This window comes from Mucilaginibacter psychrotolerans (assembly GCF_004519315.1).
Lineage (GTDB): Bacteria > Bacteroidota > Bacteroidia > Sphingobacteriales > Sphingobacteriaceae > Mucilaginibacter > Mucilaginibacter psychrotolerans.
On record NZ_SOZE01000002.1, the window covers coordinates 1 to 57,671 of the forward strand.

At 47.5% G+C, this 57,671-nt stretch carries 48 protein-coding genes (1 of these 48 running past the window's edge); 12 read left to right on the plus strand and 36 right to left on the minus strand.

Features of this window, described 5'->3' with window-relative positions:
- Positions 1-545 precede the first annotated feature (545 nt).
- Entirely contained in the window at positions 546-1,922 is a 1,377-nt protein-coding gene (locus E2R66_RS02065; protein WP_133226849.1) for a methyltransferase RsmF C-terminal domain-like protein, read from the plus strand.
- Positions 1,923-2,360: 438 nt separating this feature from the next.
- On the opposite strand, the gene E2R66_RS02070 is transcribed toward E2R66_RS02065, so the two are convergent.
- The 7 genes from E2R66_RS02070 to dapF all read right to left on the minus strand — a co-directional run bounded on the left by E2R66_RS02070 (position 2,361) and on the right by dapF (position 10,508).
- A complete protein-coding gene (locus E2R66_RS02070; RefSeq protein WP_133226847.1) occupies positions 2,361-3,599 on the minus strand; it encodes a PP2C family protein-serine/threonine phosphatase in 1,239 nt (412 codons plus the stop codon).
- A 75-nt stretch (positions 3,600-3,674) separates the two neighbouring features.
- Positions 3,675-4,802, minus strand: a complete 1,128-nt coding sequence (locus E2R66_RS02075; RefSeq protein ID WP_133226845.1) for a glycosyltransferase family 2 protein — start codon at positions 4,800-4,802, stop codon at positions 3,675-3,677.
- Positions 4,789-5,793, minus strand: coding sequence for a lysylphosphatidylglycerol synthase domain-containing protein (locus E2R66_RS02080; protein WP_133226843.1), 1,005 nt, complete (start codon positions 5,791-5,793; stop codon positions 4,789-4,791). Before E2R66_RS02080 ends, E2R66_RS02075 begins: the two co-directional genes overlap by 14 nt.
- A gap of 264 nt (positions 5,794-6,057) precedes the next feature.
- A complete protein-coding gene (locus tag E2R66_RS02085) occupies positions 6,058-8,955 on the minus strand; it encodes a DEAD/DEAH box helicase (protein ID WP_133226841.1) in 2,898 nt (965 codons plus the stop codon).
- Between the two features lie 145 nt (positions 8,956-9,100).
- Entirely contained in the window at positions 9,101-9,472 is a 372-nt protein-coding gene (locus E2R66_RS02090; RefSeq protein ID WP_133226839.1) for a type II toxin-antitoxin system VapC family toxin, read from the minus strand.
- Entirely contained in the window at positions 9,466-9,684 is a 219-nt protein-coding gene (locus E2R66_RS02095) for a hypothetical protein (RefSeq protein WP_133226837.1), read from the minus strand. The genes E2R66_RS02090 and E2R66_RS02095 overlap by 7 nt, the downstream gene beginning before the upstream one ends.
- 38 nt (positions 9,685-9,722) lie before the next feature.
- Positions 9,723-10,508 carry a diaminopimelate epimerase gene (gene dapF / locus E2R66_RS02100; protein WP_133226835.1) on the minus strand — a complete coding sequence of 262 codons (786 nt, stop codon included), beginning with the start codon at positions 10,506-10,508 and terminating at the stop codon, positions 9,723-9,725.
- Positions 10,509-10,703: 195 nt separating this feature from the next.
- Between dapF and E2R66_RS02105 the strand changes: the two genes are divergently transcribed.
- Together E2R66_RS02105 and E2R66_RS02110 are read left to right on the plus strand one after the other, a co-directional pair.
- The gene (locus tag E2R66_RS02105; protein WP_133226833.1) at positions 10,704-12,242 is read left to right on the plus strand and encodes a Do family serine endopeptidase; all 1,539 of its coding nucleotides are present in this window, start codon (positions 10,704-10,706) and stop codon (positions 12,240-12,242) included.
- Between the two features lie 100 nt (positions 12,243-12,342).
- Positions 12,343-12,774 carry a hypothetical protein gene (locus E2R66_RS02110; protein ID WP_133226831.1) on the plus strand — a complete coding sequence of 144 codons (432 nt, stop codon included), beginning with the start codon at positions 12,343-12,345 and terminating at the stop codon, positions 12,772-12,774.
- A gap of 9 nt (positions 12,775-12,783) precedes the next feature.
- Here the strand turns inward: E2R66_RS02110 and E2R66_RS02115 are convergent, their stop codons facing one another.
- Both E2R66_RS02115 and E2R66_RS02120 read right to left on the minus strand, forming a co-directional pair.
- Positions 12,784-13,059: a hypothetical protein gene (locus E2R66_RS02115; protein WP_133226829.1), complete on the minus strand. Its 276-nt coding sequence runs from the start codon at positions 13,057-13,059 to the stop codon at positions 12,784-12,786.
- Between the two features lie 96 nt (positions 13,060-13,155).
- On the minus strand, positions 13,156-15,063 hold the full coding sequence (locus E2R66_RS02120; protein ID WP_133226827.1) for a beta-N-acetylhexosaminidase: 1,908 nt from the start codon (positions 15,061-15,063) through the stop codon (positions 13,156-13,158).
- Positions 15,064-15,285: 222 nt separating this feature from the next.
- Here E2R66_RS02120 and E2R66_RS02125 point away from each other — a divergent pair, with 222 nt between their 5' ends.
- Entirely contained in the window at positions 15,286-16,683 is a 1,398-nt protein-coding gene (locus E2R66_RS02125; protein WP_133226825.1) for a Gfo/Idh/MocA family protein, read from the plus strand.
- A gap of 101 nt (positions 16,684-16,784) precedes the next feature.
- Here E2R66_RS02125 and E2R66_RS02130 read toward each other — a convergent pair whose 3' ends face one another.
- Genes E2R66_RS02130 through E2R66_RS02145 form a run of 4 tightly spaced genes read right to left on the minus strand, consistent with a single transcriptional unit; the run spans position 16,785 to position 26,212 of the window.
- A complete protein-coding gene (locus tag E2R66_RS02130) occupies positions 16,785-20,660 on the minus strand; it encodes a T9SS type B sorting domain-containing protein (protein ID WP_133226823.1) in 3,876 nt (1,291 codons plus the stop codon).
- A gap of 35 nt (positions 20,661-20,695) precedes the next feature.
- The gene (locus tag E2R66_RS02135) at positions 20,696-24,463 is read right to left on the minus strand and encodes a T9SS type B sorting domain-containing protein (RefSeq protein ID WP_133226821.1); all 3,768 of its coding nucleotides are present in this window, start codon (positions 24,461-24,463) and stop codon (positions 20,696-20,698) included.
- Positions 24,464-24,473: 10 nt separating this feature from the next.
- Positions 24,474-25,463, minus strand: coding sequence for a glycoside hydrolase family 43 protein (locus E2R66_RS02140; RefSeq protein ID WP_133226819.1), 990 nt, complete (start codon positions 25,461-25,463; stop codon positions 24,474-24,476).
- 2 nt (positions 25,464-25,465) lie between these two features.
- Positions 25,466-26,212, minus strand: coding sequence for a YdcF family protein (locus tag E2R66_RS02145; protein ID WP_133226817.1), 747 nt, complete (start codon positions 26,210-26,212; stop codon positions 25,466-25,468).
- Between the two features lie 286 nt (positions 26,213-26,498).
- Between E2R66_RS02145 and E2R66_RS02150 the strand changes: the two genes are divergently transcribed.
- Both E2R66_RS02150 and E2R66_RS02155 read left to right on the plus strand, forming a co-directional pair.
- Complete coding sequence (locus tag E2R66_RS02150) at positions 26,499-26,780, plus strand: type II toxin-antitoxin system RelE/ParE family toxin (protein ID WP_133226815.1); 282 nt, start codon at positions 26,499-26,501, stop codon at positions 26,778-26,780.
- Between the two features lie 11 nt (positions 26,781-26,791).
- On the plus strand, positions 26,792-27,094 hold the full coding sequence (locus E2R66_RS02155; RefSeq protein ID WP_133226813.1) for a HigA family addiction module antitoxin: 303 nt from the start codon (positions 26,792-26,794) through the stop codon (positions 27,092-27,094).
- Between the two features lie 7 nt (positions 27,095-27,101).
- On the opposite strand, the gene E2R66_RS02160 is transcribed toward E2R66_RS02155, so the two are convergent.
- The 6 genes from E2R66_RS02160 to E2R66_RS02185 form a co-directional block, all read right to left on the minus strand.
- The gene (locus E2R66_RS02160) at positions 27,102-27,737 is read right to left on the minus strand and encodes a gluconate 2-dehydrogenase subunit 3 family protein (RefSeq protein WP_133226811.1); all 636 of its coding nucleotides are present in this window, start codon (positions 27,735-27,737) and stop codon (positions 27,102-27,104) included.
- 6 nt (positions 27,738-27,743) lie between these two features.
- Complete coding sequence (locus E2R66_RS02165; protein WP_133226809.1) at positions 27,744-29,477, minus strand: GMC family oxidoreductase; 1,734 nt, start codon at positions 29,475-29,477, stop codon at positions 27,744-27,746.
- Positions 29,478-29,516: 39 nt separating this feature from the next.
- Positions 29,517-30,182 carry a 3-keto-disaccharide hydrolase gene (locus tag E2R66_RS02170; RefSeq protein ID WP_133226807.1) on the minus strand — a complete coding sequence of 222 codons (666 nt, stop codon included), beginning with the start codon at positions 30,180-30,182 and terminating at the stop codon, positions 29,517-29,519.
- A 184-nt stretch (positions 30,183-30,366) separates the two neighbouring features.
- Positions 30,367-31,683 (minus strand): M20/M25/M40 family metallo-hydrolase, encoded by a 1,317-nt coding sequence (locus E2R66_RS02175; RefSeq protein WP_133226805.1) that lies wholly within the window; start codon positions 31,681-31,683, stop codon positions 30,367-30,369.
- Position 31,684: 1 nt separating this feature from the next.
- On the minus strand, positions 31,685-33,550 hold the full coding sequence (locus tag E2R66_RS02180; RefSeq protein WP_133226803.1) for a M61 family metallopeptidase: 1,866 nt from the start codon (positions 33,548-33,550) through the stop codon (positions 31,685-31,687).
- A gap of 202 nt (positions 33,551-33,752) precedes the next feature.
- Complete coding sequence (locus tag E2R66_RS02185) at positions 33,753-34,871, minus strand: DUF4407 domain-containing protein (protein WP_133226801.1); 1,119 nt, start codon at positions 34,869-34,871, stop codon at positions 33,753-33,755.
- Positions 34,872-34,994: 123 nt separating this feature from the next.
- Between E2R66_RS02185 and E2R66_RS02190 the strand changes: the two genes are divergently transcribed.
- The 3 genes from E2R66_RS02190 (at position 34,995) to E2R66_RS02200 (ending at position 36,512) form a co-directional block, all read left to right on the plus strand.
- Entirely contained in the window at positions 34,995-35,309 is a 315-nt protein-coding gene (locus tag E2R66_RS02190; RefSeq protein ID WP_133226799.1) for a rhodanese-like domain-containing protein, read from the plus strand.
- Position 35,310: 1 nt separating this feature from the next.
- Complete coding sequence (locus E2R66_RS02195) at positions 35,311-35,499, plus strand: DUF6358 family protein (RefSeq protein ID WP_133226797.1); 189 nt, start codon at positions 35,311-35,313, stop codon at positions 35,497-35,499.
- 107 nt (positions 35,500-35,606) lie between these two features.
- Positions 35,607-36,512, plus strand: a complete 906-nt coding sequence (locus E2R66_RS02200) for a prohibitin family protein (RefSeq protein ID WP_133226795.1) — start codon at positions 35,607-35,609, stop codon at positions 36,510-36,512.
- An 88-nt stretch (positions 36,513-36,600) separates the two neighbouring features.
- Here the strand turns inward: E2R66_RS02200 and E2R66_RS02205 are convergent, their stop codons facing one another.
- The 4 genes from E2R66_RS02205 to E2R66_RS02220 form a co-directional block, all read right to left on the minus strand.
- A complete protein-coding gene (locus tag E2R66_RS02205) occupies positions 36,601-37,467 on the minus strand; it encodes a 3-keto-disaccharide hydrolase (protein ID WP_133226793.1) in 867 nt (288 codons plus the stop codon).
- Positions 37,468-37,587: 120 nt separating this feature from the next.
- The gene (locus E2R66_RS02210) at positions 37,588-38,478 is read right to left on the minus strand and encodes a hypothetical protein (RefSeq protein WP_133226791.1); all 891 of its coding nucleotides are present in this window, start codon (positions 38,476-38,478) and stop codon (positions 37,588-37,590) included.
- Between the two features lie 176 nt (positions 38,479-38,654).
- Entirely contained in the window at positions 38,655-38,942 is a 288-nt protein-coding gene (locus E2R66_RS02215; protein WP_204985847.1) for a LytR/AlgR family response regulator transcription factor, read from the minus strand.
- Complete coding sequence (locus E2R66_RS02220; RefSeq protein ID WP_133226789.1) at positions 38,929-39,408, minus strand: hypothetical protein; 480 nt, start codon at positions 39,406-39,408, stop codon at positions 38,929-38,931. The genes E2R66_RS02215 and E2R66_RS02220 overlap by 14 nt, the downstream gene beginning before the upstream one ends.
- 219 nt (positions 39,409-39,627) lie before the next feature.
- On the opposite strand from E2R66_RS02220, the gene E2R66_RS02225 reads away from it, so the two are divergent.
- Positions 39,628-42,048, plus strand: coding sequence for a TonB-dependent receptor domain-containing protein (locus tag E2R66_RS02225; protein WP_158288320.1), 2,421 nt, complete (start codon positions 39,628-39,630; stop codon positions 42,046-42,048).
- Between the two features lie 277 nt (positions 42,049-42,325).
- Here E2R66_RS02225 and E2R66_RS02230 read toward each other — a convergent pair whose 3' ends face one another.
- The 6 genes from E2R66_RS02230 to E2R66_RS02255 form a co-directional block, all read right to left on the minus strand.
- Positions 42,326-42,742 carry an arsenate reductase ArsC gene (locus tag E2R66_RS02230; protein ID WP_133226785.1) on the minus strand — a complete coding sequence of 139 codons (417 nt, stop codon included), beginning with the start codon at positions 42,740-42,742 and terminating at the stop codon, positions 42,326-42,328.
- A gap of 69 nt (positions 42,743-42,811) precedes the next feature.
- Entirely contained in the window at positions 42,812-43,504 is a 693-nt protein-coding gene (locus E2R66_RS02235; protein ID WP_133226783.1) for a metallophosphoesterase family protein, read from the minus strand.
- Entirely contained in the window at positions 43,505-44,587 is a 1,083-nt protein-coding gene (arsB, locus tag E2R66_RS02240; protein WP_133226781.1) for an ACR3 family arsenite efflux transporter, read from the minus strand.
- Positions 44,588-44,606: 19 nt separating this feature from the next.
- Positions 44,607-45,032 carry an arsenic resistance N-acetyltransferase ArsN2 gene (gene arsN2 / locus E2R66_RS02245; protein WP_158288321.1) on the minus strand — a complete coding sequence of 142 codons (426 nt, stop codon included), beginning with the start codon at positions 45,030-45,032 and terminating at the stop codon, positions 44,607-44,609.
- A gap of 8 nt (positions 45,033-45,040) precedes the next feature.
- Entirely contained in the window at positions 45,041-45,607 is a 567-nt protein-coding gene (locus E2R66_RS02250) for a DUF6428 family protein (protein WP_133226777.1), read from the minus strand.
- Between the two features lie 33 nt (positions 45,608-45,640).
- Positions 45,641-45,970: an ArsR/SmtB family transcription factor gene (locus E2R66_RS02255; protein ID WP_133226775.1), complete on the minus strand. Its 330-nt coding sequence runs from the start codon at positions 45,968-45,970 to the stop codon at positions 45,641-45,643.
- Between the two features lie 181 nt (positions 45,971-46,151).
- On the opposite strand from E2R66_RS02255, the gene E2R66_RS02260 reads away from it, so the two are divergent.
- Entirely contained in the window at positions 46,152-48,044 is a 1,893-nt protein-coding gene (locus E2R66_RS02260) for an SPFH domain-containing protein (RefSeq protein WP_133226773.1), read from the plus strand.
- Positions 48,045-48,393: 349 nt separating this feature from the next.
- On the opposite strand, the gene radA is transcribed toward E2R66_RS02260, so the two are convergent.
- The 7 genes from radA to E2R66_RS02295 all read right to left on the minus strand — a co-directional run bounded on the left by radA (position 48,394) and on the right by E2R66_RS02295 (position 56,674).
- Complete coding sequence (radA, locus tag E2R66_RS02265; protein WP_133226771.1) at positions 48,394-49,857, minus strand: DNA repair protein RadA; 1,464 nt, start codon at positions 49,855-49,857, stop codon at positions 48,394-48,396.
- A gap of 327 nt (positions 49,858-50,184) precedes the next feature.
- A complete protein-coding gene (locus E2R66_RS02270) occupies positions 50,185-52,560 on the minus strand; it encodes an ABC transporter permease (RefSeq protein ID WP_133226769.1) in 2,376 nt (791 codons plus the stop codon).
- A 202-nt stretch (positions 52,561-52,762) separates the two neighbouring features.
- Entirely contained in the window at positions 52,763-53,284 is a 522-nt protein-coding gene (locus E2R66_RS02275; protein ID WP_133226767.1) for a DUF6438 domain-containing protein, read from the minus strand.
- A 115-nt stretch (positions 53,285-53,399) separates the two neighbouring features.
- Positions 53,400-53,666, minus strand: coding sequence for a MafI family immunity protein (locus E2R66_RS02280; RefSeq protein ID WP_158288322.1), 267 nt, complete (start codon positions 53,664-53,666; stop codon positions 53,400-53,402).
- Between the two features lie 79 nt (positions 53,667-53,745).
- Positions 53,746-55,296 (minus strand): Rne/Rng family ribonuclease, encoded by a 1,551-nt coding sequence (locus E2R66_RS02285; protein ID WP_133226763.1) that lies wholly within the window; start codon positions 55,294-55,296, stop codon positions 53,746-53,748.
- Between the two features lie 220 nt (positions 55,297-55,516).
- Positions 55,517-56,362, minus strand: a complete 846-nt coding sequence (locus E2R66_RS02290; RefSeq protein ID WP_133226761.1) for a tetratricopeptide repeat protein — start codon at positions 56,360-56,362, stop codon at positions 55,517-55,519.
- 6 nt (positions 56,363-56,368) lie between these two features.
- Positions 56,369-56,674 carry an HU family DNA-binding protein gene (locus E2R66_RS02295; protein WP_133226759.1) on the minus strand — a complete coding sequence of 102 codons (306 nt, stop codon included), beginning with the start codon at positions 56,672-56,674 and terminating at the stop codon, positions 56,369-56,371.
- Between the two features lie 149 nt (positions 56,675-56,823).
- Here E2R66_RS02295 and mutY point away from each other — a divergent pair, with 149 nt between their 5' ends.
- Positions 56,824-57,671, plus strand: the 5' portion of a protein-coding gene (gene mutY, locus E2R66_RS02300) for an A/G-specific adenine glycosylase (RefSeq protein WP_240049216.1). 223 nt of this gene lie beyond the right edge of the window; only the first 848 of its 1,071 coding nucleotides appear in the window; the start codon lies at positions 56,824-56,826; its stop codon lies off the right edge, out of view.

Consider the following 57,671-nt stretch of genomic DNA (forward strand, 5'->3'; position numbering starts at 1 on the left):
CATTATTTTGTTTCGCCTCGATTCGCTCTCGGCTTCTTTTTCTACTTTCTTTTCAGATTTCGCTTCCCCGTTTTGGGACTGCAAAGGTAGAAAACTTTTTGTTACTTGCAAACTTTATTTTTTTATTTTTTCAAGCTTGCTTTTCAATGCACAACCGCAATTTTTTTACCTCTTTTGCGGGTTGCAAAGGTGCAGATTATTTTGGTTTCTGTCAAGTGAAATATTCACTTTTCTTTAACTTTTTTATATCTGCCTGATGTTCAAAAAACAACGCCCTTTTCGTTTGAGCGGATACAAATGTAAGGAGAAAGTACCCCTCAGTCCAAAAGAAATTTCAAATAATTAAAACAATACTGTAACTCGTTGTAAATTAATCGCAAAGGCCCACTGCAATTGTGCGTGACAACACCTATAAGTTGTTATAAGGCCATGCGGCGGCATTGTAGCTCGCGCCAGAAACGCGCAATACTGCGCGTACGCCTTGTGCAATTCTGCCCAAAAACACCAAATAGGCGCGGTTTTTTTTCCGTAAGTTTGAAATACATATGGACGCAAGCACTTTCCCACCACATTTTCTGGAGCAATTGAACGCCGAACCCGGCTATGATAAGGCAACTTTTATTGACGCGCACCAAAACGGCGGCTCAATTACTTCTATCCGGCTGAACCCATTTAAGCCTGCGGGTATTAAAACAGACAAACAAGTGCCATGGTGCGCAGAGGGGCATTACCTAGATATCCGCCCCTCCTTTACTTTCGACCCATTGTTTCACGCTGGGGCTTATTATGTACAGGAGGCTTCCTCTATGTTTATAGATCATATCCTGAAAAGCATCCGCCCAAAAAAGGAAGATGCTATTAAGGTGTTGGACCTTTGCGCCGCCCCCGGCGGTAAAAGCACCCTACTTAATTCGGCCCTGAATAGTACCGACTTACTGGTGGCGAACGAGATTATTAAAACGCGCGTACCTATATTAACGGATAACCTTAGCCGGTGGGGTACCGCCAATACTATTGCCACCAATAACGACCCGCGCGACTTTACCGGGCTTAAAGGCTTTTTTGATGTGGTACTGGTAGACGCACCGTGCTCCGGCTCGGGCATGTTCCGTAAAGACCCGGCCGCCATGAACGAGTGGAGCGAAGGCAATGTAAACCTTTGCCACCAGCGGCAGGAGCGCATCCTTGCGGATATATACCCCGCCATAAAAGAAGATGGCTACCTTATATATAGTACCTGCAGCTATTCGCACCAGGAGAATGAGGATATACTGGATTGGCTGTGCGCCGAGTATGATATGGAGAGCATCCGCATACCTATATATAAGGAGTGGGGGATTGTAGAAACCGAATCACCTTTGCAAAAAGCATGGGGCTACCGCTTTTACCCGGGCCAGGTAATGGGCGAGGGTTTGTTTGCCGCCTGCCTGCGCAAAAGGGAAAGCACAGGCGGTGCCAGCAATTATAAAAACAACGCACAGCAAAAACTGGCTGCTGCCGAACTGGATATTGTACGCAGCTATGTGAACGAGCCGGACAACTTCTACTACTTTAAAGTGGTGGATGATTGGCTGGCCATTAACCGTGAACACCAGGCCAGCCTCAACCTGTTGCACAAGCATCTTTATATCAAAAAATCGGGCGTGCGCATGGGTAAGCTTGCCGGACGCGATTTGATACCCGACCACGAACTTGCCTTAAGTTTGCTTATTAATAAGGATGCCGTACTAACTACCTCTTTAAATACAAACCAAGCCATACAATACCTCCGCCGGGATAATATTGATATTACCATAAATGAAAAAGGCTGGAGCCTGATGGAATACGAAGGGTTTGCACTGGGCTGGGCGAAGCTGCTGCCTAACCGAATCAATAATTACTACCCCAAGGAGATTAGGATAATGGCGCAGCAGAGCAGTTAGCAGTGGGCAGTGGGCAGTGGGCAGTGGGCAGTGGGCAGTGGGCAGTGGGCAGTGGGCAGTGGGCAGTGGGCAGTGGGCAAGTCCCAATAGAGATTTATTGTTTTGTTTATTTTAAGACATACTGGTCAAAAATGGTTGGTAAAACCCTCGTATAATATTGATTATCAATTAAATGTATTTTCCTAATTGAAGTTGGTTCCAATTGATTTTTTAAAGGCGAGTTTTCTTAGCCATAAGAGAGCACAGCCAACAACAAATATGTCGCATGGAATGCTATAAGCAGATTTTATTTCTCGAATGAAAAAACTATAGTAATTTTATCTGAACTTATTACCAACCATTTTTGACCACATTGCCTATTTTAACATCCTATCTGTAATTAGAAAGCTACTAACTGAATTCCTCCTGCAAACCGCCCACTGTAAACTGCTGACTGTCCTAAGATATCCTTACCGTAAGCAAAGTAATATCATCAATGGGCCTGCCTTTTATTACGGTGTTGATGTGGTTGAGCACGGCATCATTGAAACCATCGGGCGTAAGGTTGCCGTTGGCTACCACAAAATCGAGCAGGTCTTCTTCGCTCCAGCTCTTGTCGTTTTGCAGTTCGTGATCCATCAGGCCATCGGTATAATTAAAAAACAGGCTATCGGGCTCAATATCTATCTCGCCTTCATTCAAAAAAGGTAACTCGTCAAATGCACCAATCATGGTGGTACCCAGTCGCAGGGGTACGGCCTCACCGTTGCAATATAAAATAGTAGGGTTATGGCCGGCGTTGATATAATTAAGCTTGCGTGTTTTTTGATTGAACCTGGCCAGGAACAGGGTAATGAAACGTTCTCCTTTGGTATTGTGGACCACCAGTTTATTCAATCGTTCTACAAGGGTAGTCAAGTCGTCCTCTATGGCAGCAAGGCCCTGCAGGTTGGCCTGGAAGTTGGCCATCAACAAGGCGGCAGAGATACCCTTGCCCGATACATCGGCAATGCACCATAAAAATTCTTCCTCGTTAAGGCGGAAAAAGTCGAAGTAATCGCCGCCGATATTTTGGTGCGGCAGGTATTTGGCCCCAACCTCTACGCCAACCTCTTTATAAACCCGCAGAGGCACCAGCATGTTCTGCACCTCTTCGGCCAGTTCCATCTCCCGTTGAAAACGTTCGGCCTGCAGGCGTTCGCGAAAAAGCTTCTTGTTCTCCAGCGCCACTACGATTACGTTGATGAGCGTTTGGATAAAAGTAAGATCGTTGTTGAGCATCTCGCCCGAGGTGTTGAACTCGCCGATAAGGGCGTAAGCCAGTGCTTTGTTTTTATGGTATATAGGGATAAAGTATTCGTATTGGCTAAGCACAGCATCGGTGTGGTTGTTTAAGGCCGATGGCGATTTTATTTTGCTGAGGTTCGCCCAGGTGCTATTGAGGACACCCGGTGTTTCTATCTGCCCGCCATACTTGGATATACAGGTATAAACTTTATCTTTTGCAATGAGGAACCTGAACCGGCCTATTTGCAGGTAGTTCTGCAATATTACCTCCAGCATTTGTATCAATACCGGCGTGGATGTGTTTTTATTGATTGCCCTTGTTATCTCTAACAAGGCATTCAACTCCGACTGCCGTTTAAGCAGCAGCCTGATCAGTTCATCTTCTCCGGAGCTATCCTGGTTATATTGCATTATGTTAAAGGGCAGCCTAAAATAATGAATAATTTATTCTAAACGGGATTTGTTTGCTTTTTCTGCGATTAATACCTATCGTACCACGCGGCCCTTCCAGGCGTATTTGCGGGTATTACCTATCAGGCCCACGTAAACAAAATAAACTACATGTATGGGTATCAATATAATAAGCAGCCCCACCAGTTTAGCGCGCTTAAAAAATGATGTAATAGGCAGCAAAAATACTGCTTCGAAAATATATTTAAGCAAAAGCTGCACGCCCAAAAGCTTCAGGAAAAAAACGTTGTAAAAGCTTAAACCGGCGTTTACCAGCAAACTGAGATTGAACATCCAGATGGCAACCGCAAGGGCTACAATCCATTTATCCTTGTATTTGGTAGATTTTGATGCCCAGCGCCGGCGTTGCTGCAAAAACTCCTGCAGGGTATGCTTGGCATGGGTGTAAACCACGGCATCGCGGTTTTTAAGAAAACCGATACGATCCGGATATTTTACAGCCACTTTTTGCAGCAGCAATTCGTCATCGCCCGATGCCAGTTCATCTATCCCATTAAAGCCCCCTACCTCGTTGAAAACATCTTTGCGGTAAGCAAGGTTGGCACCATTACAGGTTGATGCCCTGCCATTGCCAATAAAAGCCGCGCCGATACCGATTAAATATGAAAATTCGAGCGTTTGCAACAGCTCAAACAAAGTCCTCTCCTCAAAATAAGTTACCGGCGAGGATATCATTACCGGGTTATGGGTTTCGTAATAAGCCACTACGCCGCTTAGCCAGCGCGGACCCATGCGGCAATCGGCATCCGTGGCCACCATCAGGTCGCCGGTCGACTGGGCAATAGCTTCGGCAATGGCCTTCTTTTTATAGGAATTAAGCGGCTTATCGGCCTGCAACTGCATTAGTTTGATGCCATGTGCCGCATAGCTGCGGATGATTTCGGCTGTGCGGTCGGTAGAGTGATCGTCTACTATAATTACCTCTACCAGGTGCCGGGGGTAATCCTGCGCTATGATATCTTCTATGGTGTAGTGGATGCGTTCTTCTTCGTCGCGCGCGGCAATGAGTATGGTTACCTTAGTAGTTAGGCTTGCACCATTTGTATCGGGGCGTTTAAGGGCGGACCATCCTTTAATAAGGTAAGCAAGCACCAGCAGGTAAACGCCGGTTAAAAAAAGGGAAACGATGCTATGTGCGATCAAAGAATTTGAGTTTTAGTACGAATACCGACCCTATGATTGCCGGTATAATTAAGTTAATAAGCCAGATAGACGATACCGCTGCAATGATAGCTATTTGCTGGCTGGTAATATATAAAAACAGGTGCATGGCGGTAAAGCTACGCACGCCGATATCGAGCAGATCCAGCGAGGGCAGGGCAGACTGGATAAATATGAACACTACAACGGTAAGCACCATGGGCAGAAATGGCAAAGCAGGCAGCAGTAAATGGATGACGAGGTAATATTGGAACGAGAACACCGCGAAGCGGGCCAGGCTGTAGCCGATAACCGTAACTAACTCATTATGGTTGTAACGGCCCATGATATCAAAAAAACGACGGTACTTACGTAGGAATTTTATCTTATCAAGCAGGGTTACCAGCCAGGCAATGTTGAAATAACACACCAGCAGCAAGGTTAAAAACACAAGCGACAAACCCACTATACCCAAATACACCCATAGGCTAAGATGGGAAAATTTATAGACGAACCAAAGTGACGCCAATACACCCGCCACATTGGTGATCACATTTTGCGCAAATGCGCCTACTGCCATGGCAAAAACCCCATGGATACGCTTGCGGTTGGGCAAAAACATCACACGCCCGCCAAACTCTCCAATACGGTTGGGCGTGAATATGGCCCAGGTGAGTCCGCAAAAAACGGCTTCTACCGCTTCCCATACTGAAATAGCTACAAGCCGCTTGGAAAGATATTGCCACTTAAGGCTCTCCAGGAACCAGTTGAGGAACATGAGCAGCACCACTGCGGATAGCGTTATCACCACCTGCGTGCGGCTGATGCGCGCAATCAAATCCTCGAATTGCCTGATATCGGAGTTCTTGTTGAGAAATTTATGGTAAATAAAATAAAAAGCCAATGCCAGGATGGCTGCTTTAAGCAGGTAGGAAAAGATTTTCTTGGCGGTAGCAGTCAACAATAAAAATTTATGCAATGTTACGAAAAGCATCAGCAAGCTTTTGGCCTGTAAGCAATTTATACGGCTGATAGCCGAAATGTTACGTTATAGCTTATACAAAATGGGGGTGGGGTTTGTTTGAGGGAACTTTAATCTGAAAAGCGGAGGCCCGTGCGATTCCCCTCTTGAGAGGGGCGGAGGGGTGTGTTCATACGCTATGCATTACGTTATGGTGTGGTGGCGAACACACCCCTCCCACAACACAATCCACCGCGCCCCCTCTCAAGAGGGGAACCGAGAAACCATTAGAATCTACTACCCCAATATCTCCCTGATATCCTCCGCAGTGAGCGATTTGATGAAGCTTTCTTCGGTAGTGATGAGCGACCGGGCTACGCTTAGCTTGCGCTGCTGCAGGGCCAGTATCTTTTCTTCCACAGTATCTTTGGTGATGAATTTGTAGATGAATACGTTTTTAGTTTGGCCTATGCGGTGCGTACGGTCAATAGCCTGCTGCTCCACGGCAGGGTTCCACCATGGGTCGAGGATGAAAACGTAATCAGCTTCGGTAAGATTAAGGCCTACGCCGCCAGCTTTTATGGAGATCAGGAACACCCTGGTTTTAACATCTTCCTGGAATTGCTTCACCACGTCGCCACGGTTTTGGGTGCTGCCATCCAGGTACACATATGGGATGTTCTGCTGTTCCATGTGCTCGCGGTAAATGTTGAGCTGCTTTACAAATTGCGAAAATATCAGCACCTTATGCCCGCCATCCAACACGTTGGCCAGCGTGTGTACCACGTTTTCGAACTTGCCCGAATCACCTTCGTAATCCTGATCGATCATCAGCGGGTGGTTGGCTATCTGGCGCAGTTTGATCAGCCCTTGCAATACCTGCATCTGTGTTTTGGCATAGGTACCATCTTCAATGCTGCGAAGCAATTCGTTGCGGTATTCAGATTTTACCTTATCGTACACCTCGGCCTGTTCCTCGCTCATCTGGCAATAGAATAGGTTCTCGGTTTTCGGTGGCAACTCAGTGGCTACCTGCTCCTTGGTGCGGCGCAATACGAATGGCTTGATAATCGCCTGTAGTTTCCGTGCTTTGTCTTCGTCTTTCTTTTTCTCAATCGGCGTTACGAATTCATTTTGAAAGTAGGCCTGTGCCCCCAGCAATCCGGGGTTAATGAAGCTCATCTGCGTCCACAAATCGTTAACCGAATTCTCTACCGGTGTGCCGCTCAAGATCAGCTTGAAGCGCGATTTAAGCTGCCTTACCGATTGGAACGATTTGGATGAAGGGTTCTTGATGTTCTGGCTCTCGTCTAATATTACATAATCGAAGTAATAAGCCTTGAACATCTCAATATCTATACGGCTAATGCCGTAGGTGGTAATGATAACATCATAATTGGCAAACACATCGGCCGATTTATAACGGAAGGCCCCGGTATGCACCATCAGCCGCAGTTGGGGCGCAAACTTACGCGCCTCGTTAAGCCAGTTATATATCAGCGAGGTAGGCATGATCACCAGCGATGTGGCCTTATTCCCCGCGGCTTCGGTATCTTCCTTGTGTTTTTGGAGCAGCGCTAACGTTTGAATGGTTTTGCCCAAGCCCATATCATCGGCCAGGCAGCCGCCAAAGTGGTACTCCTTTAAAAAGTGGAACCAGTTGTAACCCGCCTTTTGGTATGGGCGAAGGCTTCCTGCAAAGTTTACAGGCATAGGCACATCTTCGGTTTCCTCGTAGTTACTCAGCTTTTGCAGCTTGCGGCTCATGGCTGTTTCGGCCATTTCGCCTTCCAGGTCGCCCACCAGGCCCAAGTGATGGCGGCGCAGTTTCAGCTGGTCGCCACCTTCAGAAAAGTGCAGCAGGTTGCTGTATTGCGAAAACCATTGCTCGGGTATTATGGCAATCTCGCCAGAAGGTAGTATAAATTCTTTTTTATGGTTGAGGATATGATTTCTCAATTGAATGAACGGAATGCGATAGGGGCCGAAGATGACCACCGCATTAATATCGAACCAATCGTTATTTTCTTTTACCTCCAGGTCTATTTTGGTGGTGCCAAAAACATAGCGCTTTTGCCCTTCTGGTTGCTCCAGTTCAAAACCTTTTTCAATCAGTTCATCATGATGCTGGTTCAGCCACTCAAACACCGGGAAGGATTTATCGGCATCATCATCGGTATGTGCCACCTCCAAATGCTGAAACAGCGACGAGGTTATAGTTAAGCCCATGGCCTCCAGCTGCGCCAGCTTTCCCTTTTCCCAGGAAACCGAACGCTTGATGCGGTGGAACAAGTAGTCGTCGCCGTTTCGTTCCATCCGTACCGAAATATGCCGCCCATCGCCATAGGGGAAATTATAACCCGCGTATTTAAAGTAGAGCTGCAGCTGCGAAGTGCCGCCCTCAATGTAAACCGGCTTCAGAAAAGCCGCAGCATCGTACTTTTCAGTATTAATGGTAAAGCCTTCGGCGTAAACGTTGTGCTTCTCTATAAGCGGGGCAACAAATTTTTCGAAGTAAGAATGTTCTGATGATTTGGGGATAGATATAAAGCGTTTGTTTAAAAAAGGCTGCAGTTTCTTACCCTCTATTTCCTTATCGAAGTAATACAGGGTATCATCCAGCAGCATCCAGGCGGGGTGGTTGCAAATCACTTCCGCATCCTTAAACATAAACTCGATGCGCATGCCCTGGTATTTAATGGTAGGAAAATAGCGTATCTCTTCCTCGTTTCTGCGAAAATGGAACAACACCGAGGCGGCCTCCGCCGCAATATGCACTTTGCGCCCGGCGGGGTAACCCTCTTTGCTCATCAGGTAAAGCTGCTTATCGTTGCTGCCCAGCAAGCCCAATGCCTCTACAATCTTCTTTTCAATCTTGGGGCGGATAACTTCGAAAAGCTGATCGTTGAATATCTTGGCAAAGTACTCGAAGGGGCGGATAGGCTTTTTGTAGAACCTTTTGATGATGTTTCCCTGCTCCATATCCTCCAGTATCTTGATGAGCTTACGGTCGGTATCATCAATACAATGGCTAAACTCGACAGCCGTATTGCTGAACAAGCGTTGGTGGGTAAGGGAAAATTCTCCGTTGGGGTTAAGCTGCACAATGTGCGGCTCTATTACGTACGACAGGTAATCGTGCCGGGCAATGGCATAAATAATTTGGCAAGGTTTGCTGCTGTCTACGCGTAACATTAATTTGATAGGTAAAAAATTAATGCAAGCTACATCAACAAAAAATTCAAACGTAAACAGAATTTGGGGGAAACAAAAACCTTTAGGTAGATTTTTTTTAACAAATGTAGAATGTGGTGAGTATCACAGACCGATCCTTTCACCCTTACGCTATAATCAAGCCTTCTATCCGCTGGAAATGTTTTTTGTTCAACGTAGCAATCGGTAATTCATTCACTATACAAGTCGCAGCAATAAAAATATCTCTAAACTCGATAAGCTTATTTTGCTTCTTAAGGTCATGATAAATTTCAGCTGCCTTTAGAGCCACTTCATTAGAAAATGGCAGCACAGTAAGGTTGCTTAAGACAAGTTTGATATCGTCATCCATCGTCTTACTTTTTACGCCCATATACAACTCGTATATGGTAATCGCGGAAACGAAGAGGTCTGGCTGATTTGAAATCTGGTATAGGGTTGTGTTTAGCTTATTTTTTGAACGAACATGTTCGATGATGAGGCTGGTATCTACTACCATTCTGCAGGCTTGAGGCTATTAAAAGCTTTTTTAGCATCTTCAATGGCTTGGATACCTTCATCCGACCAGACAGACACCTGCGCAAGTTTTTGTTGGTAATCAGAAACTATACTCTCCGGCGTTTTTTTTTGAATAGTGACCCCCAACTCCTCAAGTATTTGTTTTACAAGGGCGCTTTTCTTATCCGGTACATCTATAATAAGCCGTTCCATAATCAAATTTACTATTTAAATTTCAAAAGCACATAAATTTATACGGCTATCTCCCCCTCAAAAACCAACTCTGCAGGTCCCTCTAAAAATATATTGCTGAATTTTTCTCCGTCGTTATCAAAACGGATATTAAGGTTGCCACCCAACACTTTTATTGGCGTGCTAATGGTACCGAACTGCCCGTTATGCCTGGCCATGGCCAATGCAACTGCTGTAACACCGGTACCGCAGGCATAGGTTTCATTCTCAACGCCACGCTCAAAGGTGCGCACGAAATACCCTTCCCCATCTTTTTCTACAAAGTTTACATTGATGCCATCGGCTTTATAAGTGGCGTTATTACGGATGGCGTAGCCTTCATTATAAACATCCTTGATGGCCAGATCGGCAGCCTGTTTTACATAATGTGGCGAGCCGGTGTTGAGTACATATGCTTCGCCATCTTTGCTGATATCGGCCACATCTATCATCTGCAGACTAACCCAATTGCCTTCCTCTGAAATTTTGGCATAATGCGGGCCATCCGTCGCCAGAAAGTTTGTCACATCATGTATAATCCCCAAATGCTTAGCGAAAGCAACTATACAACGGCCGCCATTACCGCACATGCTGCCCTCGTTGCCGTCGGCATTATAATAAACCATCTTAAAATTGTAGCCAGGCAGATTCTCCAGCAGCATAAGTCCATCTCCCCCGATGCCGAAACGGCGGTCGCACAATTTGGCAACAGCATCCTTACTTAATTGACTTACAATACCTTCCCGATTATCTATCAATATAAAATCGTTGCCGGCTCCCTGGTATTTATAAAATTGTATATTCACGTTATAATCATTTTATGGCCCCATAGGCGGGTTATGCTAACCTCAACCAACAATTATCAGGCAGTGTTATTTTTTATTTAACAATTTTTAACAAAATTGCATATAACTTACCATTGTTTATATCGTCTATATGGTATTAAATTTGATCTACGGTATTTAAACCGGTAAACTTTAAAAGAGAAACAGGATAAAAATATGAAAAAATATCTTTTAACATTAGTAACCGCCTTTGCCGGCGGAGCCTTAGCATTAGGCGTTTACAAAATAGTAGAGAACAAATATGATCAGGGCGTTAGTTTCGAAGACAAACAGAAGGTTTACTTTGCCAGCAACAAACCCAATGCCCCGGTGGTATCATCTGCAGGCGCTGTTGACTTTACCCAGGCAGCGGCAGACGTAACTCCAGCTGTAGTTTATATACGTACTACTTATTCTGCAAAAAGCGGCGGCAACCAGGACCAGTTTGAGCAGATGTTCGGCCAGATGTTCGGTCAGCGCATGCGCCCGCAGGGTCCACAGATGGCATCAGGCTCAGGCGTTATCATCTCTCCCGATGGCTACATTGTTACCAATAACCACGTGGTGGCCAAAGCCGATAAGATCACCATCACTACTAACGATCACCGCCAGTTTGACGCCAAGGTAATAGGTACCGACCCTAACACCGACCTTGCCCTCATTAAAATAAACGCCACCAACCTGCCCATCGTAAAACTGGGTAATTCTGATGCCGTACGTGTAGGCGAATGGGTATTGGCAGTAGGCAATCCTTTTAAACTTACGTCTACCGTTACAGCCGGTATAGTAAGCGCAAAAGGCCGCAGCATCAACATCATTGGTAAAGATGACGACGAAGATCAGGATCAGAACCCATTCGGGCCGGTTAATCAGCAATCGCCAACTTTACGCAAAGGCATCGAATCTTTCATCCAAACAGATGCAGCCATTAACCCCGGCAATAGCGGCGGCGCATTGGTAAACACCGCAGGTGAACTCATCGGCATCAACGCAGCTATAGCATCGCACACCGGTTCGTATGAAGGCTATGGCTTTGCTATCCCCGTGAATTTGGCTAAGAAAGTTTTGAACGATATCAAAAAATATGGCGCGGTTAAACGTGGTTACATCGGCATCAGCTTTGCAGATTTGAGCGACCCTGAAGCTGCACAAGGTTTAAAAACCGACAAAACCAACGGCCTTTACGTAAATTCTTTAGTTGAAGGCGGTGGTGCAGAAGCCGCTGGTATTAAACCTGGCGATATCATTGTAAAGGTTGAAGGCAACGCTGTTTATGAATCATCTGACCTGCAGGAGCGCGTTGCAAGGTTGCAGCCCGGAGATAAAATCAACGTCACCGTACTGCGCAACGGCAGTGAAAAGAGTTTTGATGTAACCCTTAAAGCAGAGGCTCCTACAGCTAAAACAGCAGCGGTTTCTAAGTCGGCTGCCGAATTGTTCAACAAATTGGGCGCAAGCTTCCAGCCGTTAACAGCTGCACAAAAAAGTAAATTCCATGTAAACGCTGGCGTATTGGTAACTCAGGTTCGTGCAGGCGGCATCTTTGATGATACCGAAATACCTGTTGGCTCGGTTATCACTTCCATCAACAAGCAGCCAATCAACAGCGTTGATGATATGGACAACGTAATCACCAACCTAAAAAATGGCAGACTGATCATCACCGGCTACTACCCTAACGGCGGCAGCTTCAGCAACGTTTTTGAAATACAATAATTAGCATAAGTGATTTAATAGGAAAACCCGGCCAAAGCCGGGTTTTCTCGTTTTTATAAACAGGGCAAAACTTCAAAACAAATCCGCCTATATTTACCGCATGAAGAAATTATTGTTGTTCGTATGCCTATTATCGGTGGCCGCAGTTACCGGCAAAACCACTCATCGTAACGATACTATCCCCGAGTTTATGCAGGGGAAATTCAAAGACGATTACGGTATTAAGTACGAGATAAACGACACGCTGTGGTTTCAGCTGCCTAAAAGCAAGTTCCGTATCATTAAATGGAACTTAAAAGAGCAATACCTGGTTGCCCGCAACGGCGATGGCAACCCCGGCGATGGCGGACTGTACACACGCATAGATTTTATGGAGTTCAAAAACATGTCCCCGTGGAAATGGGGCTATTGCCTTACTGCCTACGATGCGCCAACCGATATTGCTGCCGAAGCCATGGCCAAAGCCGACCGTAAGCACCCCAAAACAGGCTGCAACGGATTCCCTTTTTCGAGAATGAAAGTTAATGATTAGCGAAATGAGTTATTCTTTTGGATATTGTCCTCTGCCTGTCTTACTTCCCACTAGGCTCTTATAAACATATTGACAAGCATCATCCTCTGTAAAGAATATCTTCTTTGATTGCATTTCCCCTCGCTCTTTATAATATACGATGTACTCGGGCGAGTATTTTCCTTTTTGCATGACCAAACCAAGTCTGTCGTTGTCATCTATTGCCCCGTAGAGTCCGTGCAGGTAATACCTATCCTCAGATATCCCCAACTCTTTGAGCTTAACATATAATTCGCTTAGTGTCATATATTTCTTATAACAAAGGACATAAAGTAAAAATACTTTGTGTCCTTTGCGCTTTTGCTTATTGTGTGTATTTAAATCATCACAGCCCTCTGAAAGTTAATTTCCTGCACGTTTTTGCAAATCTGCTACCGGCATAATCAATATGCGGCCAACCTGCGTTTTACCTTTATAGGTAACCACCTTAAGTTGCGTAGCATCAATAGGCACGGCCAGTGTACTGGTGTATTTTGGGTAAAACCTATCGGGCGATGAATTATCGAAACTGTAATAAATATCCAGCCCAGGTACTTCGGGCGTAAGCGAAACGCTTAAGCTTTTATCTGCATTGCGGATAGCTTTAAAGGTTGGATCGTAAACGCTTGGCGAATATTTGGTTTCGCTCTGGTTGAAACGCTCGAACTGCCGCTCTACCTTCGGGAAGAACGTCAAAAAGTTTTTCTTAGACTTTGGCGACCATACCGATTCTGACACGGCTAAAGCTCTCGGCCATATCATATACTCCACCTGGCGGAAGTTATACACCTGCTCGGTCCAAAGGTTGGCTTGGCCGCCTTTTATCAGTTTTGCATCAACGCTATCGGGCACAGGTTCAAACTCGTAAGTTGTGTTCAGGCGCAGGGTGGCATACACAGGCGGCTCGGTAATGCGGTCGCTTTGCATATAATCCAGGTACACATAAGTGGTAGGGCTCATTACTACTTCGTGGCCAAGTTTGGCAGCATCGATGCCACCCTTTATGCCACGCCAGCTCATTAGAGCTGCGTTAGGGCCAATGCCGCCTTCCAGTATCTCGTCCCAACCCATAAAGCGTTTGCCTTTGCTTTCCACTATTTTTTCCAGGCGTTTTTCAAAATAGCTCTGTACCTCTTCCATGGTTTTGAGGCCTTCTTTTGCCATCAACGCTTTTACATCGGGGCTTTGCTCCCAAAAATTCTTGGCGCATTCGTCGCCACCCATATGTATGTAAGCAAAAGGAAACAACTGCGCAATCTCGCCCACTACTTTATCCAAAAAGTCGTAGGTGTATTCGCTGGCTGGGTTCATTGTATTATCAACCAATGCGGGGTGGCCGGGTTTAGACCAATCCATTATCTTCTCGCCCGAGCGTACGGTATATTTATCTGCCCCTGGTGTGGCGGATAGCTGTGGATAAGCGGCAACAGCGGCCAGGCTGTGGCCGGGCACATCTACCTCGGGCATAATATCTACAAATCTATCTTTGGCGTATTTTACCAGTTCGCGTATATCGTCCTGCGTATAAAAACCGCCATAGGTACGGGGTTCATCGGGCTTAGGGGCAATAAAATCGCCGAAAGCACCTTCGCGCTTAACATTAAATGCACCCACGGTAGTTAAGCGGGGCAGGCTTTTTATCTCTATGCGCCAGCCCTCATCATCGGTAAGGTGCATGTGCAGCAGATTGAACTTGTATTTCACCATATCGTCGATAAAGCGTTTCACCTCCTGTTTGGTAAAAAAGTGGCGCGATACATCAAACATCAGGCCCCGCCATTCAAAACGTGGGTAATCGTAAATATCTACCACAGGCACTGTCCAGGCAATGTTTTTGGCAACCTCCAGGCCTTCAATTTCCTTTGGCAGTAATTGCATCAGGGTTTGCACGCCGTAATATAAACCGGCTGGCTTGTTGGCGCTTATGGTGATGCCATTGGCTTTCACCGAGAGATTGTACCCTTCTTTGCCTAAAACAACATCGGCTTTTTTATTGATGACCAATTTTATGGTAGCATTTGCACCCGCTGCCTTTACTACTACGGTTTTACCGGCAGCTGCAGAAAACTTATTTTTCAACAAATCCAATACGGGGTTAATTTCCGGCGAGGCGGCGGTCTGAACCACCACTATTTTTGGTAATGTAAATTGACCGGCGTGCTTCGTTAGCTTAACCGGCTCGGGGATGATGGCGATATCCGGCGAAGTTTGCTGCGCAAAACTTAATGAGCCCATAAGGCAGGCGAATACCAATAACGAGATTTTTTTCATGTGAGATACTAATGGTTTACAAAAGGGGTAACAGCATGCAATTTATCACTTTTTAAATAAAATTAATAAGTTTTTATTCTGGTTGATTTCCATGTTTAAAGTACCGCTTATTATTTCGAATTAAGATTGATGATTAGGGTTTTTTGTTAACTTGCCGCCCATAAATCCAATGATTGCTCCTGCAATCCGGACAACCAATTTAATAGCCTTAATTAATACGCCATGTCTTCAGATCGCAGAAAATTCCTTAAACACCTGGGCACTTCCGTGTTGCTTACCTCCGCCTCGCTTACCAGTTTTGCCGCCCGTGAGGAGCAGGAAATACGAACCCTGCGCGCCCAAAAGCGCGTTGGCCCTAACGATAAAATTCGTATTGCAACCATCGGTATGGGCATTATGGGTTTTAACGATACCAATGCCGCACTAACCGTGCCCGGCGTGGAACTGGTTGCGGCCTGCGATCTGTACAAGGGCAGACTGGCGCGTGCAAAGGAGGTTTATGGTGCGGGATTATTTACCACCGAAGATTACCGCGACCTGATCATTGATCGTAAAGATATAGATGCAGTTATCATAGCCACCAGCGATAACTGGCACAGCCAAATTGCTATAGATGCAATGATTGCGGGCAAGGCGGTTTACAGCGAGAAACCCATGGTGCACCAGATAAGCCAGGGCCTTGCCGAAATAAAAACACAGCACGACACCAAGATGGTTTTCCAGGTGGGTAGCCAGCGGGTAAGCAGCATTGCGTATAAAAAAGCAAAGGAAATGTATGAAGCCGGGTCTATAGGCAAGATAAATTCTATCGAAGCATCTTTTAACCGACAGGATGCACTTGGCGCATGGCAGTACACCATCCCGCTGGATCAATCGGTACAAAACGTTAACTGGGCGCGGTTCCAGTCAAACGCCAAGGCAAAATACGATTACGACCCAAAACGTTTTTTCCGTTGGAGGAATTACCGCGAATATGGCACCGGCGTGGCGGGCGACCTGTTTGTGCATTTGCTTAGTGGCATACACTTCATTACCGGCTCTAAGGGGCCCGAAAAAATATACGCCATCGGCGATCTTTCTTACTGGAAAGATGGCCGCAATGTGCCCGATGTAATGAGCGCAGTAATACACTACGGCGAAACCAAGGAGCATCCGGCATTCCAGGTAACTTTAAGGGTTAATTTTGCCAGCGGCGACGGCGGATCGAGCACCACAAAAATAACAGGTTCGGAGGGTGTGATAGACCTGGGTGGCGATGGCGAAGGTTTCACCATCCGTAAGAACAAAATGACGCAGGCACCCGGCATCGGCGGCTGGGATTCGCTCTCCACCTACACCGAAGCGCAACAGAAAGCACTAATAGACGATTACAATAAACGCTATACCGAGGCGCAAAAAACACGACAGAAATTTCCTGACGTTATCTACAAAGCACCTGATGACTATAATGCCTCCAACGACCACTTTGCTAATTTCTTCGATTCGGTACGCAACGGCACCAAGGTTGTAGAAGATGCCGTGTTCGGTTTCAGGGCCGCGGCTCCGTGTTTGGCTTGCAACGATAGCTACTTTGAGAACAGGGTTATCCGTTGGGATGCAGAAAACATGAAGATAGTATAAGGATGGTTTAAATATCGAACACCGAATGTCCAATTTCGACTAATGAAGGAAAAATACTTCGATGTTGGATATTCGAAATTCGGTGTTCTAAATGCTTTTTTCTATTTCAGGATGGTTACCCAACCGGCTAAAACGCTGCGGAAAGTATGCGTATCAATTGTGTAATAATACGTGCCTGCGGACAGCGCGCTCCCCTGATAAGTACCATCCCATGGTTTACTATAACCTGTGCTTTGGTAAAGTAGTGTGCCATTGCGGTTAAATATCGAAACCGTACTATTGGGATAGTTCTTCAACACAGGTATCTGCCAGTAATCGTTTACACCATCCCCATTGGGTGTAAAGGTATTTGGGATGGTTATGGCACAATCACCATCGGACAGCAAGCGGGCTATGAATGGGTTCGACTTGGCAACCGGGTTGATAACGCATTTGCCACCGCTGCTCATGAGGCAGGTGACCATATCGCCGTTGGCCAGGTTGCTGGTGCTGAAAGTTGCGCTATTACCGCCCACATTATTGCCGTTTACCTGCCATTGATAACGCGGGCTATTGGGCCCAGGCTGTACGTTTTGGGTGATGGCGGTAAAATCAAGTCGGCTACCCGGGCAAATTGGCTCGGTAGACGAAGCAAAAATGGTCACTGATGTGGTAACTGATGGCGCAGCCTTAATAGAGGCCGCTGCAGATGGGGCAGAGGTAATAGGCGCACAACCGTCATTATTGGTAACCTTGCAGGTTATGTTATCCCCGGTTGCCAGTTCTGAACTGGTAAACTCATCGCCTCCCCTGTATTTTTCTACACCGTTTACATACCATATATATACCGGATTAAGGCCTCCGTTTTGTGCCGTAGCAGTGTACTTAACCGGGAACCGTTCGCACGTATCTATGAATCCCGGACTTACGACAACCGTTGGCGTGGGCAGTTTTTTGGCGGTGATGGTGAAAGTAACGCTGGCATCGTCATAAGGGCTCAGGTTATCATGCGCGGTAAGCACCAGGTTAACCGTTTGGCCGTCGCTCAATACCGTGCCTGCCGCCGGCGTTTGCGTAAAAGTAAATGCGTTTGCGCAGGTGCTTTTGGCGGTTGCGGCTTTGGTATAATCTGCAACTATGGCCGGGCAAATATCCAGGTAGGGGATAACTACCGGGTCGTACTTGCCGTTTATCGTAATGGGGCTGGTTATGGCAATCGGGATATTCTTTTTGGTTTTGTTGCTGTAGCTGGTATTATCCAAATAGCCCGCTATGCCGCTACCTGCAATGGTGCTTACTATGCCGCCAGGAGTTATCCTGCGGATGCGGTGGTTGTCCTGGTCGGCAATGTAGAGATTGTCCTGCGGGTCTATACCGATGCCCTGCGGGTTGTTGAACGATGCCACCGTTGGCCCATCCCCATCAACCGCGCCAATACGGCTTGCGCTGCCCGCAAATATCGAGAGCGTGCCGTCGGGCGTAATTTTATAAATTTTTGGCTCGGTCGACCCAATAAACGCATTGCCTTTACTATCCACTACCAGTCGGGTAAAATGCAATAGCGGGTCGGTTTTGCGGTAGATGGTAGTTACTGCCCCCGTGGGCGTAACCCTGCGTAGCGTATTGATATCGTTAGGGTCGAAACTGCTCACATACAAATCGCCATTTGCGCCAAAATACAGGCCTGAGATTCCATTAAAATCGGCAGCAGCACCCGTGCCATCTGTAATTTGCTCTTTGCCACTACCGGCAAATACTACCGCGCTGCCTCCATCGGGTGCAATTTTATAAATGCGCGTTTTATCTGATACATACACATAGCCAGCTTTATCAACCGCCACGGCAGTGCTGTAAACCGGGTCGAAATCGTTAAAAGCAATTAGCTGCTCGTAAGCAAAAGTACTAACTGTTCCATCGGGCATAATTTTACGGATGAGCGCATTGCCTACATCGCATACGTACACGTTCCCCTGCGCATCAGTTGTTATGGTAAGCACCTCCCTGCTAAAACCCGCAACCTTTGCCTTGCCATCGGCTTTGCCCGGCTGCCCGCTTCCGGCAAGCGTGCCTACGCGGCCATCGGCAGCAATACTGCGTATGCGGTAGTTCCCCTTATCGGGAATATACATTTTGCCCGATGAGGCATCAAAGACGATGTTGGAGGGATAATTGAATTGTGCACTCAAAGGATCGAACGGGTCGGGCCCGAAACTTGAGGTAACCACGGGCGACTGCAGCCCAACATCGGCACAGGTATAGGTATTCCGCTCTACGGTAGATATACTCTTTTGCAGGTTGTGCTCGGGCGTTATATCGGCAAGCTGACCGGGCGTTATGGTTACGTTGCCCGTTTCATCCAACGGAATCACAACCGGGTTCGCTTTAGGTTTAATTTCCGGGTACACTACTACCGGCGGCACTTCCGTAATAACCAGTTGTTGCGTTGCCCGCGGCGCGTCATAATAATACGGGTTGCCAGGTTGATCAGCATAAATATAAACAGTGCCGGGACCAAGTATATGCACTTTCCCGTCGGCAATGGATGCTATACTGATGTCGCTGGTGCTTAAAGTATAGGGTAAAGTGGGGTTGCTTCGTGTTACGTTTACCAGGAAATCGGGGTCGGTTTCTTTTTTTACAGGGATTGGGGCCAGCGTAAGCGATTGGGGTTGGCGGGTAAATTCGTTCACCTGGATACTGACGGAATATTGCCCCTGACCTTCGGTATTATAACCTACAATCGTGTACAACGTAAGCGGCGAGGGGGCAGTAGGCGTACCGCTGATGGTACCCGTAGTTGCATCAAAACTAAGGCCGGGCGGCAGGGCCGGGAATATCTGGAAGCCGGTAGTGCACACCTTTCTGATGAGGTTGTTGCCGGAATCGGCCACATATAAATATCCCGCATCATCCAGGCAAATACCTGCCGGCTTGTTGAATAGGGCCGACGAGCCAACACCATCTACCGGGCCGGTTTTGCCTTCATTGCCGGCAAGCCAACTTACAAAATTTTCGCGCACACCATACCGGCGAATAATGTGGTTCCCCATGTCTGACAAATACATTGTTCCCACCGGTGCAATCGCTATTCCAAACAAATTTTGAAAAACGGCCGTTTTTGCATCGCCATTAAATGCGCCACGAGATTGGTTTACACCTAAATAGGTGCTTACTACGGCCGAAGGATTCACTTTCCTGACCATCTCCCCATCAACTACATAGAAGTTTTCGTCCGGACCGACGGTTATACCACTTATAGCGCCAAATCTGGCTACTTCGCCCGGGCCATCAAAGCCGGTACCTGGCCCCCGGCCCTGCCCGCTACCTGCAAAACTGCTGAGGTACTGCCCCGGCAACTGCCTTACCCGTAAATTATAGGTATCGGTAATAAACAGTGTGCCATATTTATCTATGGTAATGCCGGTAGGGAAATTCACGATGTTGTTAGACATCCCAGCAACCCCGGGCGTACCCGCGTAAACGCTCACTACCCCGGCAGGCGTAATCTTACGAATGAGCTGGTTTTGCTGATCCACCACGAATAAGTTCCCCGCCGCATCCAGCACCAGCCCTGTGGGGTAAGCAAATTTTGCTGCCGTGCCCGCGCCATCGGCATAGCCTTCCGCACCGCTACCGGCCAGGGTAATCACAGTGCCGTCGGGCGCAATCTTACGGATGGCGTTATTACCGGCATCTGCCACGTATAAATTACCTGCGGCATCAAGCTTAATATCCATGGGCGAATTAAAGCTCGCCAGTTTCCCTTTACCATTTACCAGGCCAGCATTGCCCGAGCCTGCAAACGTAGTTACCTGCCCATATATATATGGCGGTACCGGCCCGCTGGTTGGCCTGAAATTGGGTGCCAGTGGCGTAATGGGCGTGCCCATATAGTACTGCTGATCGGGCAGATCCCTAAACCGGGGGAGCTGCGCATAGGCCTGACCAGCCGCTAAAAAAGCAGCAATGTAGCAACACATGTGTTTTATCCATCTCACCAGCCTGTTTTAAGCATTTTGTAAAACGCCCATCTTTATTTCAGTATCGTTATCGGGCCGCTAAGGGGCGGGCGACCTGTTTTTAGGTTAATCATGTAATAGTAAGTGCCCGCCGCCAGCTTTTTGCCGTTAAGGACTCCGTCCCAAACTTTGGCGTAGCCGATTGAATGGTAAACCAATTTGCCGTAGCGGTTAAAAATAGAAAAGTCGCAATCCGGAAAGCTGCTTAGCTCGGGTATTTCCCATAAATCGTTTACGCCATCGCCATTCGGCGTAAAGGCAGTAGGTATTTTTATGGCACATTCCGCATCTGTTTTTACCCGTACCATGATGGGGGTTGATGATACCACCGGATTAACTGCGCATTTGATATTGCTGGTCACCTCGCAAACTACCTCGTCGCGGTCAACCAGATTGTTGGCAGTAAATATGGCGCTATTACTGCCCCTTGGGTTACCGTTTACCTTCCATTGGTAGGTTGGCATATTACCTGTAATTTGTGCATTATTGCCGGGGCTTGCTGTAAACGTAACCGCCACGCCAGGGCATATGGCATCGGTAAGCGAGGCCGAAACCATTACAGAAGTAAGCACAGATGGTTCGGTAGAAACCGGGTAAGCTGCAGAAGGGTCAGAATCTACGGGTTCGCAATAATCATGATTGGTTACTACGCAGGTTACCCTATCGCCGGTTTTGAGGGTACTCGATGTAAAATCTTTACCGCCTGTATATGCGGTTGTACCATTCACCAGCCAGTTATAGGTAGCCTGCGTGCCTTCGCCTTGAGTTGTTGCCGTAAACGATATAGGGCCGCCATCGCAACGGGCGGCTGTGGTTGGTGCAATGGTAATAGCAGGCTTTGGCAATGGTACAGCAGACACAATAAAAGTTTGGTCTTTTGTTTGCCCCAGGTTATCTTTTGCCGTTAAGGTAACAGTTACCGGCTGGCCAATAGTAACAGGTGTGCCTGCTTGTGGCTGCTGGGTAATATCAATATGGTTAGCGCAGGTGCTTAAAGCGCGGGCATCTGTAGCATAGTCGGGCAGTATGGCAGGGCAGCTCGCCGCAGCGGGTATACTCACATCTGTTTGTGTTGTGCTGAATTTAAGCTCGCTCACAATGGTAACGTTTACCGTTACCTTTGCCGCGTTGCTCTTGTTGGTATTATCTTTTGGGCCGGGCTGGCCGCTGCCTGCTATGGTGGTAACTTTGCCGGCGGGGGTAATTTTTCGAATGCGATGATTATCAGAATCGGCAATGTACAGGTTATCTGATGGGTCGATGGCTATGCCCTGGGGATTATGAAACCTGGCTTTCTGTAAGTTGCCATCTGCATAGCCTTCCGAGGAGCCGCCTGCATAAATCGAAAACTGGCCTCCCTGCGTAATTTTATAAATAACCGCACCAGAGGAGCCCACAAATATATTACCCTTGCTATCAACCACCAAGCGCGCAAAACCGGCGGCAGATGGCACAACGTAAATGGTGCTGACTACGCCATTCGGCGTTATTTTATAAACACCATTGCCATTGTTATAAGCATTAGTACTTACAAACATGTTGCCGTTCCTGTCAAATGTTAAACCCGTTATCCCGGCAAAACTGCTGGCAAAACGCGTAGCGGTACTGCCATCAGGCGATACTTTGTAAATATTTGCCTTGTCGGCAATGAAAACATTGCCGGAGGCATCTATGGCAATAGACTCGGGCGTGAATGTATTGCCCCGGTTAGCTATCAGCAAAGCGTCCATGGCAAAAGTTACCGTAACGCCATCGGGGGTTATTCGTCTTACGGTATTGTTGAATACATCACACACATAGGTGTTACCTTGGGCATCATTGGCCAAAGAGAGCAGGTTGGCGCTAAAGCCAACATTTGCCCCAACACCGTCGCGGTAGCCGTTTACGCCGCCTGCCAGGGTGGTAACCCTGGTATCGGTGCCATATTTCCGTACCTTAGTAAAAGCCTGGTCTGATACATAAAGCACTCGAGACGAAGCGTCGTACGAAATAGCACTGGGTTCGTCAAATTCGGCGTTCAGCGGATCGGCCGGGTCTGGGCCATAGCCAGCGCCTATGGTAATAGCCTGCACGCCTACATCCTCGCAGGTAAAATCTTTAGTTGGCCTTACCGTAATGGCTAAAGGCGGGGTTTGCGGCCCGGGCGTAATTTTTGCCAGCTGCTCTGCGGTTACGGTGTAGTTGCCAAACTGATCCAAAGCAAATGTAAACGGCCCGGGTTGGGCCTCCACCGTTGGCTTGGCAAAATCAGGCTCGGGGCCAACTTTTATTTCTTGTGGCACCGGCACGGCTGCATCATAGTCGGTATTACCCGCTTGTATAGCTGTAATAATTGCGGTGCCCTCACCTGTTAAATGTATCTTGCCATTGGCAATGGTGGCTACTGCAAAATCGCTGCTGGTATAGGTAATGGGTATGGTTGGGTTGGTGCTGAAAGCGCCCGGAGAGATGTCCGGATCGCCCACCCGGGCATCAGCCAAAGGGCCAAAAGTAATCGTTTGGGGTTTCAACTGTGCTTCGCGTACCTCGAGCGAAAACGTGTAGGCGCCTTTCCCAGATGTGTTATAAGCTAAAACCGAATAATTGGATGCCTGTATTTTCGACAGCGGCGTGCCGCTTATCTCGCCGGTAGTGCCATTGAAAGTGAGGCCCGGCGGCAGGGCAGGCGAAATGGTATAGCCGGTTGTAGTTATTTTACGTATTACATTATTGCCTTGATCAGCAACGTACAGGTTGCCCTGGTTATCAATTTCGATGCCTGCCGGGCCATTGAGGGAACCGCCGGGGATATTGATCACCAGATTATCTGTGCCTAATCGCCTGATGATGCCACTACCATAATCGGCCACAAATATCGTCCCTGCCGCATCGCGCACGATGCCCGATGGCAAGCTAAACCTTGCGCTCAGGAAAAGGCCATCCCAATCTCCGCTGAAGAAACTTCCTGCTACCGTTTTTACATTATTATCGTCGTCTATGCCACGGATGTGCGAATCGTCGCCCACATAAAGAAGGCCATTACCGTCATAATATACGGCAATGGGCGCATTTAGTTTTGCAGCGGGGCCTTGCCCGTCTACCCAACCTGCAACGCTGCCTGCTACGTCTGCCGTAGTGCCATCCAGCCCAAGATGACGTATGCGGTTATTACCGTAATCGGCAACAAAAAGGCCGCCTGTTTTATCAACCGCGAGGCCGGTTGGTTGGTTGAAACGCGCAAACGAGCCTTGCGAATTCACCAGCCCCGATGCACCCGGCAAACCAGCCAGGGTACTCACCGTACCAGCCGGGGTAATCATCCTGACGGTGTGGTTATTCCGGTCGGCCACAAACACGTTGCCCAACTTATCTATAGTTATACCGGTTGGCGCATTAAATGTTGCCGTAAGATAAGCACCATCTGTAGAACCTGCGGCCCCGGTGCCCGCAAAGGTAGATACATCGCCAGCAGGTGTTATCTTGCGTATCTTGTTATTGCCTACATCGGCCACATACAAATTCCCCGCAGCATCAAACTTAAGGCCGAACGGTGCTTTAAAACTGGCCTGTAGGCCATTTGCATCGGTAGCACCGGGCGTACCGCTACCGGCAAAGGTGGTTATCTGCCCAAAAATGGTTGCCGGCACTGCGCCGCCCTGCTGGGTTGGTCTCAGCGGTGTTATAGGTGTACCCACTCTAAAGCTTACATCCGGGTAGGAAAATTTTGGTGCCTGTCCATAGCTTTGGTTTACGGCCATAATGGCCATTATGCAGGTAACGATATGAGATATCCGTTTCAGCACGGGTTAGGCATCATTTTATCTTTCTGGGCGTTACACCTTCGTTAGTAATTTTTACAGGCAATATCAGCCCGTTGGCATTAAACACCATTTTATCTATACAGGTTACACGGTGGTTGCCATCGGTTTCGGTTAATGGGCGGCGATGGTAAACAATATACCAATCGTCGGTACCCGGTACATTAATTACCGAGTGATGACCCGCGCCGGTTGCCACACTTGGGTCCTGCTTTAAAATCACATCTATCTTTTTGAAGGGACCGTTTACGTTATCGCCAACGGCATAGGCTACGCGATAATCGGGGCCTGTCCAGCCCCCTTCGCTCCACATAAAGTAGTATTTGCCTTTACGGGTAAACATTACCGGGCCCTCTACGTAACCTTCAGGCGTAATCTCGCGGAATAGGGTGCCATCGGCAAGGGGTACTATGGCGGTAAAATCGCTGTTCAGCTTCGCGATATTGCAATGCTGCCAGCCGCCATAAATAATGTAGTACTGCCCGTCGGTATCCTTAAACACAAATTGGTCTATTGGCTGTGCACCGTTGTAAAATTTATCTATCAAAGGCTTGCCCAAATAATCTTTGAATGGGCCTTCGGGCTTATCGGCAACAGCAACGCCTATGCCGCCAAGTGTTTGGTCGTTCTGGATATCATTGGCACCAAAAAAGAAGTAGTATTTGCCGTCTTTTTTAACAATGGCGGGTGCCCACATGGCGCGTTTTGCCCATTTCACATTGGAGGAATCGAGCACGTTGGCGTGCTTGGTCCAGTTCACCAGATCGGGCGAGGAAAAGGCATCGAAATGAACCTGCTTTTCGTACTTATCAGAGTAAGTTGGATAAACCCAATAATTTTTACCAAAAATGGTAGCTTCCGGGTCGGCATACCAACCTTGTGCAATGGGGTTGCCCGATGTTTTTTTCTTAGCAGATTTTTGTGCCGATGCGAATTGAGGTGCAAGGGCCGATAGTAAGGATATAGTTATAAGTATTCGTTTCATGCTTATTTTAACGATGCTACGATGTAGCCGATTAATTCTTTAATATAAATGTTCCATTTGCCAAACACGCCGGTATCGGGCCATATATCCATAAAAGATACGCTGCCACGGTTGGTTGTATCATAATCGCAAGGATAAGCCACAACCGGGATGCCCGCCTTTTTGAAAATGAGCAGTGCCCGCCGCATATGGAAAGCCGATGTAACCAACAGGTAAGGCGGTTTTAATCCTGATTTTTGCAGGAGGGGTTTAGAGAGCGAAGCATTTTCGAAAGTATTACGGGCATGGCTCTCTATCAGTACCAAACTATCGGGGATGTTAAGCTTACGCAACTCTGCCTGCACGAATAACCCTTCCTGGAAACCATCGGGGTTGAGGTTGCCATTGCCGCCGGTAAACAACAGATGCGATGCAGTACCCGCCTGCAGCAGTTTTACGGCCTCGGTGTAGCGGTCGTCGGCATCGTTGAAAAAGCCATGCTTATTCTCATCCTCAGATACGAATCCGCCCAATAAAATAATGCTGCTGAATTTGGTATTGCCGGGGTTATAAGCCTTTACATCCCATAGGTTTGAGTAATACTTAACCAGCAAGGGGTTGCCGAAAACATAAATAATGACCACCGCAGCAATCAGCATTTTACGCCGCCTTTTAAGGTTTTGGGTGACGATGGCATACACCAGCAAACCAAAAGCCCACATAAAAGGCAGTATCAGGATATATAATACTTTGGAGAGGATAAAATACATGGCTTTAAATGGCGGTACAATTTAACTTATTTTTATGTTAAACGGGGTGTAACCTGCAATTTATTATACGCGTCTGATAACTGAAACGAAACAGTTTGAACGCAGGAAGCAAAAAGGGGCGAATGCGTTTGCACAAGATGGTGAGTGATGACAGGCCCGTGGCGTTTAAGTACGCCCGGGCTTTATTATATTAAATTGGCGGCGCCATATGGTAAGCTAAGTGATTTAGTTGACTGGCAATTAATTTTAACATTCGTAACCTCAGGGGTTTCATGTATATTTGTTTATGATTGCTAGCATTAGTCATAAAGGACTGCGCCTCCTTTGGGAGAAGAATAATCCTGCTATACTACCGTCAGAACAAATAGATAAAATTAAGCGTGTGCTTTCTGCATTAGATACTGCCAAAAATCTAGATCCGATAAAAGCAATACCCGGTTACAGGTTGCATTTGCTAAGTGGAGAATTAAAAGGTTTTTGGTCGGTAACCATTACCGGAAATTATCGCATAATTTTTAGGTTCGAGGACGAAAATGCTTTCGATATTGATTACGTCGATTACCATTAAAAAAATCAGCAATGGAACGTGAAATGCCACCCGTACATCCCGGAGCCGTGCTTCGTGAAGACATATTAAAGGAAATGAAGCTGTCGATTACAAAAGCAGCAGATGGCCTTGCCGTAAGCAGGAAACAATTATCTGAAGTAGTGAATGAGGTTTCTGCCATTTCCGCAGAAATGGCCGTGCGCCTGGAAAACGGTTTTGGCGTTAGCGCAGAGTTTTGGCTTGATATGCAAAAGAAATACGATATCTGGAAGGTAAAGCAAAGCGGCCGGGCCGGGAACGTACGTCGTATGCACTCCGCCGAACCGGCCGCCTGATTTTTATCTACACCACCACGTTTTCCATCCCGTATTGCTTTAATACATCTGCAGGTACGCCTTCCCATTTGTTGGGCGAGTTGCCTGCGAAGCCAATGTCTTGTATCCCCATTTTCGTAGTGAAGAAGCCGGTGGCGGTTAAATCGCGCATGCGGTTAAAGAACGCTACGCCTTGCTGCATTTCGGGCTTGGCCTTCGCAGGGTAGGCGATCTGGTCTACCAGTTGTATTTGCTGCGCAGAAGTACTCGCTACGAAAGTTTTGCCAAAGCGGTTAAGGCATTGCACATCCAGCCAGCGTAAGCCGCCGCGCATGGGCAGCTGGTGCTCGGGTATATCTTTTACAATGAATTCTATGAATTCAGGCACTTTGGCATCCGTTGCACTGCCCGATTTATCATCTTTCGGGATGATGATATCTGCCAGCACAGCTATGGTAGCCATTTCATGGTCGGTAAAAAACTTATCGGCCAACAGCTTCTTTTCCCGTTCAACTTCTGCGGGTTGGCGGCCGGGCGTAGCGGCAGCACCATCGGCTACGGTTGCCGGTGCGTTGTTATTATCGGGCGTTTTGCAGGCATCCAGCAATACCGTTGCCGATAGGGTGCCCAGGCCAAGTGCTTTTAAGGAGTCGCGTCTGTTCATGATGCGTTATATATTAAGTTTTTTACGTTGAGCCAAAATATAATCTGCGGTGCGCATGCTTAGTGCCAGGATGGTCCAGGTGGCATTTTTATCGCCCTGCTGCACAAAAGGTGCGGCATCTACCACGAACAGGTTGCGGCAATCATGTGCCTGGCAATACTTGTTCAATGCCGATTTGGAAGGATCGTTGCCCATGCGGATAGTACCAACCTCGTGGATGATCTTGCCCGGTGCTTCCAATCCGTAATTGGTGTCTGCCCCTTGTTTAGGGCCGTGTATGGCACCCATGTTATGCAATACCTCTTCAAAGGTATCCTGCATGTGCTTGGCCTGGTTAATCTCGTCGTTTGTCCAGGTGTAGTTGAAACGCAGCACCGGGATGCCGTATTTATCTACCACATTAGGGTCTATCTCGCAATAATTCTCTTTACGCGCAATAGCGGTACCCCTGCCGGCCATGCCCACCTGCGTGCCAAAAAAGCGGCGGTAATCATCCTTAAGCGATGCGCCGTAACCACCGGCATCTTTGGTTTTGCCGTTCCTGTCGGGCACTAAACCATTCATATTTTGCATGCCGAAGCCGAAGCCGTAAGATGGCATATGCAAGCCACCGCCGTATTCGATATGGTACCCACGCGGAAAGTTGAGTTTCTTATTATCCAGCCACCAAGGCGAGTAGATGTGCACGCTGCCTACGCCATCTTCGTTATAGCGTTTGCGATCTAGCAACTGCGGCAAAAAGCCACCTGCGCTCGAGCCAGTAGAATCGTGCAGGTACTTGCCTACCACACCGCTGCTGTTGGCCAAACCGCCCGGATGTGCTGATGATTTGGAGTTGAGCAATATACGCGCAGATTCGCCCGCGCTGGCACCCAGTATTACCGTTTTGGCATTTACCTGGTACTCCTGCATATCATCTTTGCTAACGTACGATACGCCCGTGGCCAGGCCGTCCTTATCCGTCAATACCTCGCGCACCATTGCGTTGGGTATAACTTTTAGGTTGCCCGTTTTGATGGCCGGGATAACCAGGCAAGATGATGCCGAGAAATCGCCATAGATTTTGCAGCTGCGCCCGCATTGTCCGCAGAAAAAACACGCACCGCGGTCTTTATTGCCCGGCAGGGCTTCGGTAAGTACCGAGCCGCGGCCCGGGATAACCTTTACACCCGCTTTGCGCGCACCCTGCGTTATAAACAGTTCGTTTAAGCGCGGTTTTGGCGGAGGCAAAAAGATGCCATCCGGTTCGCTTTCTATATTTTCTTTGGTGCCATAGATGCCTATCAGCCTGTCTACTTTATCGTAAAAGGGTTTTACATCGTCATAGGTTATTGGCCAGGGGTCGGTAAGGCCGTCTGTCGGTTGGAAATCCTGCGGACCCATCCTCAGGCTGATGCGGCCCCAGTGATTGGTACGCCCACCCAGCATACGCGAGCGGAACCAGTAAAATTCTGTTTTATCTGTTGTAGTATAAGGTTCGCCTTCTATTTCCCAGCCACCGAATGCCGCATCGAAATCGCCGAACGGACGGGTGCTACTTGCACCCCTGCGAGCCGATTCCCATGGCCATTTCAACTGCATCGAGTCTTTTTGCGGGTCGAAGAACGGGCCGGCCTCCAGCATTAAAACCTTAACGCCTGCGTTGGCCAGTACATAGGCAGCCATACCACCGCCTGCGCCCGAACCAACCACCACCACATCGTACGTGGTACCTGATTTTTTTATCTGTAAATCTTCCATCTGGAAATATCCCGGTTAATGGGTTTATAAATGGCTTAACTATAGTTGTTTAATTTTGATATTCTTGTAGCAAACTACCGCGCCGTGGCCTTGTAACGCAATATGGCCCTTAGGGTATTTGGCAAAATCTGCCCAGGTTTTGAATTTGCTGGCGTTCAGCATTTCCGTCCACTCGGGGCTGCCTATGGTTACGTCAACGGTTTGTACGCCATTAAGCCAAAAAGTAAGGTGGCCATTTTCTTTACGCAATTTTACTTTGTTCCACTGGCCCGCTGGCTTTGCTGCGGTAGCCGGGGCGCCCTTCATATCATATAAGCTGCCTGCCAGGTGGGTAGGGTTTTTATTGTCTTCAGCCTCCTTGTTATCCAGCACCTGCATTTCTATACCGGTAAGGTAAGTGGCGCCCAATTTCGGGTCTTCGTGCACGCCGAAGATGATGCCGCTGTTGCCGCCCTCGGCAATTTTCCAATCTATGCTTAGCTCAAAGTTTTCATATTCGGCATCGGTAAGCAAATCTGCTGCCTCTGCAGATTTCGGGTCGAGCTGCAAAGCACCATCAACTACCGACCATGCGCCTGCGCCTGTTTTATTGTAAGTATGCCAACCGGTGGTGGTTTTGCCATCGAATAATTTCACCTGTTTTTGGGCAGATGCCGTGAAACCGATTACCGATAATGCCAAAGCGCTTAAGATTAATTTTTTCATACTGTTTCGTTTTAGCAGCACGAGCGGGCTGCGTTTTTGTTTAGTTTGGTAGTAAAAGTAGTATTTATTTTATTGGATGCTACGTTAACGCGCAATCAATCTAAAAAAGTATCAATCCCAATAAAGGTAAGCACAGGGAAAGGTGCCATATGAATTATCGAGCCCCTTTCCCGGTATGTTATCTTTACAGCTTTGGTATCCTGGTAGGCGCATCTTTACCGGCTACTATAGAGCGCGAACTTAAGGCGATGGCCCTTATGGTTGCCACGATGTTGCTTACATCCATACTGCTGAATTCATCTTTAACGGTATGATACAGTTTATCGGTGTCGATCTGGTCGGTACTGATGGTGTGCGCGGGCACGCCCAGAGCGGCGAGGGTTGCGTTATCGCTGCGGTAGAAGAGATTCTGTTGCGGATACGGGTCGGGGTAGAATTTGAAGGCGGTGCCCTCCAGGTTGCTTTGTAATATCTTGCCAAAATCCGACCGCTCGTACCCGGTGATAAACGCCGAGTTCTCGCCGAACTTGGAGGCCTTGCCTATCATCTCGATGTTGAACATGGCTACCACTTTATCAGGGTCCATTTGTTTAGAGAAATACTGTGAGCCATAGCCGCCAATTTCCTCTGCCGTAAAGGCTACGAAGATGAGCGTACACTCGTTGTTGTTCAGTTTTTTGTAGTATTTGGCCAGTTCAATAACAGCCGTTGTGCCCGATGCATCATCGTCGGCACCGTTGGCGATGCTATCACCATCCATAGGTTTAATGATGCCCAGGTGATCGTAATGGCCCGAGAATACTACATACTCATCTGGCTTTGATTTGCCTGGGATCATGCCCGCAACGTTGAAGAGCGGCTTTTCTTCGGTTTTGGCTTCGTAACTAACGGTTAGTGATTTTACATCATCCATACCGGCCATCACAAAAACAACAGGGTTATCTGTGTTGGCATCGCCCTTAAAAGAAGTGCCGCCGCGTTTTGCGCGCGCAACCAGCCTTTTAAACATAGCCGAGTAGCTGGTATCTACCAGTACGATACTCGTCTTGTTGTTCTTTAATATTGCCTGGTATTCGGCTCCCAGGTTTTTACCGGCGGCAATCTTCACAACCTCTACGCCATCAAGGCTAGCCCAATTGAACGAGCTCGATGCGTTTATGGCAAACTTATCTGCCGGCAATTCGCTGCCGTTAAGGGTAACCTTAGCACTTACCGGCGTTGTGCGTAGCATGCTGAAGTTCTGCCTGAAGCCTTTTGCGCCTGCAAGCGGCTTTATGCCCGCAGCCTTAAACTCGCCCTCGATAAAAGTTGCCGCTTTATCAATACCTGGCGTAAACGTTCCGCGGCCTTGCATATCATCGGCACTAAGGGTTTTGATGATGCGCTCCACATCATCCTGTTTGATCAGTTTATTAACGTTTTCGGAATAGCCGGTCTGGGCATGCAGCGCGGCTGGCAGTAAAGCTATTGCTGCAAGCGCGGCGTATAATTTAATCTTCATGTTATTTTACTTTTGATGATAACCAGTTGTTGCGGAAATCCTGTTGTTCTTTGGTTAATTCGCGGCCTGCTTTTTCAAACAGGACCACTTCGTAGGCCGGGTTTTCTTCCAGCGTGATGACGGTTTCGTGTATGCCTGCGCGATTTTTAAAGGTAACGGCAATTTTATCGCCAGGCTTTTTGCCTGCCATTACCTCGGTAAAGGCGGCGGCATCTTTAATATCCTTACCATCGGCTTTGGTTATCACGTCGCCTGCATCAATGCCTGCTTTGTATATTGGCGTACCTGCGGTGGTGTTAGATACGATGGCAAAACCATCTGCATCGCTCACACGCGCTTGGCCGGAACGGCCACGGCCACCGGCACCTCCTAAGGGGCCAACCCAGCCTTTGCCCGGCTGCGCACGGCGCAACAACAGGCCGGCTTTAGCCAGTAATGCCTCGTAATCATTCTTCTCTATTCCGTTTATGTAGCGTTTAAAGAAATCGGCGGCAAATTTGGGGTTCTTGGTGAGGCTGCCTAAATCAGATTGCAAATCGGCAATGGTATAAGGGCGCATGGTTTTACCCCTTGCCAGCCATACCTGGCGCATGTAATCATCCAGCGTGAGATGGAGCTCGCTGCGGAGGCGCAAATCGAGCGCGAGAGCCGTTGCTCCGCCATAGGTATAATAGCTGGTAAACATGTTAGTTTGGTTGTTCGGGTCGATAGATACGCCCGCATCGGCAAACACCGCGTAGCGGCTTGCATCGGCAGGGGAGTATTTTGCCGCGCCTTGTGTGTTCAGCACCTGGTTTACCAAACTAGCTACGGTGCGGGTATAATCTTCAACCGAGTTGATGCCTGCCCTGGCCAACACTAATTCGCCGTAGTATTGGGTAAAGCCCTCGGCAAACCAAAGCTCCGCACTTATATTGGCATGGGTAAAGTTGAATGGTTCCAATGATTTGGGGCGGATACGTTTCACGTTCCAGCTGTGGAAAAACTCGTGCGAGAACGTGCCTATCAACCTACTCTCTAAACCCTCAACCTTTGGCGCAGGCTGTACGATGATGGTAGAGTTGCGATGCTCCATGCCATCGCCCGATGTATTCGGGTGCACATCCTGCAAAAAGGTGTATTCGCCGTTATCGTAAACGGGCAGTTCGCCAAAAACGGCTTTTTCTTCCAGCACCATACGCTGCACCATTTTGGCAAAATTATCGATCACCGCCTGGTTATCGTCTGAGTGGGTGGTGAGGTTTATCTTCTCGGGCTTGCCGTTATTATCAACCGTCCAGCTGTTTACTTTGTAAGCCGATAGCTCTGTAGGGCTATCCATGAGGTATTGCAGGTCTGGCGCACTGTAAACATTATCTCCTTCGGGTTTCAATTGCGTTGCTACTTTCCAGCCGTATTTATCAGCATCGTTGAACTGTATCTTGATGGGCCTTTCGGTTTGCCCTTCGGCCCACATCAGCGTGGCGGGCATATTGAGGTGGGCGTGGCTGGCATCAACGCTGGCGTAGGTGCCATCTGTCCAGTTGGCAAAAAGGGTGTAGCTTATTTTTACGGTTTCGGTTGTTCCCTGTATCTCGTAAAAGTCGCCTTCTAATTGTTTGATAACTAATGGCACATTATCTGCACCTGTGGCTTTTAAGTTATAGATGTTCTTGCCGAATTCGTGCGTAGCGTAGCGACCGGGAGAGGAGCGGCTCATGTGTATTTTGAGTGCGCCGCCGGGTGCCTGCGGAATGGTAAGCAATACTTCTGCTTCGTGGTGTACGGCGTTGGGGAACGAAATGGTATAGTAAATGGCCTTTTGCTTTTGTGCCATAGCCGATACAGCCAGCAAAGACGCTGCCGTAAGCATAAATAGTTTCTTCATGAAATGGGTAAATTACGGCGTTGAAGTTAACATTTAATAGCTAAACGTTTTCTATCAATTTTATTACAGGAGAGAGAATGGTGAGTAGAGAGCAGTGAGTGGTTGCTAGAAGTACGCGCCTACCTTTCATAGATAAGTACTTTGTCTTTTTCTATAAAAGGATGCAAATGTGGAGAAATGCCATTTGACGATACAAAAAATATTAATCATAACGCTGCCGCCCGAAATCGAATTCGGATTGCGCTGTGATAACCCGCTTTCGCCGGTCGATGTCGGTATCCAAGGTATGGTCGTAAGTGCTGTCGGTAACGGCAATATCGCGGTCTTTATCCTTATCTGCAAAATGGATATTCGCCTCGGCAATCTTGGCTATGGCGGTATCATAAGGCCCTTTAGGCGACATGAGCTTTACGAACACCGGCAAACACTCGAACAGTATAAACAGGTACCCGATAAAGGAGATAGCCAGGTAAGTATCCAAATCGCGCGAGCCGTTTGTATTGTATGACAATTGGCCCAGTGCCCAGTTACGGTCGGCAAAACCCGCCACATTGGCCAGGCTATCCAACTGGTGCTCGTTGAAAAGACGGGTAGAATTAACACCCTCATAATCTTTGCGTTGGCTGAGGTAAGCATCCATCTGCCCCAGGTTATCGGTAACGGTTTTCAGGCGCTCTTCTTTCTCTTTAAGTACCTGCTCTTTTTGCTTGGCGTAGGTGCCATAGCCGGTGATACCGGATGTTTGATTGGTTTTATCCCCAAAAACCTCCTGATTTAGCTGAAAGCGAGAGCGGTTGATGTCGCGCTCCAGCGAATCTTTTTCCTTTTTCAGGTCCGTATTCTTACCAAGCTCCTGTGCATACTTCTGTGAGTAGGTTTTCTGCAATGAATCTATCTTACTGTGTTGCCCTTTTAGATAGGCTGTTTTGAGTTTCTGACGTATTTCTTTGTCGAAAATCTTCAGTTCGAGTGGGCGTGATATCACCACGCCAATCATAATGGCCAGTAATATACGTGGCGAAGCCTGCAATATCTGTGCGTTGGTGCTGCCCTCTTTGTTTATGCTGGATACGATGTATCTATCCATATTAAAGATGGCCGTGCCCCACAAAAGGCCGAAAAGTATAGCGAAGCCAACGGCAAAAGCATCGCCACTGAATACGAAATACATGGCATAACCACCTGATAAAGAAGCAAACAGGGCTGTAAAAAATATTGTAGCCCCTATACCTACGTATTTATTATGCTCTATGGGGTATTTCTTTAAAGTATCTATATGCGCTCCGGAGCAGAACCAAAAAAACCGGGTAATCTTCTTCATTTATACGATCAATTGTACTATATACAATTACCTATGAAACGCACTTAGCCTCTTATTGTTACAAAAACGGGCCAATTATTTGATGGAGAAAAAACATACCTTTGGCTAATAATTATATTTACGATGAAAGAAATTAGCGTACAGGAACTAAAAGAGAAATTAGATAGCGGCGAAGATTTTCAACTGATTGATGTTCGCGAGGATTTTGAGTATGAAACCTCTAACCTGGGTGGCAAGCATATCCCGCTGGGCGGCATACTGATAGAAGCCGACCAGGTTGAGAAAGACAAGCCGGTAGTAGTGATGTGCCGCAGTGGCAAACGCAGCTCGGTAGCTCTTCATCAACTTGAGGCACAGGGATATACCAACCTCTATAATTTAAAAGGCGGCATTTTAGCATGGCAAGCCGAAATTGACCCAACTATAAGCGTTTACTAACATGGGCAAGAAAATAGCGCTAAACGTACTGTACAATGTATGCATTTTTGTTGCCCTTGTTATTGGCTACGAGGGTGTAACGCGCGGGCATTACGCTTATTTGTTAGCCGCGGTTTTTATTGCAGCTGTAATTATAGCCCTAAAAATGAAGCTTATTAAAGAGGTAAAGGAATCCACACGGAAACCGTAAATCATCCTCCATTAAAATAAAGCGGCGCGTTGGTAACAATGCGCCGCTGTTATGTTCTAATACCTAAATACCTTTCTGTTTAAACTCACCTCAAACCCCACTCCACCATGTTTTTAGCAATAGTTGGCATTATTATTCTTTTTGTAGGTTCACTGGTAAAACGTTCTCCCGAGCCTGCCGGCAAATTTGGCGGCATTATTACTGTTATCGGCGGGATTATAGCGGTGTTGGGCTTGGGGCTGTCATCGGTAAAGGTGATAGATTCTGGCCGTGTTGGCGTACAGGTATTGTTTGGCAAGGTACAGCCGGATGTGTTGGAAAGCGGACTGCACATTGTAAACCCTTTAGTAGAAGTTACCAATTTTGATGTGCGCACCCAAAACTATACCATGAGCGCCCAGCACAACGAGGGTGATATAGCCGGAGACGATGCCATACGGGTGTTATCATCTGACGGTCTGGAAGTTACGGTTGACCTTACGGTACTGTTCAACGTGCGATCTAACAAGGCACCTTTTATATTACAAAGCATCGGGCCGGATTATGTGAATAACATTGTGCGTGCAGTAGCAAGGACCGCCATACGCGATAACGCCGTTAACTACGCTGCTGTAGACCTCTACTCCGTAAAAAGGCAGGAATTCCAGGACAGGATAAACCGCACCATTGCAGCCAGCTTTACCAAACGCGGCCTGGAACTGGAGCAGATATTGATCCGTAATATCTCCTTGCCATCTTCAGTAAAAGCCAGTATCGAATCGAAGATAAACGCCGAGCAGGAGGCCCAGAAAATGACCTTCGTGCTGCAGAAAGAACGCCAGGAAGCCGACCGAAAACGGGTTGAAGCACAGGGAATTGCCGATTATCAAAAGATACTTTCTACCGGATTATCTGATAAACAATTACAGTACGAAAGCATACTGGCACAGAAGGCGATTGCACTCTCGCCAAATGCAAAGGTTATCATCATCGGCAACAACAAGGGGACGCCAATATTGCTGAGCGACAAGTAATTATATGGACATTAATTTCACGAATTAGGCGAATTTCACGAAATAGCTTTAATTCGTGAAATTCGAATTTGTTAGTGGCAATTCGTGTTTATTCAAAATACCCCGCATACCCCGCCGGTATCTCTTTTATCGGCTTTATCATGATATCCTTATAATAAACTTCGGCGGCTTCGCTTTGTAGTTGCAGCTTACCGTGTGTAAGTGGTTTTATTACGTCGCCATCTTTAAAGCGGGAGTTTTTTAGGGCCATTACTACTTTGCCGTTTACGATGTGCAGGCTTTTATCGCCGTAGGTAATCAGCTCAATTTCATTCCATTGGCCAATCGGTTTATCCATTTTGGCGCCCGCCTCGCAAAAGCCGCCATTGCCTGTAGAGCCGCCGAGGGGTGTCCAATGCCCGTTCGAGTTGAATTTGTAGCTGCTGTCTTTCAGCGCTTTAGCATCTGCCATAGAGCTTGACTGCGACCAATAATCGCCGGTGCTGTTCTCTACCACCTGAAACTCCTGGCTCAGCATCCAGGTACGGAACCACTCTACACCACATTTGCCCTGCGAGTGGTATAGTAACCCGCTGTCTTTCAGTTCATCCAGCCTGGGCACCCATTTTTTGGTGCCCCAACGGAATTTCAGTTTCAGGTGATAATTGGCAAAATCCTGCTTGGTAAATATGCAGCCGTATATCTCGCCGGTAATTTTTAAGATGGGCTGCCCATCTTCCATCACTACCGAGAACACATTATTTTTATTCACATTGTACCCTATAGGTTTGGTTTCCAAACCATTGCTATCTACAGGCGGCTTACCTTTGTAGCCTACTTTGTGGTAAAAGCTTTGGTAAGTTTCCCATTTACTGAGGTTTTTATCCAGTAGTGGGGTCCACTCTGAGGGTAGTTGGAACGACGTGCCCGAGAGCAGCAGCACCATCAAACAAAGGCAGGCGGATATCTTTTTCATGTGATAATTTATGTTTACTAATTTGCGTAAATAAATCCGTGCGGGCACCATCAACGGGCTAAAATACCGGAGTAAAATCGGTGTTTTTCTTTAAAAATCTAAGAAAATCTTAGCCTTTCTCTAAAACCCCAACATTACCCCGGCGCTGATTTTATAGCCCTTACGGTCCACCCCGTTTAGTTGCGTTTTTTCGGTTTGGCCCGAGGTCAGATACAACTCATCCACCCCTTTCCCGGTTTGCCAGGTAAAGTAACCTGCGCCAAAAACCACATCGATATTTTTAGTGATGGCATATTGCAGGCCCGCGCCGGCATCCAGTCCGTAACCCTTGGCGGTATGCCGGTAGCTCACCGGGTGTTGGAAAGACGGGATAAGGTTCCAGTCGGCTTTGGCTTTATAATCAGCCTGGGTGTAAGTGACGCTCGCCGAAGTGCTCAGTTTTTTTGTGAGCCGCAGTTGCGCCAGTGCCTTCACGAAGGGGCCCTTCCAATCGGTATCGTACGTGCTGTTCAGGTCGGCAAATTGGCCGCTGCGGTCATACAGATGCAACGATTGTTTGCCGGCGCGATAGCCTGCGTAGGGCGTAAGCGAAAACACATCTGTGTTTATCAGTTTATACCCGAGCCCGGCGATGATGGCCCGGGTGAAGCCTTTGTCTGCATAGAACAGTTGGTTGTATGCCGGGTTGCTGCGGTTATCTCCGTTGTAGTCGTTATCGCGCACGGTGCCCGATTGTATAGCCGTCCGCTCGTATCCGCCGGTAAGCAACAGCCTGCCCCAAAAGTTCCATTGCAGGGATGCCGCTACCGATTGCCCGCCCAGCTTTTTCCATTGTAGTTCCGAATAGATATTGGGGTTCTGCCCGTCCTGGTTTCCGGCTATCGACCATTTGAAATCCTCACGCTGGTAACCTGTGGATATGCTAAGCTGCAGTTTATCCGGCTGACTTTGCGCATGGAGAACCCCGGCACAGGCCAGGGCATACATAAGGGCAATAAGCTGTTTCTTCATCAGGTAAATAAAAGGATGGTAGTGGTTTGGCCTTGGCAAACCCTAAATGTAAAGCTAAAGCATTTTTTGGGATTGCACGCTATATCATGTCGATGGGGCTAAAACCGGTGGGGGGGGAGGGTAAAGATTTCCAATCGCACGAGCCGCCAGCGCATTATTTTCAAAAGTGCTTGGCGCTATTTCTTATCCCAAAGCCTTTTAGAGACTACTTGCTCTATCACCTGTTCGCGGTAGCTGCGGCTGATAGGGATGCGGCTGCTGCCGATGAATATTTCACCCGCTTCTATGCCATCTATCTTACCAATGGCTGCGATAAAAGATTTATGCACCCTGATAAAGGCATTGTCGGCGAGTTTTTCTTCGAGAACTTTGAGGGAGAGCATGGTAACGTATTTGCCCCGCGTGCTGTAAATGGTAACATAATTCTGCATGCCCTCTACATACAGGATCTCATCGAAGAGCACCTTTTCGTACTTGCTGCCGCATTTGATGAAGAAGTAATCTTCGGCGGGTTGTTGATTTTAGGGGATCGGCCTTAGCGTGACGATAGAATCCGCTCCAATCGCTGGTGATGCCGAACATCTTTTCGGCGTTGCTGCCGGCCAGCCAGGCACTCACAAAGTATCCCGGAACAATAAGGAACGACGACACGATGATGGCCAATGCCAAAAAAAGCATATACCAACCATAGCGCCCCTCTTGTAAGTACCGGGGGATAAGGAAATACAGGTTAAAGTAAACGACCAACGCGGGAAAAAGCACATAAAAGAAAGATTTAACCCAATACACAGAAAAAAATATATCCTGCGCTGCCCGGTAGGGGCTGTCGATAGCCAATGCCCACAGTACGTAGTTATACATCATCCAAAATGGGATATGGTACAGTTTGTACTTGATGAACCAGTTTTGCTGCGTGGTAACGGATGCCATGATGGCTAAAGTTACGGCTATTGTATTAATCTACGCAGCCGGGTAGTTAAACCAACCGTTTTAATTGACGAGATGCATGCGGCAATGGATAAGCAGCAGGTAAGGCACTACAGCCTAACTAAACCAGTGCTTTGGGCTTATAAACGCTGGTGGTCAATTGGCTGTAGCTGTTCGTCAACCCGGTTCTTTTGGGGCGGGCGCAAAAATTTCTTTTGCAGCATGAAAACATTAATCGCGTTGCTTATAGTCATGTCGTTCGGCACCGCCGCTTACAGTCAGGTAGTCGGCAAGTTGGTTTCTGCGGATGGAACTGCAGTGGATTTCGCCACCGTATCGGTTTTAAGGAGCCCGGATAGCGCGGCGGTCCGCTCGGCATTATCCGACGGGAATGGGGCGTTTAGCTTTACAGGGATATCCAACGGCAGCTATATCCTGAAGGTGACTAGCCTGGTCCATATCACCTGGTCATCAAAGCCCTTTGTAATTACCCCCGCACAGCCTGGATATGATGTCGGTACGGTGGTGTTGGCAGCTGCCAGCAAGCAACTGGGCGAAGTAATCATCCGCTCCAACAAGCCGCTGGTGCAGCAACAACCCGGGGGATTGGTGGTGAACGTGCAAAACAGCCTGATGGCAAAAGGCAGCACGGTTTTGCAGGTGCTGCAACGCTCGCCGGGCGTGGTGCTAGATCCGCAGCACAGCGGCATCAGCCTGAACGGCAAAAGCGGGGTGATGGTAATGCTGGATGGCAAGCTGCTACGCCTCACCACCGAACAGGTAACGGCTTTACTTAACGGGATGACAGCCGACGACCTAGATAAGATAGAGCTGCTAAGCACTCCCCCTGCCCGGTACGATGCCGACGGCAACGCAGGCCTTATCAACATCGTGACCAAAAAGAATAAGAAACAGGGAACCAGCGGTTCGGTAACGGCATCTGCAGGCTATGGCAAAGGCGAAAAAGGCTCTGCCGGCCTTAACCTTAACCACAACAGCGGTAAGCTAAGCCTGCGCGGCTCTTATGACTACGCCCACGACCGCAGCTACTCCCTGCTGCTTGCCGAAGGTAGCGAAGTAGTAGGCATCCTTGGCGGACAATCCGCTTTCCAATATAACGGCGAGAGCAAGCCCTTTACTACTTACAATGGCATGGGTGCAGGTTTGGATTACCGGGTTTCTCCAACCCTTACCGTAGGCGGGGCTTTGAATTATGCCATCAGCACCAATGATAATAACAACCATAATTTTGGCAGCTACTTGCTGCCCGATACCACCCTGGCGTTCGATTCGCAGTTGGTCGGCAATAGCCGTACACACTACCTGCACCCCAGCCTTTACCTGGAGCAAACTATCGGCAAGGACCAAAAGCTGAATATCGATCTGGATTATTTCGGCCATTATAACCGGGGACTAACGCAGGTGCAAAGTGATTTCAGCAACAGCGTGTTTGGGCAAAGGCAACGCAATTTTGCCAATGCCGATATAAATGTTGGCGTAGCCAAAATAGATTATACTAACCCTTTCAGTAAGGTGCTGCGGCTGGAGAGCGGCCTGAAAAGCACCTACACACGCAGCCAAAGTACCGCCGGTATTGAGAAATTGGTAGATGGCAACTGGGTTAATATAGGTGCCGGCACCTCGAATGATTTGGCGACGAAAGAGTTTATTGGCGGCGCATACGCCATCCTTAACTGGCAAGCCGATAGCCTCACCAACATCTCGGCCGGGGCGCGGTACGAGTATTCGCGCAACAGTACCAACCATTCGCTCGACGCAGCTTACCTGATAGACCGGAAGCTGGGCAAGCTGTTCCCAAGTATTTTCCTTACCCGTAAGCTTAACGCCACCGACGAGCTGCAGCTTTCCTACACCGAGCGTGTTACGAGGCCCACCTTTGCCGATTTGGCCTCCTACGTTTCTTATAACGACCCGGTTTCCGTTTTTACCGGCAACCCGGCTTTAAAACCCACCATCACGCATAACCTGAAACTGGCTTATAACCGGCAGGATTATTTGTTCTCTGTTTTATACAGCAGGGACATCAACCCCATACAGGGCGTGCAAATTATGACCGGCCCCACCCCCGGCCTGGTGTACCTAATGCCCGAAAACGGCGATTGGCAAAACAACTTTCTTTTTCAGGCCACTATCCCAATAAAACCTGCTGCATGGTGGGAGATGAGTTACGGTTTCGTAGGCGGGCTGCATCAGTATAAGGTTAGCTATTTTCCGCAGCCGCTACAGAAAACGTATTTCAGCTATAACATCAATTTTTCGGAAAGTTTTAAGCTGCCGCTCCAATACGCAATCGAGCTATCGGGGTATTACAACTCATCGGCTTATGACAGCAACTCCGGTTCAAGCCCTAATGCAGCTATCAACCTTGGGTTCAAAAAAGAATTGCCTAATCAAAAAGGTAGCTTTCAGCTAAGTGTGTCGGATTTATTCAGTTCGGTTATTTATCGTGCTAAAATCGGCCAACTTACTACCGATGCTTTCAATACCGACGTACGCGTAAGCTACCAGCCCGAATCGCGGTTTTTCCCCATCATTAAGCTTTCCTATTCGCGTGCGTTAGGTACCAACAGCAAAGCCTCCCGTAAAAATAAAGGAACAGACGATGAGCAGAAGCGGCTTTAAGAAGCTGTATGAAAATGGTTTATTTTTTCGTAGAGACGCAATATTTTGCGTCTCCCGCCATGTAAAACAGATAGGCAGGATGGGATTTACAAAACGAAGACGCAAAATATTGCGTCTCTACGGTCTATTCCGCCCCGGCGAGGATCACAACTCCCTTTCCGCCATCAGGTATTTCCAAAGGGGAATAGCCAGCACCGCCCCCGCAACCGGCGCAACTATATTAAGCCAAAAATGCGCTAAATGCCCCGTTACGATTGTAGTTCGGCCACCTATTTCCTTATGCCAGGTGGGTTTGAACAAAGTTTGCTGCGTAAACCTTAATCATTTCCCGCACCCGCCTAAACTCGTCCATCACCTCCTCGGGCGTGCCGCTTGCTTTGGCCGGGTCGGGGAAATTATGGTGAAAGCGTTCCACCTTGCCGGGGAAGTATGGGCAGGCCTCGTTCGCATTGTCGCATACGGTAATCACATAATCGAAGGGGATGGCCAGATACTCATCTACATGGTTGGAGGTATGCCCGGAGATATCAATGTTGTCCTCGGCCATTACCTTTATGGCTTTGGGGTTTACGCCATGGGTTTCTATACCCGCGCTATACACGTTTGCTTTGCCGTCTGCATAAAAACGCAGGTAGCCTTCGGCAAGTTGGCTGCGGCAACTATTGCCGGTACATAATACTAAGATATTCTTCATGTTATAAGATTGGTTTTTATTCTACTATAGCCGATAACAAATTCCCGGGAACCCCAGGTAACGTAAAATTTAAAAAGCTTTCCTTAAACGGTCTGCCAATTCATGCGGCAAAGGGCTATCAATGATGGCATGAGCAGCCTTTTCAATATCGTATTCAAAACGGATAAATTCTACGTGTACACTATCTCTGGCCGTAGCTGCACTGTCCTGGTTAATGGTTAACAAAACGTAACAGCCTTTTGGGTTGCCATCTTTTGGCTTACCTATAGAACCAACATTTATGGCACGATAGACTTTGTCTTCCGAAATAATAATCCTGCTATAGGGCTTATGTGAATGGCCAACGCAAAGTATATCTGCGTTTGCCTCCGTCATCATATCCAGCAAATAGGTTTCATCAAGGTCTTCTAAAACGTATTCGTCAATGCTTCGGGTACTGCCATGAGCCAGCACGATATTCAGTTGATCACTATTCAATTGAAATTCCAGTTTAATTTGTGCCGGAAGCGTGTTAAGGTACCCCCTATTATCCGCAGATACCAACTCATAGGCATAACCCTTGGTTTTTTTATCGTGGTTACCCGCTAGTGTAGCAATGCCACGTTTGCGGATTTCATGGATGACTTCGTTAGGCCAAATGTTATAACCAATCAGGTCGCCTAAACAGTAAACAGCATCGGGCCTGCGACTTTCAAGATCAGCCAGGAATGCTTCAAACGCAGGCAGATTAGCATGTACATCTGAAAATAGTGCAATTTTCATTTACGCAGACGTTAAAGTTTTAGTAGTATAATATTTCTTCCGGAAGTAGAAAGCAAGGTTGACCAGGGCGATCAATGCCGGAACCTCAACGAGTGGCCCTATAACCCCGGCGAAAGCTTCGCCTGAATTGATGCCGAATACCCCGATAGCAACTGCTATAGCTAATTCGAAGTTGTTGCCGGTTGCGGTGAACGCAATGGATGTGCTTTTTGAATAGTCTGCACCAAATGATTTACCTATAAAAAAGCTGAGGATAAACATAATGGTAAAGTAAATTACTAATGGGATGGCAATACGCAATACATCAAAGGGTATCTGCACAATAAGGTTTCCTTTTAAGCTAAACATCACCACAATGGTAAAGAGTAAAGCGATAAGCGTAATGGGAGATATAAATGGAACGTATTTAGTTTGAAACCATTCTTCACCTTTGATTTTTATCAGCGTATAACGGCTTATTACACCCGCTGCGAAAGGTATTCCTAAATAAATACCTACGCTTTTTGCAATCTCTGCAATGGTAATATTAACGGCTAGACCCTTTAAGCCAAACAGCGGCGGCAATACCGTAATAAAAAGGTAAGCATAAACACTATAAAGCAACACCTGGAAAATGCTGTTCAGGGCAATTAAACCGGCTGCGTATTCGCGGTTGCCTTCGGCCAGCTCATTCCATACCACTACCATGGCAATACAACGCGCAAGGCCAATTAATATCAAGCCAACCATATAGGCGGGATGGTCGCGCAGGAGCGTTATCGCCAACACAAACATCAATATCGGCCCGATAATCCAATTCAAAATGAGCGATGCGCTCAACACCTTAGTGTCTTTAAAAACTTCGCCCATGTTTTCATATTTCACTTTGGCAAGTGGCGGGTACATCATCAAAATTAAGCCGATAGCCAGGGGTATGTTGGTTGTCCCGCTCGAAAAAGAGTTGATAAAACCCGATGATGATGGTATAAAGTAACCGATACCTACTCCGATAGCCATGGCCAGGAATATCCATAAGGTAAGGAAGCGGTCAAGAAAACTTAACTTTTTTCGTTCCGCTACCGGAGCGCAGTTGTTTGCAGACATAATTGTGTATTTGTTGAATCTATAATTCTTTTTCCATGACGATTGCCGACACCGGGCACACGTGGCTAAACTCCGACGAGATTTGTATCGCTGTAGGCACCTGCGCGCGATCGATTTGTGCGTAGCCTTTATTTTTGAAATAATCGGCAGCGGTTTCTGTGAGCAGGTATAAGGCGGAAAGCCCCTTTTGTTTGCCGGCTGATTCCACCTGGCCGACGAGCTTGCCTGCAATGCCCTGGCCCCTGCGGCTGGGTAGTACAGCTACCGAGCGCAGCAAACCATAATTGCCGTAAACTTCCATGCCAGCCACACCAATTATTTCGCTGCCTTCTATCGCTACAAAAAAATCTGGAAGGTTTTCCGACAGATCGTCCACAGGTAAGTTTTCGGCCGTCAAAAGAGCTATTGCTTCTTTTTGATAAGCGGCTGCGTTTTCGATAGTCATTTTTTTGTTTAACAGCAGCCACCGCCGGGTGTACAGCATGCTGCCTCCGGCGAAGCCAGGTTTATTAATTTGATTTTTGGTTTTTCGGCAACCGGGGCGCAGCATTCTTCGCCTTTATCGTTGGTGCCGCAGCTCCCCCCGCGTTCCTGGGCCTTGCATTGTACCGTATCGGGTCGCAGATCAATCAGCAGATTGTCGCCGTCTACGATGAGGTTGTTCGGGAACATTTGCCGGGTATCGAATTGCGAATTGCCGAATTCTATCTTCACCGTTCCATCGGCTTCTAATGGCAGCATTTTTTCAACCAGGGTTACGATAGATAGGGCCTTAGCCACTTTCATCGGGCGGGCCTGCGTCTCATTATCCGGCACCCATAATTGTACAATAATTTCCGTCCATTTATTCATTACACCGCCGCAATCTACAGATGTTATAGGCGCTTGCTTTATCTCGGTGATATGGTATGCGGCATCCACCAGTTTATCTTCGGCGTAGCGGAACTGCAGGTGCAAGTCCGGGTGTTGTACTAACACGTCCTTAAAAGTTTTCCAGGTTATAGCTTCTGTTATATTCATTGTAATATTGCGATTGAATTGTTCAAAAAATTTTTAGCAGCAATTATTCTTGTCGGCGTATGATGCAAACAGGCTGTTAAGCTCCCTTTGCAGCAGTTTCCATGCGTTGGGCTCAATGCAATAGCAAACGCTTACGCCTTCTATGGTGCCCTGTATCAGTCCGGCATTTTTCAGCTCTTTTAAATGCTGCGATATGGTAGCCTGTGCCAAACCCAGTTCTGTTACAAAATCGCCGCAGATACAGGCATTGGCCCTTATCAGTTCCTGCAAAATGGCAATGCGTGCCGGGTGTGCAATGGCTTTTAACTGTACAGCAAGCCGGTTTTGCTCTTCGGTATATATCTCTGATTTGGTTGCGCCCATTATTAATCGCAATATTACGATTAATAATCGTCATATAAAAAAATAATTATGCAATATTTTGTAACAAGCCGCAACCCCGGTAATCCTATTATACGCTATACAGCCAAGGTCTCATAAAGCTGTAAGTTATTGTGAGGGCCCGCACCTTAAGGGTTCCGTTAAAAAAATCATAAAAAACAAAATGTCTGATTCAATTCTCCAATTCTGGTGGGGGTTGCCGCTATGCGCCGCCCTTTTTGCGTACAAATTTGTATTGCAGGTGTTTTTTGGTATGATCATCGTTCCTGATGACCGCATTGGTTTAGTTGTTAAAAAATTTACCCTTTATGGGGACAAGCGGCTGCCGGATGGCCGTATCATTGCCGTAAATGGCGAAGCCGGTATGCAGGGCAAGCCACTTGCCCCGGGCCTTTACTGGCGCATGTGGCCCTGGCAGTATGCCATTACCATGGAGCATTTTACCGTTATCCCGCAGGATAAGCTGGGCCTGGTGAAAGCAAAAGACGGCGCGCCTATGGATAGTGGCCGTGTACTGGGTAAACCGGTACCCTGCGATAAGTTCCAGGATTCGCAGGCCTTCCTGGAAAACAACGGGCAAAAAGGCCCGCAGGCGGCCTTCTTAACGCCCGGTAGTTACCGTATCAATACCTTTCTGTTCGAGATAGACATGGTGCCTATCACTAGGATACAGGAAAATAAAGTAGGTATTGTAACCACGCTGGATGGTGAGCCTTTGGAAAAAGGCGACATTGCCGGTGGCTCGGTTGCGGGGCACCGTAACTACCAGGACCCGATGGCTTTTATACAAGCCGGCGGCCGCAAAGGCTTGCAGGAAGACGTTATCCTTGCCGGTACCTATTACCTTAACCCATGGTTTGCCGTGGTTGAGCAGGTAGAGATGATACATATCCACATTGGTTATGTAGGCGTGGTGAACTCCTTCGAAGGCCCTGAAGGTAAGGATACCAGCGGCGTAGGTTTTACCCATGGTAACATTGTAAAGAAATACGACAAAGGTGTTTGGGACGAGCCTTTAGACCCGGGCAAGCACCCGGTGAATATTTACACCCACTCGGTAGAGATTGTTCCTACCACCAACATTGTGTTGAACTGGGCGAACAGCCGTACCGAATCGCACGAGTTGGATAAGCATCTGTGTACGATCAGCGTAAGGTCGCACGATGGTTTTACCTTCAATTTGGACGTATCGCAGATTATCCACATTCCGCGTAACGATGCGCCAAAGGTTATCGCCCGTTTCGGTAACATGAAAAACCTGGTATCGCAGGTGCTGGAACCTACCATAGCCAACTACTTCCGTAACTCGGCACAAAAAAGTGGTGTGATAGAGTTCCTGACCAACCGGTCCGACAGGCAGGAAGATGCCCGCGCGCAGATAGGCAAAGTGTTGGGCGAGTACAACGTGGAAGGTGTGGATACCCTGATAGGTGACATTGTGCCACCGGAAGCGTTGATGCGTACCCTTACCGACCGTAAAATTGCCGAGCAGGAACGCGTTACCTACGAGATACAAAAGAGCGCGCAAATAGAGCGTAAGGAATTTGAAAGCGCCAAAGCAGGTGCCGATATGCAGCCGGAGGTTGTAAAATCGACCCGGCAGGTAGAAATCAATACCCAGATGGCAGCTTCTAAAGTGGCTGCTGCAAGGGGTGATGCCGAATCGAGAGTGATCAACGCCAAAGCCGATGCGGAAAATAAAACCATTATTGCCCGTGCGGATGCCGAAGCCAAAACCATTAACGCCAAAGCCGACGCTGCTGCTACCGAAATGAATGGTAGTGCCGAAGCCGGTAAAATTAAGGCTATAGGTTTGGCCGAAGCCGAGGTTACCAAACAAAAAACCGAAGCCATGGGTACCGAACAATACGCCATAGTGCGTGTAGCCGAAACCCTGGCCATGAACGGCATAAAACTGGTGCCTGAGATATTGATAAACGGCCAGAACGGCGGCGGAAACGGTATGATAGATGCCCTGATAGGCAGCGAAATGCTGAAGAAGCTGCAACGCGAAGCCGACGTAGTGGACATTAAACCAACTAATGATGCGGTGTAATTAACGGATCAGCGCAAGCTAGTGATTATTGCAAAGGGAGGCGCTGGGAACTGCGCCTCCCTTTTTTATTTCCCCACCACGTCATTGCGAGGCACGAAGCAATCTCTACATAGGACAATCCGCCATGCAAGTCGCCTTGCTTATTGGGAGATTGCTTCGTTCCTCGCAATGACGCGCTGGTTAGAGTGGTGGTGATGAGCTTGCCTCCTTATCCGCCACCACGAGATTAGCGTAGCGTATCTCGTGGTGGTCATAGGGCAAGCTTCCAGCTTGCGTCAGCTGGAAGCTAACCATGTGCGAGCCACGGGCTGGAAGCCCGCGGCAGCGAAGAGGTGAAATGCTTGCCGCCCTACCCAAACAACAACCCGAACACCTCCTCTATCCGGCCCACCACCTTTACATCGATGGTGTAGCGCGATAGGTCAAGCCGGTTTTTGTCTTTGGCGCCCGAGGGCATGTTGTATTTGGAGATGAATATCTGCTCGAAACCCAGTTTCTGCGCTTCGGCAATGCGTTGCTCTACGCGGTTTACGGCGCGGATTTCGCCCGAGAGGCCAATCTCGCCCGCGAAGCAGGTTTTTGCGGGAATGGGGATATCTTCGTGAGAGGAGATGATAGCAGCGGCAAGACCCAGGTCGATTGCCGGGTCCTCCACGCGGATGCCGCCGGTGATGTTGAGGAATACATCCTTCGCGCCGAGGCGGAAACCGCAGCGTTTTTCCAGTACGGCGAGCAACATGCTCATACGTTTGGTATCGAAGCCGGTTGCCGTACGCTGCGGCGTACCGTAAGCAGACGTGCTAACCAGTGCCTGGGTTTCTATCAGCATGGGGCGCATACCCTCCAAAGTGGCAGATATGGTGATGCCGCTCAAGGGTTCATCGCGTTGCGATAATAATATTTCTGAAGGGTTGGAAACCTCGCGCAGGCCCTCGCCCAGCATTTCGTATATGCCCAGCTCCGATGCCGAACCGAAACGGTTTTTGATGGTGCGCAATATGCGGTACACGTGGTGGCGGTCGCCCTCGAATTGTAAAACGGTATCCACCATGTGTTCCAGTATCTTTGGTCCGGCTATCATGCCATCTTTGGTGATGTGGCCAATTAAAAACACCGGCGTAGAAGTTTCCTTGGCAAAGCGCAGCAGTTCGGCGGTACACTCCCGCACCTGCGATACGCTCCCCGGCGTAGATTCTACATGCGCCGAATGCAGGGTTTGGATGGAATCGATAACCACTAAATCGGGCTGTAATTCTTCTATCTGCTTGAAGATGTTTTGCGTGGAGGTCTCGGTGAGGATATAGCAATCCGAACCGATTTCGGATTTCGGATGTTCGATTTCGGATTTATTATTGCTGCCCACTGCTAACTGCCCACTGCCCACGGTGGTTAATCGTTCCGCCCGCATTTTTATCTGGTGGTCGCTTTCCTCGCCCGATACGTAGAGTACTTTAATGCCCGGCATATTCAGCGCCAGTTGTAGCATCAGGGTTGATTTACCGATGCCCGGCTCGCCGCCTATCAACACCAATGAGCCTGCAACGATGCCGCCGCCCAGTACCCGGTTGAATTCTTTATCGGGCGTAAGCAAGCGGTGCTCTTCTTTAACAGTAATATCAGCAACCTGTACCGGTTTATTAGCTCTTACGGATGATGCCGGACTAGCCTTCCAGGCGGGTACGGATGCGTTGGCTTTTTCCAAAACCTCCTCTACCATGGTGTTCCATGATTGGCATGCAGGGCATTTACCCAGCCACTTAGGCGATTCGTAGCCACAGCTCTGGCAGAAATATGCGATTTTAGTTTTAGCCATTGTTCAGATATGCAGATTGCAGATGTGCAAATATGCAGATTATTATTGAATGCTAAAAAAAATAGCAATTATTGGCGTGGACGTTGCGTTTAAAATAGTTGGTGAATAGGAGGCACCTACGGAGCCTTGTGTCTTTCTTCTGCTATCCTATAAACACGATACTCCTCCGGAGTGTTTTGTTCGAATTGGTCTTACGCTCCGTTAGGAGCATCGTGTTTATAGAAATTAAAGTACTGTTGTGGGCTCCGTAGGTGCCACCTCTTTAAAAACGATTTTCCGGCAATTATTGGCCGTAATCGAAATGCAGTTACCCAATAACTTTGATATTTATTCGCTACGCAAGCTTTTAACCGGGTTCATCGCCGCTGTTTTTATGGCCTGGAAGCTGATAGTGAATAGTGCTACGGCTATTACCGCAAAACCAACTATGCCAAACACCCACCATTCAACGGTGATGCGGTACGTATAATTTTCCAGCCATTTGTAAGTGATATAGCGTGATAGCGGAACAGCTACCGCGATGGCAATAATAATCAACTTCAGGAAATCTTTAGACAACAACGCTACGATGGATGCAAGGCCCGCGCCCAGCACCTTGCGGATACCGATTTCTTTTATACGTTGCTCCGCTGCAAACACGGTGAGGCCAAACAGCCCCAAGCAGCCAACAAAAATAGTGAGTCCGGCGAAAAACAGGATGAAACTTGCCACCCGCTGATCATTCTTATACAAACGATCTATCGATTCGTTCAGGAACGTGTACTGAAAGGTACCCTCGGGTTCGTATCCCGCAAATAATTTGCTCGCTTGCTGTATAACGGCCGAAGCTTTACCTGGCGCAACTTCTATAAATACGCTAAAGTAACGGTCTTTGGGTTGATACCGGAAAATGAACGGCTCGATATTTGCGTTAAGCGGTTTGTAATTGAAGTTTTTTACCACGCCTATAATGGTGCCTTTTGCGCCCCAGAATGTCACTTTTTTGCCCACGGCGCTGGTGGTACTGTAGCCCATCCGCTGTGCTGAAGCTTCGTTGATGATGAAATTGGCGGTATCATTTGTCATTTGAGGTGAAAAGTTGCTACCGCTTAAAAGCTTCATGCCCATTGCCGGGATAAAATCCGGATCGACATTGGCTTGCGTTATCAGGAACTTATCGTCTTTTTGCATGCCATCCCAATCCACGTAGCTGGTGTTTTCGTCGTTTGCCAGTGACAAGGTTGCCAGCGATGTTGCTTTTACGCCGGCTATCTTATCCAGGTCGCGTTTATACAAGGCCGCCTTTTCCATGAGTTTACCGCTGAGGCCAACGCGCAGCACCTGTTCTTTATCAAAGCCCAGGTCCTTATTGCGCATAAAGGTGAGTTGCCGGTACATAAAACACACGCAGATGATCAGTGTGACCGAGATAGCAAACTGCCCCACAACCAGCGTTTGCCTGAAGAATTTGCCGGCGCGCACCGTTTCGCTTGTTTTAAGTACCCTGGAGGGGTTGAAGGCAGATAGTACGAATGCCGGGTACGAACCTGCCAAAACGCCTACGATAACGATGAACCCAACAAAGAAAGGGATAAGCATGGATTGGGATAAACCGGTATCGATATTGGCCCCGGTGAAACTATTAACCAGCGGCTTAAAGATGGCAATTAAAATGATAGCCACGATACCTGCTATAAAAGCCAATGACAGCGATTCGATTAAGAATTGAAAAATCAGCTGCTTACGCGATGCCCCTGTAACTTTGCGTACGCCAACTTCAACAGAACGTTTAAGCGAGCGGGCGGTTGACAGGTTGATAAAGTTTACGCAGGCGATGATGAGTAACAGTAAGCCCACACCCAGGAATATACGGATGTATTTGATGTTGCTCCTTTTGCCCCAATCGGTTTTGAAATCAAACTCCGAATACAAATACTGGGCTTTTAGCGGTTGCAGCAGCAGCAGGTCGGCGGTATCGTTATTATAGGCATGCAGTCGTTTGGCCAATTTAGCTTCCAGCGCTGTTACGTTTGTGCCGCGTTTTAGCTGAATATACGTGTGGTAATTGTTGCTGTTCCATTTGTAAGACCACTCGTCTGTTTTAAACAGGTACGCCAGCGGCAACAGGATATCAAATTGGATGCTGGAATTTGCCGGCACATTTTTAGCGATGCCTGTCAGTTTAAAATCGTACTGGTTATTTAGGCGAAAGACCTGCCCGATAATATTGGGGTTACTGCGCCAATTGGCCCCGAAATATTGTTCCGCAATTTTTTCGGTTATCACAATCCCATCGGTACCGTCCAAAGCCGTGCTGGGGTTACCCTTTATAAGCGGGAAATTAAATACCTTGAAAATGCTGTTATCGGTCAATTGGATGCTGGCTTGATCGTGCACCTGTTGCCCGTTTTTAAGCGAGCCGCCCCAACTGCAGAAGCGTACGGTATTGGCTATCTCCGGGAAATCTTTTTGCAGTGCCGGTGCCAGCGGCCCGGGGGTTACGGCAACATTGTACATAGTGCCGGCCTGGTTTTGCTTTTCGGTGATGCGGTAAATATGGTCGATGTTGTTGTGGAAGGTGTCCTGCTGCCATTCGTCCCATACGTATAAGCTGATAATGAGGCAACAGGCCATACTGATAGCAAGCCCAATGATGTTTACCGAAGAGAAAACGATGTTTTTCCGGATGTTGCGAAACGCGACTTTTAAATTAAACAGCAGCATAATGATATCAATAATAAGATTTGCGATAGCGACCGGATGATTGGCGTCAATACAGATGCCAATACGAAAATCGGCGTAATTAAGCTGTTTTTAAAGGGTTGATAGAACGTAACTGTACGATATCGTGCAGTATTTGTTCGCTTGCGTGCAGATTGGCTGGGTTTTTTGGCGCAAAAATACCTGGGCTGTATTTCCGGTGCGCTTATTTCGGCCAGGGGAATTTCGCCTGTTCTTTTGGAATCGCCGGAGGGTTTTGGAATGTGGTTTCCAATTTTGCTGGTTTTTTTGCCGGCTTTAGTGCCGTATGCCGGTATATGCTATCCAGCCAGCGGATAGTATTAAGTACTGAGTCGCCAGCGTGGAAATCCCTAACCAAGCGGCGTTTGCCGTTCTTCCAATAAACAATCAGCTCATAAGTAGGGATATCCGCTATATGCCTGTCTACGATGGCGTCTACGCTTTTGAATCTAACCGATGCCAATTTGCGATTAAGCGTGTTCCAGGTTGCGGTATCAATAGTGCCTTCGTAATAATTAAGGTTGCGGATACCTGGGCGGCCATAATAGGTTAAATGCAAGGTGCTATCAATTGCGGTAGCCGCACCGCCAGTACTCCAGTAACCGGAATGGGCAACCTCCACTTTTATGATTTCATTGATTCGTTTTGCCGGTTTATGGCAGCCTGACAGTGTTATCGATAAAACCAGAATGGCAAATTTTCGCATGAAAAACAAAAGGTATAATACTAGCCAAAAAGAATTAAAGCTTCTTCAAACATCCGGCCCGTCTCACCTGCTTAGGTGGGTCTAGTGCGGTAAGCTACAACAAATATCTTTAATCTTATTTAATTAATTCTTTCAGGTAGAAATACTTATCAGCTGGCATGTCCATTAAAATTCCGCATTGCTCTACAGCATCATAAAGCTCTGCGCTTATCGGGATAGAAAATTCAAATAGCTGTTCTACGAGTTGCTCTAATGCGAGGAGAGGTTCGCCATACTCGACAAACTCTTCGGCAGAGGTAATATCTTTCTGCGGCAATGCAGTTTCCTTAGCCTTGCTAATTAGCTCTTTTAATGCCCGATTTAATTTTCTGTAGCCAAACACAATATAAAGCTAACGCAAAAAAAGCAGATGCTAATTAAAACATCTGCTCTTTTCATCTGCACATTTATAATCTGCACATCTATAACTTAATCTCTTCGTCTTTGCCCGAGAAGAAGTGGAACTCGGTTATCTGGTAAGCTGGGTTGCTTTTTACCTTTATCCACTGGTTGTACTTAAAGTACCATTTCATCTGGCGGTTAAAGATGCCCTTTTTGATGAATGCTTCAACGTACGGGTGTACTGTAAGCGTAATGTTTTTCTCGTTTTGCTCCTCCAGGATGAAGTTGAAGTTGTTTTCGATATCATCCAGTAACAATACGGTTGGGCGTATAGTGCCCGTGCCATGGCAGGCAGGACAAACCTCGCTGGTAACGATATTCATTTCGGGCCTTACGCGCTGGCGGGTAATTTGTATCAGCCCGAACTTGCTTGGCGGCAAAATGGTGTGTTTGGCGCGGTCGTCGGCCATTTGGGCCTTCAGGTAATCAAACAGTTCCTTGCGGTTGTTTGGCTTGTGCATGTCAATAAAATCGACTACCACAATGCCGCCCATATCGCGCAGGCGCAGCTGGCGGGCAATTTCTTTTGCCGCTTCCTTATTTACCTGGTAAGCGTTATCCTCCTGGTTCTCTTTATTAGCTGTGCGGTTGCCGCTGTTTACGTCGATAACGTGCAGGGCTTCGGTATGCTCAATAACCAGGTAGGCGCCGCCTGCCAGGTTAACTGTTTTGCCGAATGCGCCTTTTATCTGCTTATCCACACCGTGGTGCTCAAATATGGGCTCCTTGTGTTTGTGCAGGCGCACAATGCCTTCCATTTCGGGAGAGATCTCGTGGATGTATGATTTTACATCCTCGTACATGCTCTGCTCGTTCACATAAATGTGCTGAAAATCCGGGTTCAATATATCCCGCAGGATAGTTGACGTACGGCCAATTTCGCCCAAAACTTTTTTGGAAGGTTCGGTGCCGTGCAGTTTGGTTACAAAGGTTTCCCATTTGGATATCAGATCCAGCAGATCCTTCTGCAACTCATCTACACCCTTACTTTCAGATACGGTGCGTATAATTACGCCGAAATGCTTTGGTTTAATGCTCTCTACCACCTTGCGCAGGCGTGTGCGCTCGGTATTGCTCTTTATCTTTTTAGAGATGGATATCACCTCAGAAAAAGGTACCAAAACAACATAGCGGCCTGCAATAGACAGGTCGCTGCTAAGCCTGGGGCCTTTTGTTGAAATAGGCTCCTTAGCAATTTGTACCGGTACAAGCATTCCCTTTGATAAAACATCAGAGATTTTGCCTCCTTTGTTTATATCCGCCTCGAGCTTAAAGTTATCTAAAAGCTTCGATTGGTATCCCCCGCTACGTACTTGTTTGGTGAGCTTTAGCAGGCTTTGTACCTGCGGCCCCAAATCAAGATAATGCAAAAAGGCATCCTTCTCGTAACCAACATCCACAAAAGCAGCATTCAGGCTCGGCATAATTTTTTTAATGCGGCCTAAATACAAATCTCCAACAGTATAATTATTGGTGATGTGCTCTTTATGGAGTTCTACAAGTTGTTTGTCCTGTAATAATGCAATAGTAGCCCCGTTGGGGGATGAATCGATAATTAATTCTTTTATCAATTGCTACTCCATTTCTTAAAACGGTGCCATAGGCACCGCGGGTTGGGAAAAAATAAAACATAAATAGTCCCGCAGGTTGTGCGGGACTTCATAAACTATCGCGATAGCTTATTTTTTCTTATGCCTGTTTTTTCTTAAACGCTTTTTGCGTTTGTGGGTAGCCATTTTATGTCTCTTACGTTTTTTACCGCTTGGCATGATAATAATTTTTAAGTGTGATTTATTTTTTTAATTCTTTTATAAATTCGTCGATACGCTGCGCCTCTACAGGGTCGCCTATCAATTCCTTACATTTTTCATAAGCCGCAATGGCTTCTTTCTTTTGGCCCAGTTGTTTGTAACTTTCTGCCAGGTAAAAGTAGGGCTCAAGCTCTTCTTTTATGGCAATCATGGTTTTAAACCTGGCTACGGCCTTATCGTATTGCCCGCTCTTCATGGCAAACATGCCTAAGTTGAGCAATGCCGAGTGGTTCTTAGGGTCCTGCTTTACTACATCGAGCAATAGAGCAATTCCCTGCATGGGCATGCCGCCACCGTTTACATAAGCAACACCCAGGCCGGTTTTGGCCTCCAGATCGTTTGGCTTTTGTTTGGTGGCATTGGTAAATGCCGTTGCTGCTTTTGCGCTTAAACCTTGCTGTGCCTGTGCATCCTGCGATGCGCGGGTAGCTTCGTTAAAACGGTTACCGGCGTTTACCCAATCGTCAAACTTGCTGGTGCGTTGGGCTACGTCCTGGTAATAAAAAGCTGCCGGTGCAGGTTGCCTTGCGGCGTCCCAAAGGGCAGCAATCTCAAGCTGTAAGTTTGCTTTGTCTGCATCAGATGCAGTTTTCAGCTTTTCTTCCAGCGTGCTTACCTGCTGCGCCTGTTGTGCGCTTAAGGCCGGCCGGGCAATTTCCTCAACCGAAGCTAGTGTCACTTCGGTAGCAGGCTGCGCCGCATCGGCTGCAGCAGCTGGTTTGCTGCCGGCATCCTGGGCTTTTACCAAACCTTTAACGGGTTGCATATACAAATAGCCCATAGTAAGTACTACTATTGCGCATACGGCTATCTGTTTTTTATTCATTGCTTATTATTTGCTTGCTTTAGCGGTGGTTTTGTTGCCGGTGCGTACTTTCTCTACAAAAGTTTTTGCTGGCTTAAAGCTTGGCACGAAGTGCTCGGGGATAATAATGGCAGTGTTTTTTGAGATGTTACGGGCGGTTTTTTTAGCCCTCTTTTTTACTACGAAACTACCGAAGCCTCTAACGTAAACATTTTCGCCGCCTACCATTGAGCTTTTTACTACTTTGAAAAATGCTTCAACGGTTTCCTGCACATCAACCTTCTCGATACCTGTTTTAGAAGAGATTTCAGCTATAATTTCTGCCTTGGTCATATCCTGTTTTCTTTATTTAAAATGTATAAATACTTAACTGTTTTGGGGTTGCAAAAGTATCGCTTTAAATTTAAAGAATAAAATAATTGCTGCATTTTTTTTGCAAGTGCTCAAAACAGGCGTTTAGGGGCTTAAATTATGATACTGAGATGGATAAAGTATCTTTGCAAAACATGGATTTATCTACCGAATTGATTGACTGGTACCAGCAAAACAAGCGCGATTTGCCCTGGCGCAACACTACCGATGCTTACCTCATATGGCTATCTGAAATTATACTGCAACAAACCCGTGTAGAGCAGGGAATGCCTTATTATTACCGCTTTGCAGAGAAATATCCAACGGTTTCGCACTTTGCTAAGGCACCCGAAGACGATATTTTGAAGCTTTGGCAAGGCCTGGGCTATTACTCGCGGGGGCGCAATATGCTCAAGACGGCACAATTGGTGCAACAGCAATATAATGGCGTGTTCCCTACCACTTATCAGGAACTGATAAAACTAAAAGGCATAGGCGAATATACCGCCGCAGCGATATCTTCTTTTTCGGCAAATGAGCCAAGGGCAGTGGTAGATGGCAACGTTTACCGCGTGCTGGCCAGGTTTTTTGGAATAGATGAGCCGATTAATTCGCCAAAAGGGAAGAAGCTTTTTCAGCAATTGGCAGATGAGGCGTTAAACAGGCAGCACCCCGCCCTGCATAACCAGGCTATGATGGAATTTGGGGCCATGCTGTGCAAACCCCGTAACCCGGCATGCGGTATTTGCCCGGTACGCCTGGGTTGCGTAGCGTTTGCAAGCAATGCAACAACCGCCCTGCCGGTGAAATTAAAGACGGTAAAAGTGCGCAAACGTTTTTTTAACTATTTGTTAATTACGGATGGCGGAAACCTGTTGATGAACAAACGTGGCGAGGGTGATATATGGGCCAATATGTACGATTTACCCCTGATAGAAACCGATGGATTGATGGAGCCCGAAGCGCTGCTGCAATTGCC

What these genes read in the sequence shown, in the direction of transcription:
- E2R66_RS02065 (WP_133226849.1), top strand. Translation starts at nt 546, where the DNA reads ATGGACGCAAGCACTTTCCCACCACATTTTCTGGAGCAATTGAACGCC.
- E2R66_RS02070 (WP_133226847.1), bottom strand. Translation starts at nt 3,599, where the DNA reads ATGCAATATAACCAGGATAGCTCCGGAGAAGATGAACTGATCAGGCTG.
- E2R66_RS02080 (WP_133226843.1), bottom strand. Translation starts at nt 5,793, where the DNA reads ATGCTTTTCGTAACATTGCATAAATTTTTATTGTTGACTGCTACCGCC.
- E2R66_RS02085 (WP_133226841.1), bottom strand. Translation starts at nt 8,955, where the DNA reads ATGTTACGCGTAGACAGCAGCAAACCTTGCCAAATTATTTATGCCATT.
- E2R66_RS02090 (WP_133226839.1), bottom strand. Translation starts at nt 9,472, where the DNA reads ATGGTAGTAGATACCAGCCTCATCATCGAACATGTTCGTTCAAAAAAT.
- E2R66_RS02095 (WP_133226837.1), bottom strand. Translation starts at nt 9,684, where the DNA reads ATGGAACGGCTTATTATAGATGTACCGGATAAGAAAAGCGCCCTTGTA.
- E2R66_RS02105 (WP_133226833.1), top strand. Translation starts at nt 10,704, where the DNA reads ATGAAAAAATATCTTTTAACATTAGTAACCGCCTTTGCCGGCGGAGCC.
- E2R66_RS02110 (WP_133226831.1), top strand. Translation starts at nt 12,343, where the DNA reads ATGAAGAAATTATTGTTGTTCGTATGCCTATTATCGGTGGCCGCAGTT.
- E2R66_RS02115 (WP_133226829.1), bottom strand. Translation starts at nt 13,059, where the DNA reads ATGACACTAAGCGAATTATATGTTAAGCTCAAAGAGTTGGGGATATCT.
- E2R66_RS02120 (WP_133226827.1), bottom strand. Translation starts at nt 15,063, where the DNA reads ATGAAAAAAATCTCGTTATTGGTATTCGCCTGCCTTATGGGCTCATTA.
- E2R66_RS02125 (WP_133226825.1), top strand. Translation starts at nt 15,286, where the DNA reads ATGTCTTCAGATCGCAGAAAATTCCTTAAACACCTGGGCACTTCCGTG.
- E2R66_RS02140 (WP_133226819.1), bottom strand. Translation starts at nt 25,463, where the DNA reads ATGAAACGAATACTTATAACTATATCCTTACTATCGGCCCTTGCACCT.
- E2R66_RS02145 (WP_133226817.1), bottom strand. Translation starts at nt 26,212, where the DNA reads ATGTATTTTATCCTCTCCAAAGTATTATATATCCTGATACTGCCTTTT.
- E2R66_RS02150 (WP_133226815.1), top strand. Translation starts at nt 26,499, where the DNA reads ATGATTGCTAGCATTAGTCATAAAGGACTGCGCCTCCTTTGGGAGAAG.
- E2R66_RS02155 (WP_133226813.1), top strand. Translation starts at nt 26,792, where the DNA reads ATGGAACGTGAAATGCCACCCGTACATCCCGGAGCCGTGCTTCGTGAA.
- E2R66_RS02160 (WP_133226811.1), bottom strand. Translation starts at nt 27,737, where the DNA reads ATGAACAGACGCGACTCCTTAAAAGCACTTGGCCTGGGCACCCTATCG.
- E2R66_RS02165 (WP_133226809.1), bottom strand. Translation starts at nt 29,477, where the DNA reads ATGGAAGATTTACAGATAAAAAAATCAGGTACCACGTACGATGTGGTG.
- E2R66_RS02170 (WP_133226807.1), bottom strand. Translation starts at nt 30,182, where the DNA reads ATGAAAAAATTAATCTTAAGCGCTTTGGCATTATCGGTAATCGGTTTC.
- E2R66_RS02175 (WP_133226805.1), bottom strand. Translation starts at nt 31,683, where the DNA reads ATGAAGATTAAATTATACGCCGCGCTTGCAGCAATAGCTTTACTGCCA.
- E2R66_RS02180 (WP_133226803.1), bottom strand. Translation starts at nt 33,550, where the DNA reads ATGAAGAAACTATTTATGCTTACGGCAGCGTCTTTGCTGGCTGTATCG.
- E2R66_RS02185 (WP_133226801.1), bottom strand. Translation starts at nt 34,871, where the DNA reads ATGAAGAAGATTACCCGGTTTTTTTGGTTCTGCTCCGGAGCGCATATA.
- E2R66_RS02190 (WP_133226799.1), top strand. Translation starts at nt 34,995, where the DNA reads ATGAAAGAAATTAGCGTACAGGAACTAAAAGAGAAATTAGATAGCGGC.
- E2R66_RS02195 (WP_133226797.1), top strand. Translation starts at nt 35,311, where the DNA reads ATGGGCAAGAAAATAGCGCTAAACGTACTGTACAATGTATGCATTTTT.
- E2R66_RS02200 (WP_133226795.1), top strand. Translation starts at nt 35,607, where the DNA reads ATGTTTTTAGCAATAGTTGGCATTATTATTCTTTTTGTAGGTTCACTG.
- E2R66_RS02205 (WP_133226793.1), bottom strand. Translation starts at nt 37,467, where the DNA reads ATGAAAAAGATATCCGCCTGCCTTTGTTTGATGGTGCTGCTGCTCTCG.
- E2R66_RS02210 (WP_133226791.1), bottom strand. Translation starts at nt 38,478, where the DNA reads ATGAAGAAACAGCTTATTGCCCTTATGTATGCCCTGGCCTGTGCCGGG.
- E2R66_RS02220 (WP_133226789.1), bottom strand. Translation starts at nt 39,408, where the DNA reads ATGGCATCCGTTACCACGCAGCAAAACTGGTTCATCAAGTACAAACTG.
- E2R66_RS02225 (WP_158288320.1), top strand. Translation starts at nt 39,628, where the DNA reads ATGAAAACATTAATCGCGTTGCTTATAGTCATGTCGTTCGGCACCGCC.
- E2R66_RS02230 (WP_133226785.1), bottom strand. Translation starts at nt 42,742, where the DNA reads ATGAAGAATATCTTAGTATTATGTACCGGCAATAGTTGCCGCAGCCAA.
- E2R66_RS02235 (WP_133226783.1), bottom strand. Translation starts at nt 43,504, where the DNA reads ATGAAAATTGCACTATTTTCAGATGTACATGCTAATCTGCCTGCGTTT.
- arsB (WP_133226781.1), bottom strand. Translation starts at nt 44,587, where the DNA reads ATGTCTGCAAACAACTGCGCTCCGGTAGCGGAACGAAAAAAGTTAAGT.
- arsN2 (WP_158288321.1), bottom strand. Translation starts at nt 45,032, where the DNA reads ATGACTATCGAAAACGCAGCCGCTTATCAAAAAGAAGCAATAGCTCTT.
- E2R66_RS02250 (WP_133226777.1), bottom strand. Translation starts at nt 45,607, where the DNA reads ATGAATATAACAGAAGCTATAACCTGGAAAACTTTTAAGGACGTGTTA.
- E2R66_RS02255 (WP_133226775.1), bottom strand. Translation starts at nt 45,970, where the DNA reads ATGGGCGCAACCAAATCAGAGATATATACCGAAGAGCAAAACCGGCTT.
- E2R66_RS02260 (WP_133226773.1), top strand. Translation starts at nt 46,152, where the DNA reads ATGTCTGATTCAATTCTCCAATTCTGGTGGGGGTTGCCGCTATGCGCC.
- radA (WP_133226771.1), bottom strand. Translation starts at nt 49,857, where the DNA reads ATGGCTAAAACTAAAATCGCATATTTCTGCCAGAGCTGTGGCTACGAA.
- E2R66_RS02270 (WP_133226769.1), bottom strand. Translation starts at nt 52,560, where the DNA reads ATGCTGCTGTTTAATTTAAAAGTCGCGTTTCGCAACATCCGGAAAAAC.
- E2R66_RS02275 (WP_133226767.1), bottom strand. Translation starts at nt 53,284, where the DNA reads ATGCGAAAATTTGCCATTCTGGTTTTATCGATAACACTGTCAGGCTGC.
- E2R66_RS02290 (WP_133226761.1), bottom strand. Translation starts at nt 56,362, where the DNA reads ATGAATAAAAAACAGATAGCCGTATGCGCAATAGTAGTACTTACTATG.
- E2R66_RS02295 (WP_133226759.1), bottom strand. Translation starts at nt 56,674, where the DNA reads ATGACCAAGGCAGAAATTATAGCTGAAATCTCTTCTAAAACAGGTATC.